Source organism: Vibrio sp. LQ2, from assembly GCF_023920125.1.
Classification (GTDB): Bacteria; Pseudomonadota; Gammaproteobacteria; order Enterobacterales; family Vibrionaceae; genus Vibrio; species Vibrio fluvialis.
This window is the reverse complement of the sequence record NZ_CP085308.1, coordinates 918,360-976,030: the sequence shown is the minus strand read 5'-3', so window position 1 is coordinate 976,030 and position 57,671 is coordinate 918,360. Positions and strand designations below refer to the sequence as shown.

General features: G+C 48.3%; 54 protein-coding genes, 2 tRNA genes and 1 pseudogene (2 of these 57 cut by a window edge). 33 read left to right on the top strand and 24 right to left on the bottom strand.

Annotation, left to right across the window (positions count from 1 at the left end; translation table 11 throughout):
• Together pilW and metA are read right to left on the bottom strand one after the other, a co-directional pair.
• Nucleotides 1–110, bottom strand: partial view of a type IV pilus biogenesis/stability protein PilW gene (gene pilW, locus LGV68_RS04595; RefSeq protein ID WP_252536343.1) — the start only. It extends 610 nt beyond the left edge of the window; the window shows 110 of its 720 coding nt (coding positions 1–110); the start codon lies at nucleotides 108–110; the stop codon falls past the left edge of the window.
• 178 nt (nucleotides 111–288) lie between these two features.
• Nucleotides 289–1,230 (bottom strand): homoserine O-succinyltransferase, encoded by a 942-nt coding sequence (gene metA, locus LGV68_RS04590; RefSeq protein ID WP_020327487.1) that lies wholly within the window; start codon nucleotides 1,228–1,230, stop codon nucleotides 289–291.
• A gap of 141 nt (nucleotides 1,231–1,371) precedes the next feature.
• On the opposite strand from metA, the gene LGV68_RS04585 reads away from it, so the two are divergent.
• The gene (locus LGV68_RS04585) at nucleotides 1,372–1,746 is read left to right on the top strand and encodes an ATP-binding protein (protein WP_061056579.1); all 375 of its coding nucleotides are present in this window, start codon (nucleotides 1,372–1,374) and stop codon (nucleotides 1,744–1,746) included.
• 5 nt (nucleotides 1,747–1,751) lie between these two features.
• Here the strand turns inward: LGV68_RS04585 and LGV68_RS04580 are convergent, their stop codons facing one another.
• The 5 genes from LGV68_RS04580 to LGV68_RS04560 form a co-directional block, all read right to left on the bottom strand.
• Nucleotides 1,752–2,900: an ABC transporter permease gene (locus LGV68_RS04580; RefSeq protein ID WP_158124870.1), complete on the bottom strand. Its 1,149-nt coding sequence runs from the start codon at nucleotides 2,898–2,900 to the stop codon at nucleotides 1,752–1,754.
• Complete coding sequence (locus LGV68_RS04575) at nucleotides 2,887–4,050, bottom strand: ABC transporter permease (RefSeq protein ID WP_222727033.1); 1,164 nt, start codon at nucleotides 4,048–4,050, stop codon at nucleotides 2,887–2,889. Before LGV68_RS04575 ends, LGV68_RS04580 begins: the two co-directional genes overlap by 14 nt.
• 3 nt (nucleotides 4,051–4,053) lie before the next feature.
• Nucleotides 4,054–5,028, bottom strand: a complete 975-nt coding sequence (locus LGV68_RS04570; RefSeq protein ID WP_024374143.1) for a biotin/lipoyl-binding protein — start codon at nucleotides 5,026–5,028, stop codon at nucleotides 4,054–4,056.
• Nucleotides 5,025–6,458: a TolC family protein gene (locus LGV68_RS04565; protein WP_020327483.1), complete on the bottom strand. Its 1,434-nt coding sequence runs from the start codon at nucleotides 6,456–6,458 to the stop codon at nucleotides 5,025–5,027. Before LGV68_RS04565 ends, LGV68_RS04570 begins: the two co-directional genes overlap by 4 nt.
• Before the next feature lie 151 nt (nucleotides 6,459–6,609).
• Nucleotides 6,610–6,843: a hypothetical protein gene (locus tag LGV68_RS04560; protein ID WP_020432526.1), complete on the bottom strand. Its 234-nt coding sequence runs from the start codon at nucleotides 6,841–6,843 to the stop codon at nucleotides 6,610–6,612.
• Nucleotides 6,844–7,201: 358 nt separating this feature from the next.
• Between LGV68_RS04560 and LGV68_RS04555 the strand changes: the two genes are divergently transcribed.
• From LGV68_RS04555 to LGV68_RS04530, 6 genes are all read left to right on the top strand, one after another.
• Nucleotides 7,202–8,824 carry a sensor histidine kinase gene (locus tag LGV68_RS04555; RefSeq protein WP_020327481.1) on the top strand — a complete coding sequence of 541 codons (1,623 nt, stop codon included), beginning with the start codon at nucleotides 7,202–7,204 and terminating at the stop codon, nucleotides 8,822–8,824.
• A complete protein-coding gene (locus LGV68_RS04550) occupies nucleotides 8,821–9,504 on the top strand; it encodes a response regulator (RefSeq protein WP_020432525.1) in 684 nt (227 codons plus the stop codon). Before LGV68_RS04555 ends, LGV68_RS04550 begins: the two co-directional genes overlap by 4 nt.
• 81 nt (nucleotides 9,505–9,585) lie before the next feature.
• Nucleotides 9,586–10,356 carry a transporter substrate-binding domain-containing protein gene (locus LGV68_RS04545; RefSeq protein ID WP_024374658.1) on the top strand — a complete coding sequence of 257 codons (771 nt, stop codon included), beginning with the start codon at nucleotides 9,586–9,588 and terminating at the stop codon, nucleotides 10,354–10,356.
• A 23-nt stretch (nucleotides 10,357–10,379) separates the two neighbouring features.
• Nucleotides 10,380–11,354: a chemotaxis protein gene (locus LGV68_RS04540; RefSeq protein ID WP_199465406.1), complete on the top strand. Its 975-nt coding sequence runs from the start codon at nucleotides 10,380–10,382 to the stop codon at nucleotides 11,352–11,354.
• Nucleotides 11,355–11,774: 420 nt separating this feature from the next.
• Nucleotides 11,775–17,726 (top strand): pullulanase-type alpha-1,6-glucosidase, encoded by a 5,952-nt coding sequence (gene pulA / locus LGV68_RS04535; RefSeq protein WP_252536342.1) that lies wholly within the window; start codon nucleotides 11,775–11,777, stop codon nucleotides 17,724–17,726.
• A 191-nt stretch (nucleotides 17,727–17,917) separates the two neighbouring features.
• Complete coding sequence (locus LGV68_RS04530) at nucleotides 17,918–18,610, top strand: DUF2726 domain-containing protein (RefSeq protein ID WP_020327476.1); 693 nt, start codon at nucleotides 17,918–17,920, stop codon at nucleotides 18,608–18,610.
• On the opposite strand, the gene LGV68_RS04525 is transcribed toward LGV68_RS04530, so the two are convergent.
• Entirely contained in the window at nucleotides 18,602–19,660 is a 1,059-nt protein-coding gene (locus LGV68_RS04525; RefSeq protein ID WP_024374661.1) for a GGDEF domain-containing protein, read from the bottom strand. The genes LGV68_RS04530 and LGV68_RS04525 overlap by 9 nt on opposite strands.
• Nucleotides 19,661–19,937: 277 nt before the next feature.
• Here LGV68_RS04525 and LGV68_RS04520 point away from each other — a divergent pair.
• The 9 genes and pseudogenes from LGV68_RS04520 to LGV68_RS04480 all read left to right on the top strand — a co-directional run bounded on the left by LGV68_RS04520 (nucleotide 19,938) and on the right by LGV68_RS04480 (nucleotide 24,408).
• A tRNA-Val gene (locus LGV68_RS04520) sits at nucleotides 19,938–20,014 on the top strand.
• 37 nt (nucleotides 20,015–20,051) lie between these two features.
• Nucleotides 20,052–20,128, top strand: a tRNA-Val gene (locus tag LGV68_RS04515).
• 330 nt (nucleotides 20,129–20,458) lie between these two features.
• A pseudogene (locus LGV68_RS04510) lies at nucleotides 20,459–20,692 on the top strand (phage portal protein); the annotation flags it as partial.
• A 179-nt stretch (nucleotides 20,693–20,871) separates the two neighbouring features.
• A complete protein-coding gene (locus LGV68_RS04505) occupies nucleotides 20,872–21,222 on the top strand; it encodes a DUF3147 family protein (RefSeq protein WP_252536341.1) in 351 nt (116 codons plus the stop codon).
• Between the two features lie 158 nt (nucleotides 21,223–21,380).
• Complete coding sequence (locus LGV68_RS04500; RefSeq protein WP_061056573.1) at nucleotides 21,381–21,815, top strand: SRPBCC family protein; 435 nt, start codon at nucleotides 21,381–21,383, stop codon at nucleotides 21,813–21,815.
• Nucleotides 21,816–21,906: 91 nt separating this feature from the next.
• Nucleotides 21,907–22,266, top strand: a complete 360-nt coding sequence (locus LGV68_RS04495) for a VOC family protein (RefSeq protein ID WP_020327472.1) — start codon at nucleotides 21,907–21,909, stop codon at nucleotides 22,264–22,266.
• Between the two features lie 44 nt (nucleotides 22,267–22,310).
• Nucleotides 22,311–22,622: a cupin domain-containing protein gene (locus LGV68_RS04490; RefSeq protein WP_038157635.1), complete on the top strand. Its 312-nt coding sequence runs from the start codon at nucleotides 22,311–22,313 to the stop codon at nucleotides 22,620–22,622.
• A 1,074-nt stretch (nucleotides 22,623–23,696) separates the two neighbouring features.
• Complete coding sequence (locus tag LGV68_RS04485) at nucleotides 23,697–23,909, top strand: cold-shock protein (RefSeq protein WP_020327470.1); 213 nt, start codon at nucleotides 23,697–23,699, stop codon at nucleotides 23,907–23,909.
• A gap of 292 nt (nucleotides 23,910–24,201) precedes the next feature.
• Nucleotides 24,202–24,408, top strand: coding sequence for a hypothetical protein (locus tag LGV68_RS04480; RefSeq protein WP_020327469.1), 207 nt, complete (start codon nucleotides 24,202–24,204; stop codon nucleotides 24,406–24,408).
• Nucleotides 24,409–24,728: 320 nt separating this feature from the next.
• Here LGV68_RS04480 and LGV68_RS04475 read toward each other — a convergent pair whose 3' ends face one another.
• Nucleotides 24,729–26,075 (bottom strand): leucine-rich repeat-containing protein kinase family protein, encoded by a 1,347-nt coding sequence (locus LGV68_RS04475; RefSeq protein ID WP_208592377.1) that lies wholly within the window; start codon nucleotides 26,073–26,075, stop codon nucleotides 24,729–24,731.
• A 406-nt stretch (nucleotides 26,076–26,481) separates the two neighbouring features.
• Here LGV68_RS04475 and LGV68_RS04470 point away from each other — a divergent pair, with 406 nt between their 5' ends.
• The 5 genes from LGV68_RS04470 (at nucleotide 26,482) to LGV68_RS04450 (ending at nucleotide 31,350) form a co-directional block, all read left to right on the top strand.
• A complete protein-coding gene (locus LGV68_RS04470) occupies nucleotides 26,482–27,798 on the top strand; it encodes a methyl-accepting chemotaxis protein (RefSeq protein WP_075988616.1) in 1,317 nt (438 codons plus the stop codon).
• 154 nt (nucleotides 27,799–27,952) lie between these two features.
• The gene (locus tag LGV68_RS04465) at nucleotides 27,953–28,369 is read left to right on the top strand and encodes an SRPBCC domain-containing protein (protein ID WP_252536340.1); all 417 of its coding nucleotides are present in this window, start codon (nucleotides 27,953–27,955) and stop codon (nucleotides 28,367–28,369) included.
• A gap of 127 nt (nucleotides 28,370–28,496) precedes the next feature.
• Nucleotides 28,497–28,856 carry an EF-hand domain-containing protein gene (locus tag LGV68_RS04460; protein ID WP_252536339.1) on the top strand — a complete coding sequence of 120 codons (360 nt, stop codon included), beginning with the start codon at nucleotides 28,497–28,499 and terminating at the stop codon, nucleotides 28,854–28,856.
• A 631-nt stretch (nucleotides 28,857–29,487) separates the two neighbouring features.
• Nucleotides 29,488–30,459 (top strand): calcium/sodium antiporter, encoded by a 972-nt coding sequence (locus LGV68_RS04455; RefSeq protein ID WP_020327464.1) that lies wholly within the window; start codon nucleotides 29,488–29,490, stop codon nucleotides 30,457–30,459.
• A gap of 54 nt (nucleotides 30,460–30,513) precedes the next feature.
• On the top strand, nucleotides 30,514–31,350 hold the full coding sequence (locus tag LGV68_RS04450; RefSeq protein WP_055452960.1) for a mechanosensitive ion channel family protein: 837 nt from the start codon (nucleotides 30,514–30,516) through the stop codon (nucleotides 31,348–31,350).
• 63 nt (nucleotides 31,351–31,413) lie between these two features.
• Here LGV68_RS04450 and LGV68_RS04445 read toward each other — a convergent pair whose 3' ends face one another.
• On the bottom strand, nucleotides 31,414–31,737 hold the full coding sequence (locus LGV68_RS04445; protein WP_024373896.1) for a DUF1840 domain-containing protein: 324 nt from the start codon (nucleotides 31,735–31,737) through the stop codon (nucleotides 31,414–31,416).
• Between the two features lie 411 nt (nucleotides 31,738–32,148).
• Here LGV68_RS04445 and LGV68_RS04440 point away from each other — a divergent pair, with 411 nt between their 5' ends.
• The 6 genes from LGV68_RS04440 (at nucleotide 32,149) to LGV68_RS04415 (ending at nucleotide 40,246) form a co-directional block, all read left to right on the top strand.
• Complete coding sequence (locus LGV68_RS04440; protein WP_061056569.1) at nucleotides 32,149–33,348, top strand: type III PLP-dependent enzyme; 1,200 nt, start codon at nucleotides 32,149–32,151, stop codon at nucleotides 33,346–33,348.
• Nucleotides 33,349–33,493: 145 nt separating this feature from the next.
• Nucleotides 33,494–34,171: a response regulator transcription factor gene (locus tag LGV68_RS04435; RefSeq protein WP_020327460.1), complete on the top strand. Its 678-nt coding sequence runs from the start codon at nucleotides 33,494–33,496 to the stop codon at nucleotides 34,169–34,171.
• A 14-nt stretch (nucleotides 34,172–34,185) separates the two neighbouring features.
• The gene (locus LGV68_RS04430; RefSeq protein ID WP_252536338.1) at nucleotides 34,186–35,658 is read left to right on the top strand and encodes a HAMP domain-containing sensor histidine kinase; all 1,473 of its coding nucleotides are present in this window, start codon (nucleotides 34,186–34,188) and stop codon (nucleotides 35,656–35,658) included.
• 783 nt (nucleotides 35,659–36,441) lie between these two features.
• Entirely contained in the window at nucleotides 36,442–38,616 is a 2,175-nt protein-coding gene (katG, locus tag LGV68_RS04425; RefSeq protein WP_165881448.1) for a catalase/peroxidase HPI, read from the top strand.
• A gap of 146 nt (nucleotides 38,617–38,762) precedes the next feature.
• Entirely contained in the window at nucleotides 38,763–39,260 is a 498-nt protein-coding gene (locus LGV68_RS04420) for a GNAT family N-acetyltransferase (RefSeq protein ID WP_158151114.1), read from the top strand.
• Entirely contained in the window at nucleotides 39,257–40,246 is a 990-nt protein-coding gene (locus tag LGV68_RS04415; RefSeq protein WP_252536337.1) for a phosphotransferase, read from the top strand. Before LGV68_RS04420 ends, LGV68_RS04415 begins: the two co-directional genes overlap by 4 nt.
• Nucleotides 40,247–40,277: 31 nt before the next feature.
• Here LGV68_RS04415 and LGV68_RS04410 read toward each other — a convergent pair whose 3' ends face one another.
• From LGV68_RS04410 to LGV68_RS04380, 7 genes are all read right to left on the bottom strand, one after another.
• Nucleotides 40,278–40,733: a hypothetical protein gene (locus LGV68_RS04410; RefSeq protein WP_225869435.1), complete on the bottom strand. Its 456-nt coding sequence runs from the start codon at nucleotides 40,731–40,733 to the stop codon at nucleotides 40,278–40,280.
• A 3-nt stretch (nucleotides 40,734–40,736) separates the two neighbouring features.
• Entirely contained in the window at nucleotides 40,737–41,180 is a 444-nt protein-coding gene (locus LGV68_RS04405) for a c-type cytochrome (protein ID WP_172465282.1), read from the bottom strand.
• The gene (locus LGV68_RS04400) at nucleotides 41,173–41,712 is read right to left on the bottom strand and encodes a methylamine dehydrogenase light chain (RefSeq protein ID WP_020327453.1); all 540 of its coding nucleotides are present in this window, start codon (nucleotides 41,710–41,712) and stop codon (nucleotides 41,173–41,175) included. Before LGV68_RS04400 ends, LGV68_RS04405 begins: the two co-directional genes overlap by 8 nt.
• A gap of 16 nt (nucleotides 41,713–41,728) precedes the next feature.
• The gene (locus tag LGV68_RS04395) at nucleotides 41,729–42,334 is read right to left on the bottom strand and encodes a redoxin domain-containing protein (protein ID WP_044363536.1); all 606 of its coding nucleotides are present in this window, start codon (nucleotides 42,332–42,334) and stop codon (nucleotides 41,729–41,731) included.
• The gene (locus LGV68_RS04390) at nucleotides 42,334–42,888 is read right to left on the bottom strand and encodes a MauE/DoxX family redox-associated membrane protein (RefSeq protein WP_252536336.1); all 555 of its coding nucleotides are present in this window, start codon (nucleotides 42,886–42,888) and stop codon (nucleotides 42,334–42,336) included. The genes LGV68_RS04395 and LGV68_RS04390 overlap by 1 nt, the downstream gene beginning before the upstream one ends.
• Nucleotide 42,889: 1 nt before the next feature.
• The gene (locus LGV68_RS04385) at nucleotides 42,890–44,032 is read right to left on the bottom strand and encodes an amine dehydrogenase large subunit (RefSeq protein WP_020327449.1); all 1,143 of its coding nucleotides are present in this window, start codon (nucleotides 44,030–44,032) and stop codon (nucleotides 42,890–42,892) included.
• Between the two features lie 306 nt (nucleotides 44,033–44,338).
• Entirely contained in the window at nucleotides 44,339–45,532 is a 1,194-nt protein-coding gene (locus tag LGV68_RS04380) for a class I SAM-dependent methyltransferase (protein ID WP_252536335.1), read from the bottom strand.
• A 229-nt stretch (nucleotides 45,533–45,761) separates the two neighbouring features.
• Here LGV68_RS04380 and yccX point away from each other — a divergent pair, with 229 nt between their 5' ends.
• On the top strand, nucleotides 45,762–46,037 hold the full coding sequence (gene yccX, locus LGV68_RS04375) for an acylphosphatase (protein WP_024373907.1): 276 nt from the start codon (nucleotides 45,762–45,764) through the stop codon (nucleotides 46,035–46,037).
• A 35-nt stretch (nucleotides 46,038–46,072) separates the two neighbouring features.
• Here yccX and LGV68_RS04370 read toward each other — a convergent pair whose 3' ends face one another.
• From LGV68_RS04370 to LGV68_RS04345, 6 genes are all read right to left on the bottom strand, one after another.
• Nucleotides 46,073–46,402, bottom strand: coding sequence for a TusE/DsrC/DsvC family sulfur relay protein (locus LGV68_RS04370; RefSeq protein ID WP_020432936.1), 330 nt, complete (start codon nucleotides 46,400–46,402; stop codon nucleotides 46,073–46,075).
• 140 nt (nucleotides 46,403–46,542) lie between these two features.
• Complete coding sequence (locus tag LGV68_RS04365; protein WP_020327445.1) at nucleotides 46,543–47,205, bottom strand: Bax inhibitor-1/YccA family protein; 663 nt, start codon at nucleotides 47,203–47,205, stop codon at nucleotides 46,543–46,545.
• Between the two features lie 336 nt (nucleotides 47,206–47,541).
• The gene (locus LGV68_RS04360; RefSeq protein WP_020327444.1) at nucleotides 47,542–48,297 is read right to left on the bottom strand and encodes an amino acid ABC transporter ATP-binding protein; all 756 of its coding nucleotides are present in this window, start codon (nucleotides 48,295–48,297) and stop codon (nucleotides 47,542–47,544) included.
• 22 nt (nucleotides 48,298–48,319) lie between these two features.
• Nucleotides 48,320–49,417, bottom strand: coding sequence for an amino acid ABC transporter permease (locus LGV68_RS04355; RefSeq protein ID WP_020327443.1), 1,098 nt, complete (start codon nucleotides 49,415–49,417; stop codon nucleotides 48,320–48,322).
• A 1-nt stretch (nucleotide 49,418) separates the two neighbouring features.
• Complete coding sequence (locus tag LGV68_RS04350; protein WP_024373908.1) at nucleotides 49,419–50,627, bottom strand: amino acid ABC transporter permease; 1,209 nt, start codon at nucleotides 50,625–50,627, stop codon at nucleotides 49,419–49,421.
• A gap of 67 nt (nucleotides 50,628–50,694) precedes the next feature.
• Nucleotides 50,695–51,723, bottom strand: a complete 1,029-nt coding sequence (locus LGV68_RS04345; protein ID WP_020432941.1) for an amino acid ABC transporter substrate-binding protein — start codon at nucleotides 51,721–51,723, stop codon at nucleotides 50,695–50,697.
• 461 nt (nucleotides 51,724–52,184) lie between these two features.
• Here LGV68_RS04345 and LGV68_RS04340 point away from each other — a divergent pair, with 461 nt between their 5' ends.
• Nucleotides 52,185–53,123: an NAD(P)-dependent oxidoreductase gene (locus tag LGV68_RS04340; protein WP_158130318.1), complete on the top strand. Its 939-nt coding sequence runs from the start codon at nucleotides 52,185–52,187 to the stop codon at nucleotides 53,121–53,123.
• Nucleotides 53,124–53,178: 55 nt separating this feature from the next.
• Here the strand turns inward: LGV68_RS04340 and yidA are convergent, their stop codons facing one another.
• Nucleotides 53,179–54,003, bottom strand: coding sequence for a sugar-phosphatase (gene yidA / locus LGV68_RS04335; RefSeq protein ID WP_075988609.1), 825 nt, complete (start codon nucleotides 54,001–54,003; stop codon nucleotides 53,179–53,181).
• Nucleotides 54,004–54,260: 257 nt separating this feature from the next.
• Here yidA and queE point away from each other — a divergent pair, with 257 nt between their 5' ends.
• From queE to LGV68_RS04315, 4 genes are all read left to right on the top strand, one after another.
• Nucleotides 54,261–54,929, top strand: coding sequence for a 7-carboxy-7-deazaguanine synthase QueE (gene queE / locus LGV68_RS04330; protein ID WP_055452735.1), 669 nt, complete (start codon nucleotides 54,261–54,263; stop codon nucleotides 54,927–54,929).
• A gap of 12 nt (nucleotides 54,930–54,941) precedes the next feature.
• Nucleotides 54,942–55,631, top strand: a complete 690-nt coding sequence (queC, locus tag LGV68_RS04325) for a 7-cyano-7-deazaguanine synthase QueC (RefSeq protein WP_020327436.1) — start codon at nucleotides 54,942–54,944, stop codon at nucleotides 55,629–55,631.
• A 343-nt stretch (nucleotides 55,632–55,974) separates the two neighbouring features.
• Nucleotides 55,975–57,066, top strand: a complete 1,092-nt coding sequence (locus LGV68_RS04320; protein ID WP_024373594.1) for a NapC/NirT family cytochrome c — start codon at nucleotides 55,975–55,977, stop codon at nucleotides 57,064–57,066.
• A gap of 19 nt (nucleotides 57,067–57,085) precedes the next feature.
• Nucleotides 57,086–57,671: the 5' portion of a molybdopterin guanine dinucleotide-containing S/N-oxide reductase gene (locus LGV68_RS04315; RefSeq protein WP_252536334.1), read on the top strand. It continues 1,862 nt past the right edge of the window; only the first 586 of its 2,448 coding nucleotides appear in the window; the start codon lies at nucleotides 57,086–57,088; its stop codon lies beyond the right edge, outside the window.

Here is a 57,671-nt window from a genome sequence, read left to right as displayed (position 1 = left end):
GATTCGGCCATCTCAACCGGATCGCTTTTCAGATCGCTGTTGTCTGACTCCTTCACCGTAATACAGCCAGTTAAACTCAATACGCACGCCAGTATCCATACATGTTTCATTCGCTCACTCCTTTTCAATGCACAATCATAAGCACATCAGCAAGTTAACCTAGGTAGCGGCAATAACATTGCGAGTCAGTTGGCAAACATACGAGAGTCAATCGCAAAGGATGCGAGGCGAGTAAAAACGTAATGTGCGGATAAAGAAAAGGCCGCTGAAGCGGCCTGAGAGATAGATTTAATCGTCTTTGGTGAATTTGTCTTCGCTGAAGTGCTCCAGATCGTACGGCGTTTGTTGGTACACGCAGTAGTTGAGCCAGTTCGCAAACAACAGATGACCATGGCTACGCCAGCTGGCGCGCGGCTTGTTGTCCGGATCGTCATTCAGGTAGTAGTTGACCGGAATTGCCGGTTCCAGACCTTCACCCAAGTCGCGAATATACTCATGGTGCAGAGTCAGGGAATCGTATTCTGGATGACCAGTGACGAACACATTGCGTTTGTCTTTGGTCGAGGCCAGATATACCCCCGCCACATCCGAGGTGGCCAGAATATCCAGATCGGTGTGAGTTTCTAAAAAACCCGGCTCAAAATCCGCGTAGCGTGAATGAGGCGCAAGGAACGTATCATCAAAACCTCGGGTCAGCGGATGATAAGGCTGCAGGGTTTCATGGTGATACACGCCGGAGAGCTTTTCGTCACGGGTGCGTTTCGGCAGGTTGTACAACAGTTTCAGGCCAGCTTGCGCCGCCCAGCACACATACAGTGTGGAGGTGACATGCTGTTTGGCCCATTTCATGATCCGTTGTAGGTGATCCCAATACACCACATCCTCAAATTGCACCAAACCTAAAGGCGCGCCAGTAATGATCAGGCCATCGAAGTTACGGTGGCTAACGATTTCAAACTGACGGTAGAACTCATTCAGGTGCTCTTCTGGAGTGTTTTTGCTTGGGCGATCATCAATGCGCAACAATTCAATGTCCACCTGAAGTGGCGAGTTGGACAACAGGCGCAGGAACTGCGTCTCTGTCTCAATCTTTTTCGGCATCAGGTTCAAAATCAAAACTTTAAGCGGACGAATTTCTTGCGTAGAGGCACGCGATTCTGGCATCACGAAGATATTTTCATTGCGTAGAACATCAGTTGCAGGCAATTGATCGGGGATCTTAATTGGCACAGCTTTCTCCCTAAGCGTTACGTTTGGACGTCTATACATCTAGACTTATAACCCAACTCCCTAAAGTTGTCGATAGCAAAATGCAGCTGGCTCGAATTTAAGTTAGTATGAAAGCCACGATTTTCCTACTCCAAACCCACTATGCCACTCACTCTGACCCTGATTCGCGGCCTGCCAGGCTCCGGCAAATCCACCCTTGCGAAAACCTTGCCCGGAGTGCATCTGGAAGCGGACATGTTTTTTGAGAACGCACAGGGCGAATATCATTACCGCCCGGAATTGATTTCCAAGGCGCACGAGTGGTGTCAGCGGGAATGTGAACGCGCATTGGCACAGGGGAATAGCGTGGTGGTGGCGAACACGTTTGTGCGTCATTGGGAAATGACTGCGTATAAAAATCTGGCGCGGAAATATCGCGCCAGATTAGTTACCAAAGTCTGTCGGGGGGATTTCCCGAATGTTCACGGTGTCGACTCCGCCACTATCGAGCGTATGCGCCAAAAGTGGCAGGACTGAAGCGATTAATCGCGATGTGCCAACTCACCTTGACCGGTGCGTGTAAACTGCCACCAAGCCAGCGTGCCCCAGGCGAACGTTTGTAGCCACAACAGTGTCCATTGAGGCGCTATCTGACGCCATTCTGCGCCCATCTGGTTTAACGCTAAAAAGCCCTGAATCCCCGGCGTACTCGGAAACAGTTTTGATATCCAAATCAGCGGGGCTGGAATTGCCTCAACAGGCCAGATAAAGCCAGCCGAAAATACCAATGGCATTGAGCTGATCAGTACTACCAGTGTCACCAGTTCCCGGCGCGGCGTTAATGCACCAAGCCAGATGCCGATAAAACAGGCACTGAGCAAGAAGGGCAGTAAGAGGGTGAGGAGCTGTCCGCCACTGGCGAGGGTGTTCACTCCGTGGGTGGTAAAACTCGCCCCGAAGTAGTACATGCTGAGCAGATAATAGATTGCGATGATGATCGCGCTGCGCACCAGAATCAAACGCAGTGGTGACACGCGGCTCCAATAGCCCCGGCCCTGTTTCTGTGTTCCCACCATCAAACCTGAGGACATCGCCAGCGTTTGTTGCAAAATCAGCACGAAGACGGCCGGAACGACATAATCGACGTAGCCCATACGTGGGTTGAAGGTCGGTTTGAGATTGGACTGCATGGCTGAATAGTGATGGGCAGCCAGTGCCATCGGCTCACCGTCGATCACCAGACGCGAGATTTTGGCTTTGGCCGACAGTGTGCCGCCCGCCTGCGCCAGGCCCTCAACAATCGTGCCGTAGACCAGAAAATAGGACGCATCACCGGCATACGCCAGTGTCGGGCTTTTACCCAGCAGCAAGTCTTTATAAAAATGTTCCGGGATCACCAGAATTCCGCTGACTTTGCCGTCGAGAAAAGCGTGTTTCGCGTCTTCAATCGAATGGTCCCGTTGAACCACCTGCACCTGAGGTGTCGCATCCACCATTCGCTCCAACTGATAGCTGGCCTGGCTTTTGTCGAGATTGACCACCGTGATTTTTTGCTCGCGCGGCGTTTGATGGCTGTAGGGAAGTGGATAGAGGAACGAATAGAACACCACGCCGCCAATCATGGTGAGCATGACCACCGGATTGGTCAGCAGGGCTTTGAGCTCGGCTTTAAACAGTTCAAACAGGGTCATGAGTACTCCTTACTGTTTGCTCTTTGCTTTGATGCTTGCGAATTAACGCTAACGTCAGCAGCAGTGGCAGCACATAGCCCACCATTGGCCATAAATGGGACAGCGATTTTGCTGCGCTCAGTCCGTAACTGACCTGACTGACCTGGACTTCAATATAGTGACTGATGGGCAGTAGGCTGCGCCATGCCTGAGCCAGAGAACCCATATCGGAGGTCGGAAAGGTGATGCCCATGAAGGCAAAGCTGGGCGCGGTGAACGCACCGGCAAAACTCATTGCGCGCGCTGGATCGAGCGTGAGGAAGTAGAACGCGGTGCCCATGATCATGCAGGCTATGGCTGTCAGCATTTGTGCGCCAATCAGTACCGCGAAACTCCCATGCATCGGCCACTGCAGCAGTGAGTAAAACCAGATGAGAAACGCTGCGCCTTGCAGCACAAACATCGGGTAGTAAGGCAATAACGTACGAGTCAGATTCAACAGCGGCTTGTCATCCAACCAGGCTTTCAGTCCGTATTCGCGATAGTTGGCAGTCAGAATCAAAATGGTACTGACTACAACCACAATCTGCCACAATGCCGGCACAATCGCAGACACCAGAAACTGGGCGTAGTTGGTGTTTTTGTTAAACAGCGCTGTAATTTGCGTGCGTACCGGAACGGAACGGCCCATGGCGCTCAGTGTGGTTTGTTCACCGGAAGCGAGTGTTTTCACCACGTCGATCTGAGCGTTGAGTGTTCCCTGCGCTTGCACTACCGCTGAGTTAATTAAACGACCAACCAGAATGTACTGACTGTTGTAAAAAGTAGTGACTCTCGGCTGTTCGCCACGATAAATGGCTTTATCAAACTGATAGGGAATCACCACATACGCATAAATGTCGCTGGTTACCATGTCATCTTTAGCTTGAGCCACGTTCTGATATTGGCGCGTGACTGACAGCGTTGACGTGGCATCCAGCTCTCTGACTAACTGACGTGAAAGCTGGCTGTGTGACAAATCGACCACACCAATCGGCAGGTTCTGAACCACACCCGCAGAAAAGATCCACCAGATGGAACCGGCCAGCAGAATGGGTACCCAGGTCAGGCAGGCCAGTAACCAGTGATCATGACGCAGCAGTTGCCATTGCGAGGGGATAGCGCGGCGCATCACTTACAACTCAACCACCACGCTCATGCCCATGCGCAGATTCGTTTCTGGCGCAGTCGGGCGAGCTTCTACTTCAAAGGTACGCAGGTCAAAACCTTGCGCAGCATCAGTTGAGCGCCAAGTCGCGAAATCACCCATCACGGCGACATGGGTCACTTTAAACTCCAACGACTTGTTCAGCGCAGGCAGATAGGCATTAAACGTGGTGCCTTTCTGGAAATGGCTCAACAGATCCTCACGCACGTTCAGCACTGCCCACGAATCTTCGCGATCAACCACCGTCACCACAGGAAACCCCTGAGGAGCCAGTTCGCCGCTTTGCATTAACACCTGCGACACTTCACCATCGAACCAGCTTTCGATCTTGGTGTCTGCGGCATAAGCTTCTACTTCCGCTACGGCACCTGCGGCCATACGCGCTTTCTCCTGCGCGGCTTGTTTGGTTTCTGCGCGAGCGCCTTCTTTGGCCATTTCATACATCTGGAATGCCGCACTTTCGGTGTATTTCGCCGCTTGCCACTGAGTATTGGCCTCATCGCGTTTCTGTTCGGCAACCACGCCATCTTTATATAGGTTGTTCACGCGCAGGTAGGTTTTCTCTGCCAGTTCAGCCGCGGCTTTGGCTTTCATCCATTGGTCTTTCGCGGCGCGAATCTGTTGCTCGCGAGCGCCATTTTCGGCTTCTTGTGCCAGCGCGCCAGCAGCTTTCTGACCTGCGATGGCTTGCTCCAGTTTGGCTTCAATTTCCGGGCTGTGCAGGGTGAAAATCAGCTGACCTTTTTTCACTTCATCGCCTTTACGCACGTAAACCTGATCGATTCGCCCCGGTACTTTGGACGAGATGCTGTATTGCTGAGATTCAATCTGGCCTTGCAAGCGCACAGGCTCTGGTTGGTAGGCCTGATAAAAGCTGTAACCAATCCAGCCCGCGGCTGCTAAGACAGTGACTGCAAGAAGAGAGGATTTTGCCGCTTTCATGAAGGATCCTTTTGCGTGTTGAACTGGTTATTGGAATGCTGAGTGACCAGAGGAATCGCACTCTGGGTGTATTGCGGGAAGGTGGTCATTTCGCTGGAGATCGCTAGAAGTTTGGTGAGCGAAATCAGATAATTAAATCCGGCCGCCGCTTGTTGGGTACGAATGCTGGCTAGATAGAGTTCGGCATCCACCACATCCAGAGAGGTCGATAACCCTTGGCTGAACGCTTTCTGGCGCAGAGAGAGGTTCTCCTCTGCCAATTTCAGGCTTGAATTGAGCCCTTGAACTTCTTCCAGTGCCTGCTCGGCCTCTTTGTAGGTTTTCTCAACCAACACACTGAGATCTTGCTTGGCTTGCGCGCGCAGATATTTTACCTGCGTTACGGTGCTGCTGGCGGCCTTCACTTGCGAGCTGCGGCCTGTGTTTTCAATCAACGGCACGTTGACGCCCACTCCAACCATCCAGTCTGGCGCGATTTGGCTGGCAAGCGAGTCATCTTCGTAGAGGTTGTAGGTCCCGTAAAGATAGACCTCAGGATAGTATTTGCCTTTTTCCGCTTTGATGAGGCTGGAGGCCTGCTTCTCTTTGGCTGCCAGCATATCCAGTCCCGGATAAGTAGCCAGTGTTTGATCAATGAAAGCGCTCATTGGCGGCAGGCTGTTATTAATAAACAGGCCGCCACTTGGTTCAACGGTTTGATTCTGGCTGAGGATTTGTGTCAGTGCGCTCTGCGCGATATCGAGATCCTTTTGTGCTTTTTTACGCTCGACGGTGGCTTTGTCCAACGAGGCATCCGCCTGCAGGCGTTCGACATGTGCGATCTGGCCTTGCTGCTCGAGTTTAATGGCATTGTCGCGATGTTTGGTCAGACCTTGCTCTACGGCGATGCGGGTTTGCAGTACTTCTCTGGCGAGGACAACACTGAAATAGTATTTGGCGAGATCTTCATAGCGAGCTTGGGTTTCCATCGCCAGCTTGCTTTGCGCTTCTTCTTTTTTTCCTTCCGCTGCATCTTGCGCCGCAGTAATACGACCACCTGTGAAAATGGGCCACACGGCGCGAATGGAAGAACTGAACACGTCGCGCTCAGTAATGGTAGAGGTCAGCGAGCCCAGAGAAGCGAATAAAGGGGCATAGGCCGCGAGGGAAGCAGGAATCCCACCGGCGCTGTCGACGATTTGCTTTGCTGATACAGTCACATCCTGATCAAGACGAGTGTAATTGGCACCAACCGTCACGGAAGGCAAATTCAGATTCGATGTCGAGTCTTGCAGGTGTTCAAAGTGTTCGACGTTGGCTCGTTCAGCAGCTAATGAATTATTGTTTTGCTGCAATATTTCCCAGGCTTGCTGGAAAGAGATAGGCGCAGCGAATACTGACGAGGTCCCCAACAGCGAACACATCAGCATACTGATGGATTTCACTTTCATGCTTTAGCTCAGAATAGGGTTTTAGAGTTAATGCTCTATATTATAGATTTTCTGCCTGACGTGACAGAATTTTAAAAAGCCATCAGCAGTATATAAGAAAGTGCAACAGATGTAATAACGCGCTGACCCGGTTTGCGAAGTCAGCGCGATGTTAAATGCGGGGATAAGAAGGGCACAAGAAATCAGCACGCCAAATAAGCTTTTTGGTTCCTTGCATCGTGATCAACACGTCTCTGCCGGACATTTGAGGAAATGCGAGCAGTACGCGCAGTTGATCGTCGTCTTCGGTTTCGAGTTCATAAGCACGCACATGAGTAAATGTTGAGTGCAGATTCTCGAACAGCATGTCGTGAGACAAGCATATCCCGAAAGCATCTCTTTCCATGGTGAGTTTCCTTCTGACAATGTAGTGGTTAAGCCGCAATCACGATTTGAATAGTTATGTATAAGTTGTGATTGTTTTTACAACGCTTCAGTCCTCACTGCCCATTGAGTATATCGGCTAATCACTCAAACGAACTAAAAATAACCTAAATGTGGTGTGATCTGTGCCACGTTTTATGGGTGCAAAAAATTTTAGTTTGTTGATGATTTATTGCTCACTTTGAGGCGTTTTTTTAGTCGCTAAATTTCCTTATCGAAATGAATAGGTTGGGGACTATCACAGGGCTCACAGTTCTCAGCCGCACTTTTCGCCCTGTTGTTAAATAAGTGTTAGCTTTGTGCGCAACAAGGAGAAATCGATGACATGGAACAGCATCAGCTTCCGAAAACGAATGCTGATCATTATGACTTTATCCGGTTTGATTGAACTGCTGGTGCTGGTGGCGGCGGGTTTTGTTTACATAAAACATGCACAAGAAGAAGAAATGGGGCTAAAGGCGCTGGGCGTGGCTTCGTTTCTGGCCAGTTCGCCAGCGGTCATCGATCTGATTCAAAAAGGCGACGCTTCTGATGCTCAACAAGAGCGTTTTCGCGATCTGACTCAGCTCATCGGTGCTGCGTTTATTGTGATTGGTGACGAGAAAGGTATTCGACTTGTTCATCCGCTTGACCGCCGTATCGGCAAACCGATGGTAGGGGGCGATAACGAACGCGCACTGAATAACGGTGAAGCTTACGTCTCGTTTGCACAAGGATCTCTCGGTAAGTCGGTGCGCGGTAAATCGGCGGTGCTTGACGCTAATGGCAATATCATCGGTGTGGTCTCGGTCGGTTATCTGCTTGAGCGCCTGCAAGATCGCATTGAGCCGTATCTCATTTACCTGATCGGCATTACTTTTCTGGTGGTCGCCGCGAACGGAGTGGTGTCGAGCTATGTCTCCCGCCGCTTCCAGAAAGCGATACTGGGTTTTGAGCCGGAAGAGATTGGCCGTTTGTATGTCGAACTTGACGTGACGATGAGCACCATCAAAGAGGGCATTCTCAGTATCGACGACAAAGGAATACTACGCTCGATAAACAAAAGTGCCTGTGAAATTCTCGGTATTGATCGTGACAAAGCCCTCAACCGTTTACTCACCGATTCGCTGCCGGACAGTGATCTGTATACGGTGCTGGAGTCAGGCGAGATAGACCACGACATTGAACTTTATCTGAATAAGCAGCGTTTGATTGCCAACCGCAGCCCGCTGATTGTGGATGGTAAAGTTGTGGGGGCGGTATCGAGTTTCCGTTTACGCGATGAAATTAATGATTTGACTGAGCAGCTGTCGCAAACCAAAGAGTACGCAGAAATGCTGCGTTCACAAACCCATGAACACCGTAACAAGCTCAATACCATCAGTGGCTTGGTACAAATGGGCGAACTGGAAGCGGTACAGCAGTTGATTGGGCAGGAAACCGCGCATTATCAGAGCTTGATTGAGTTCTTGCGCGAGACGGTGAAAGATCCGCTGATTGCCGGCATGTTGCTGGGTAAAACGGAACGTGCGCGTGAAATTGGTTTAGAGCTGCGCGTGGATGAGGGATCTCATCTTGCGGCGCTGCCTCAGCGTATTAACGCAGAAGATATCGTGACCATTTTGGGAAACCTGATCGATAACGCCTTTGATGCCACGCTGAGTGTCATTCGCAGCGAGCAGCCTATCCCGCAAGAGCGACGTATAATTGATGTATCTATCAGCGATTACGGCAATGAAATTATATTGGAAGTCGAAGATCAGGGTTGTGGACTTCCCACTGATGTCGATCCGGAAGTGCTGTTGCAAAAAGGGATTTCCAGCAAAGCCAAACAGAACCGCGGCGTCGGCCTGTTCTTGGTCAAACAGCTGTCGGATAGATATCAGGGACAATTAGAAATGGTCAGTGATAAGGAATTTGGAACACGTATGACGGTTTATTTGCCGAAGGAAGAAATGCAATGAGTACCCGGGTATTGATCATTGAAGATGATGTCGCGATTGCTCAATTGCATCACAAATATCTCAACCAGATCGGCGGCTTTGAAGTGGTAGGGATTGCCACAACTCAGGCAGAAGCAGAGTTGCAGCTCGACGTTCTAAAGCCGGATTTGGTGTTGTTGGACGTCTATCTTCCGGATGGTACGGGCCTCGATATATTGCAGTGGGTGCGTGGCCGCAATGAGTGTTGCGACATCATCTTAATCACTGCTGCCCGTGATGTGGAAACGCTGCAGCAGGCTATGCGCGGAGGAGTAGTGGATTACCTGCTTAAACCGGTCATGTTTCCGCGTCTTGAAGCGGCGCTGAACAAGTATCAGGCCCGTCAGGTTGAGCTTGGCCGGGTCGCCGATCTTGATCAGGGAATGGTGGACAAAATGCTCACCGCACACACTCAATCCGAGCCCGGTCAGCAGCGACTGCCGAAAGGGATTGATTCGGTCACGCTGGACAAAATCCGCCATCTGTTTCGCCAACCTGTCAGCCTGACCGCTGATGAAGCGGGGGAACGTATTGGAGCCAGTCGCACCACAGCGCGGCGCTATCTCGAATATTTGATTGGTTCTGGAGAGCTGGAAGCCGACGTGCGTTATGGCAGCGTAGGGCGTCCGGAGCGCAGCTATAAGAAAGTCCTACGCCATTGAACGAACGTATCGTCTAGACGAACCTTCTATCCCTATCTACAGTTAAATTCAGACGTCGTCTGAACAATCAGGTAGGGTGTTATGAAGATAGGTAACACGTTCGTTAAAGTGATTTTTGTTTGGGTATGTTCGTTCTCCGGTGCCTTTGGCGCCACTCTGGATTCTCTGACCTATTACACGGAAGAGTATCCGCCTTTTAATTTCCATCAAAATGGTCAGGTGACGGGTATTTCGGTCGACCTGCTTCTTCAGGCCGCTCAAGTCGCAGGCGTTACTTTACCGCGCGATCACATCGTTTTGCAGCCTTGGGCGCGCTCTTATCGTTCGACTATTTTGCGTCCGGGTTCCGTGCTGTTTTCCACTACTCGTACTCAACATCGGGAAGATCTGTTTCACTGGGTCGGCCCGATTGACGACATCAAAGTCGTCATCATTGCCCGCAAAGGCAGTGGTATTGAGGTGGATAGTCCGCTGGACATGGCGTCTTACCGCATTGGTATCATTCGTGATGACGTGGGTGAGCAGATGCTGCTGCAGTTTGGTGTGCCACGAGAATCGATGCAAGAAGCGGCGTATGTCAGCGTACTGGCTGAGCAGTTGCTCAAGAAACGCATTGATTTAATTGCTTATGATGAACGTTCAGCACAGTGGTGGATCAAACAAGCGGGCTATAATGTCGAAGATTTTGAAACTGTTTATGTCCTCAAAGAAGGATTGTTGTACTATGCGTTTAACAAAAACGTCGATCAAAGCTTGTTGAACGACTTACAAAAAGGTATTGATACAATTAAAAATACCACCGGTAAAGATGGCGTGAACCTGTATCAGGCGATCTTGAACAAATATCGATGACTGGCCTTAAAGATGTGACCATTATGAGCAACCCAAGCAGTACAATCTTATTAGAAAGCGGCACCAACGAATTAGAGATTATCGAATTCCACTTGGAGAAGCTGCTGCCGAGCGGTCAAACCAAAACCTGTTATTACGGCATCAACGTGGCCAAAGTGCGTGAAGTGATTCGCGTGCCGGAAACCACGGACTATCCGAATGCGCAGCCGCACATGATAGGGGTGTTTTCATCACGGGAGATTCTCACGCCACTGGTGGATCTGGCAGGCTGGCTCGGTGTACCGACTCGCAAAGAGATCGACAACAAGTTCGTCATCGTGACCGATTTCAACCGCATGACCAACGGCTTTCTGATTGACAGCATCAGCCGCATTCATCGTATTTCCTGGAACGATGTGGAATCGCCAAGCCAGTTCTTAGAATCTGGTGAGCAGGATTGCGTCGTTGCGGTTGTGCGCAAAGAAGGCAAGCTGATCATGATTCTCGATTTTGAAAAGATCATTGCCGACATCAACCCGGAACTGAGTATGGAAAAATACGATGTGAAGGTAGACCGCTCGGTGGATCTTAACCAGAAAATGGTCGGCAAACGTAACGCCAAAACAGTCATGGTGGTGGACGATTCCGCCTTTATTCGCAGCCTGATTCAGGACACCCTGAGCACCGCAGGTTATAACGTGATTGCGTGTAAAGATGGTGGCGAAGCGTACGAAAAGTTGATGGATATTCAACGTATTGCCAAAGAAGAGAACCTGCCAGTGAGCGAGCTGATCGATGCCATCGTAACCGACGTGGAAATGCCGCGTATGGACGGGATGCACTTGGTCAAACGCCTGCGTGACAGCGAAGTCTATACCAAGACACCTATCGTGATGTTCTCCTCCCTGATGAGTGAAGATAACCGTCACAAAGCCATGACGCTTGGTGCCAATGACACCATCACCAAGCCTGAAATCGGCAAACTGGTGAGTATGATGGATAACTATATTTTCGGTTAAGCGCGAATTAGTAGTAAAAACGGAGCCAAGGGTTCCGTTTTTTTATGTGCAAAATTCGAAACCCGCCCGCTGCGCCGCTTGGGATTAGGATCATAAATTCCGGCACTCACGCAAATGTAACTTTCTTTCAGTTCCAGCCGCGCTTCAACCTACCGAGTGTTACCCGCTTCACTGAAATGGCCAGTGATATGAAACTCATCACCACTTATATCCCTGCCGAATGTGAACTCTCCCAATATTTTGATTTCTCATCCTTTTCATCTACGCCCATACCAGGGAATTGCAAGGGGGAGGTCATCAAATGTTGTCCAATTATAACGTTATTGTGCGTAGTCAGGTGCATATGACGGCGCAGGTCAGGGTTTGCTGCCATTTCGTTTTCAAGCAGCACCCAATAACGTAAACCTTATGGACAGAACGATGAATACAAAGCTAACGAGAATAACCATCGCGTTTGCTTCACTGGGACTTTTGGCCGCCTGTAATGATGGCAGTTCCAGTGATAGTCAGACGATGAGCGTTCAGGCGATGGATGGCTATTTGAATCAGGCTGTGGTGTGGCTTGACGTCAACGGCAACTTTGAACGTGACAGTGATGAACCGCAAGCCACAACCGGCGAGCAGGGGCGTGCGGAGATTGATCTTTCCGCTTTCAATGGTGACCCCGACAGTTATACCTTGATGACAGAAGTCATACAGGGACAAACCATTGACGAAGATCTGCCCGGAGTGACTGTGTCACGCGGCTACATGATGTCGGCACCGAAAGGCTATCGTCAGATCACACCGCTCACCACTATGCTGCATGCCAAAATGGAAGATGGCCTGAGTGAAGCGCAAGCTCTGGCCGCGCTGCGCGAGGATCTCAATCAACCGGGTCTGGACCCGAAAGCGAACTACATCGCTGATGGCAATACACTGGTGGCACAGTCCGCGAAAGCTATGGCGCAAATGATGCCGGAGCAGTTCGATGCCAATCTGATTGGTCAGCATGCCGAACAAATGGCGCAAGGAGCCAAAGCGATTGGCGAGGAAATCAAAAACGCGCGCGAAAATGGTGGTGAAGTCGATCTTGGCAATAAAACACTGACTTTCGATGAAAATGGCCGTCCTGTCATTATGGTCGATAGCGACAAAGATGGCGTTGCCGATAACGTGGATGCGTTTCCGCATGATCCGAATGAATCCGTAGACAGTGACAACGACGGCATCGGTGATTTCGCCGATAGCGACGATGACAACGATGGTTGGTCAGACGCAGATGAACGCCGTCTGGGCAGCGATCCCTATGATGCCCGCAGTGTGCCTGCGGATCTGGACAATGATGGTATCGCTGACGTTGACGACACTGATATGGATAACGATGGCGCGTTGAACAGCGATGATGCGTTTCCGCGTGATCGTTTTGAAAGTACCGATACCAATGGCGATGGCTTGGGCGACTTCGCATCCAGCGATGATGATGCCGATGGTATTCCGGACAGTATTGATCCTCAGCCGAAAAATCCTGACAACGCGACAGAGACGCCGACCCCGACATACAGCGAAGCGGTCGTGTATTACCATCGCTCGGATGCCAACTACGCTGGATGGGGATTGCATCTTTGGAATGGCGGCAGCTGCGATTCGGTTGCCGACGATACGTTGAACAGTGTGAGCTGGGGCGCGCCACTAAGCTACACGACTATCGACGGTGACTATGGCGCTGAGTTCCATATTCCGCTCAAAGCAGAGCATGGCAATTGCATGAACTTCATCATTCATAACGGCGATGACAAAGCGCTGGGTGGTGATGACCTGCAGCTGGATTTTTCCAAAGGTAACACGCTCTACACTGAGCATGGCAGTAGTGTTCTCAAATACTCGCCGAATGAACAAACGACGGTCACGATTGAAGGGGCATCAGCGCACTGGATGGCAGCTGATTCCATCGCCTGGCAAACCACCGATGGTGCCAGCAGTTATCAGTTGTGGAGCCGTGCTGCGGGCAATGGCGATATCAACGAGCCATCGCAGTTCGTTGCTTATCCGCTGGCGCAAGCGGGAGTGGTGAGCAGCACTCACTATCCGCATTTGAGTGGCATGGTAAATTTTCAACTGGACGTGACGGCTGAACAGGCTAAAGCACTGTTGAAAACCGAACTGCTGGCCGTGGCGCTCAACAGTGAAGGGCAAGTGTTGGCAGCCACGCAGTTGCAAATCCCTGGCGCCGTGGATGCGTTGTACACCAGCGGAGAGAACGATGCGGATGAAGCGAAGCTGGGTTCCTGGCTGGCTGACGGCAAAGCACATTTTGCTCTTTGGGCGCCCACCGCACAAAGCGTGGAGCTTTATCTGTATGATGCGGATAAAACGCTGCGTCAGGCGTCGCCTGTTATGATGAGCGAAGACCCGGCGACGGGTATTTGGCATTATCAGGGCGATGAAGCCGCCTTGAATCAGGTCTACTATCGTTATCGCCTGCGTGCTTATCATCCGAAAACCCGTCAGGTGGAATGGATGATGACCACCGATCCTTACTCACTCTCTCTCAGCACCTCCAGCCTTTACTCACAACTGGTCGATCTGGAATCGCCGCAGAGTAAACCGTCAGGCTGGGACAACCAGATGGTTCCCGAACTGAGCGCGCCGGAAGACAACATCATTTATGAAGTGCACATTCGTGATTTCAGCGCCAGCGATACCAAAGGTACACCGGAACTCAATGGTAAATACCTGGCATTTTTGGAAGAACAACGTGACAGTGTCGCGCACCTGAAAAGCTTGCGCGACGCCGGCCTAACCACGGTGCATCTGCTGCCAAGCTATGATCTGGCGTCCATCCCTGAAGAGAGTCGCCGCCGGGTCGATCTGAATGACACAGTCGCTAAGCTGTGCGATCTCAATCCAAGTGCGACATTGTGCAGCAATGGTACGGATCGCGGCGCGACAATTTTGTCTCTGCTGGAGCAGGCGGATCCTGCCACCGAACAAGCGCAGGCATTGATGGCCGACATTCGTCCGCTCGACAGTTTCAACTGGGGTTACGATCCATACCATTACTCGGTGCCGGAAGGCAGCTACGCCGTAAACAGTGAAGGATTGGCGCGCATCAAAGAGTACCGCCAGATGGTGCAGAAGCTGCACGAGTTTGGTTTCAGAGTCGTGCAGGATGTGGTGTACAACCATACCTATTCATCGGGGCTGTACGATAAATCGGTCCTCGATAAAACGGTTCCGGGTTATTACCACCGTTTGAACCCTGTGACAGGGGCGGTGGAAAACTCAACCTGTTGTGATAACACGGCTTCTGAGCATCGTATGTTCGAAAAGCTGGTGGCTGACAGCGTCAGTATGTGGGCCAAAGAGTACAAAATCGATGGCTTCCGTTTTGACTTGATGGGTCACCTGATGAAGTCCAGCATGCTCAAAGTGTATGAACAGGTGAAAGCGGTCGACGAGGATACCTGGTTCTACGGTGAAGGCTGGAACTTTGGTGAAGTGGTCAATGGCGCACGCGGTGAAAACGCCACGCAATGGCAGATGGCCGGAACCGGAATCGGGACTTACAACGATCGTCTGCGTGATGGTGTGCGTGGTGGCGGCCCGTTCGACAGTGGCGCAGATTTGCTTAATAACCCTGGTTTTGCCAATGCTGGTGACCGATTCAGTGATGAGCTGAAATCACGTATGGATCTGATTCGCTACGGCATGGCGGGAAATCTGCAAAATTATCCGCTGAAAACCTACAGCGGGATGGTGGTATTGGGTAAGGATTACCTCTATGGCGACCAAGGAGCCGCGTATACGTTGGATCCGCAAGAGTCGGTAAACTATGTCTCCAAGCATGATAACCAGACGCTGTGGGATTTTAACCAGTACAAAACGGATGCGTCAGTCTCGTCGGCTGATCGCGCGCGAATGCAGATTGTCGGGCTCGCGCCTGTGCTGCTGGGGCAAGGTGTGCCGTTCTTGCATATGGGATCAGAGCTGCTGCGTTCCAAATCCATGGCTCGTGACAGTTACGACAGTGGTGACTGGGTCAACCGGGTTGATTTCAGCAAACAGACCAACAACTGGAACGTCGGTCTGCCACGCGCTGATAAAGATCAGGCGAACTGGAGTGCGATTCAGTCCATCATTAGCAATCCGAATACGGTGGCCTCACCGAAAGACATCGCCTGGAGTGATGAAGCATTTAAAACGCTGCTGAAAATTCGCTCTGGTACACCGTTGTTGCGTTTGCTGACGCAGGATGAAATCGTTACACGCGTACATTTCCACAATACGGGGTCGGATGCTCTGCCGGGCCTGATTGCGATGTCGGTGGACGACGGTATTACTTCCGGCGCGGATCTTGATGCCAACTACGACGCGATTGTGGTGATCATCAACGCCAACACGGCAACACAAAGTATCACGATGGATGAAGCGTCTGGATTCAGTTTGCATCCGCTGCTGGCCAATGCGTCCGATTCGGTGGTGCGCAGTGCCAGTGTCAGCGCTCATACTTTCTCCGTCCCCGGGCTCACTGCTGCGGTGTTTGTTCTGCCGCAACAAGGCGAGCAGGGCACCGGCATTCAGGTTGCGTCACAACAAGCCGACCAGGCCCCTTACGGGTCAACCACTGTGTATCTGCGTGGTTCGATGAATGGCTGGGCAACCAGCACCGCTTTTGAGTATGTCAAAGAAGGGGTTTATCAGGTCAGTGCCTACCTTCAACCGGGTGAGTACGAGTTCAAGCTTGCCAGTGATGATTGGTCAACCGTGAACCTCGGGTTTGGCTCAGTGACAGACAACAGCGGGCTGTTGCAGGACGCTGGTGGCAACTTCAAACTCACGCTGAGCGAAGCAGGGCTCTGGCACTTTGTACTGAATGCTTCGGATACTGCGCATCCGAGTCTCTCGCTCAGTCAAACGGATTATGCCTGTTATCAGGATGACGATCCGGCCTGTAACCTGCGTATTTATCAGGTGATGGTGGAGTCTTTTGTTGATGGCGACAGCGGTGCAGACTACGGCGTCGGCTATGGCAGTTCGCATCACAAAGGCGACTTACAAGGCATCATTGATAGCCTCGATTACATCGCCAGCTTGAATGTCAACGCCATCTGGCTGACCCCTGTGTTTGATTCGTGTGCAGGAACAGGTACAGACAACAAACTCGATGCGACTGGTTATTTTGCGTGTGATTACTTCAATGTCGATCCGAATTTTGGGACCAATGCACAACTGAAAACGCTGATTGATACAGCGCATGCTAAGGGCTTGTACGTGTTCCTTGACGGCGTTTTCGGTCACACTCATGTTAACACCGTCAAAGCTTCACCAACCGGGAAACTGCCGCAACTCAAAGCGGGTGAAAGCGGTTACCCGGGGCAATTGGTGGTGTACCCGAGCGTGGACAGTGAAGCCTTCTTCCAGGAAGTGGCGACGTACTGGATCAGTCAGTATCACATTGATGGCTGGCGTCTGGACCAAGCATATCAGGTACCGCTGGCAACCTGGCGCAACCTGCGCTCGGCGGTTGAAAGTGCAGCGGCGGCCAACAAAGAAGCTGGCGCGCAGTGGGGTACGCTGGGTTATATGGTCGGTGAAGTGTGGAGTGATGCCAATTCCATTACCGAACAGGCTTATGGCAGTGATGATGCGCCCGCTCTGGCTTCAGCCTTCAACTTCCCGCTACGCTATGGCCTGGTACAAGCTTTGGCGGTTGAGGAGTCGGGGGCGTCAGCTAACGCACGAGCGCTCGATGCGTCTTGGAATACGCGTAGCCTGTCACCGTATCACGCCATGCCAAACCTGATGTTGGGCAACCACGATTTGGTGCGCTTTGGTGATTTGATTCAACGTGGCAACCTGGGCGATTTCTACGCACGCTATCAGGCAGCCATGACATTCCTGACGGCTTATTCCGGACCCATCACACTCTATTACGGTGAGGAAATTGGCGATGAAGTGGCAGACTTTGCGACAAAAGTGACAGATAACTGCGCCGAGCAAGGGCTGTGTGATGACCATGTCTCACGCTCCAGCGGGAAAGTTGATGGCGTGACTGATGTGGCCCTGACGGCTGAGCAGCAAGCATTTAAAGCCACGGTGTCCGAGCTGATGGCGATACGGGCACAGCATCCGGCATTGTATAACGGTGAGCGTCGGAACCTGTGGATTGACGATAATGTCTATGCGGATCTTAAAGTCAGTGGTGAAGAGCAGATAGTGTTTGCGCTCAACACGTCGACGTCGGCGCAAAGCCTGCCGATTGACATGGGCAAACTCAAGCCAACCACACAACTGCGTGATTTGCTGACGAATGAAGTGATCGCAACGACCGAGACCACGACAACGGTTTCGCTCCCCGCCCTGACCGGACGCTTGTTACTGGTTGAGTAAGTATTCTTTGTATATAGTGAAAGCCCGCTTCGGCGGGCTTTTTGTTTCTCGAAATGCCCAATCCTCAAAACTGAAGGAATAAACTGGCCTTTCCGCAAAACTTCGGTTATCTATAAAAGCGTTACGTCTCATTTAGTTACTTGCCACTACTGGCAGTTCAAAGCGCTATGAATAAAAGCTGATGGAGCACCATGACTAACATTTTCATCATTGTTGCATTGCTGGTGGTATTTTTCGTTGTGATTCAAAAGTACGTCATCCGTCACGACGATACCAAGGATTACGCCTATAAGCGCAAAGGGCCGGTGCTCAATATGGCCGAAAGCACCTTTTATAACGCATTGAAAACGGCAGTAGGGGAGCACGGTGTCGTACTGACCAAAGTCAGCATGGCGCACGTGGTGACGCCCGCTAAGTTGCAGAACAAAAAGCAGTGGTTTATTGCCAGTAACCGCATTGCACGCAGCTACTTCAATTTTGTGGTGTGTGATGCCCGCACCCTAGAACCACGGGTGGTGGTGGAGCTTGACGATGGCAAGGAACTGAACAAGTCAAAGATTGAACGTGAAAAACTGCTGATGCACGTGTGCAAAACCGCCAACATTCCACTCATCGGCGCCAATATCAAATACAGTTATCAGGTCGGGAAGCTGCGCCGGTTGTTGGCCGCGCATATTGATCTGATCGAAACCGATAAAGAAGTTCGCTTTTGTAAGCGTTGTGGCAGCCCGATGGTAATAAAAGTTGCCAGCCAAGGCGAGTTTAAAGGCCGCCGCTTTTTTACCTGCAGCCGACAGCCGCACTGTACTTATACAGAAAACTATAACGTGGTGTTTGAACTGGATGATGACAACGAGTCGAATGATATCGAGCCGTTAAACTGATTCGGTTTGCATGGTGTGTTCGCGCTTGTCGGAAATTTGGCATAAACGCACCTGATTACGACCGTTTTTCTTCGCTCGATACAGTTCTACGTCTGCCAGTTTCAACAAATCGCTGAGGTTATCGCCATCTCGGTATTCGCAAATACCGACACTCAAGGTCAGTTGAATGCGTTGATTACGATAGTTGTAGAGGTGCTGCCCAATCACGTAACGCAGGCGCTCGCCGACGCGTTCTGCCTGTTCCAACCCTTGGTCAAACAGAGTGACACAAAACTCTTCTCCGCCGATCCTGAATAAGTTGTTGTCTCCCACGATCTGGCTCAGCAATTGCGTGGTTTCGATCAACACTTTGTCGCCGGTATCGTGGCCGAATTCATCATTAACCTGTTTGAAGTAGTCCAAATCGATGATGAGCAAGCACAGTGAGGAGGCGTCGTCTTTGTTCTTCTCGAAGTGATTGAAGGCAGAGGTCAGCGATAAGCGGTTGTGTGCTCCGGTTAATGAATCCCGGGACGCCAGATAGGTGAGGGAGTTTTCAATGTTGTGACGGTTGGTCTCGTAAATGTGGGAAACCGTCCAAACGCCCACATAACACAGGATCAAATTGACTAACGTCGCTACCGTATCAAACGCGTCGACTTTGGTAGCATTGTGGTAGACGTTAAAAATCTGAATGATCAGCACCACGCCCGTCATCAGTCGTCCATGCGATTGTCCGAGCAAGACATAAAGCAGAATCGGGCAGAATATCGTCCATAGGAATAAACCGTTACCCAGCGGTTGCATGAAACTGCCCACACCGATAATAGTAATGAGGAAGTAGACATAGTACTGAATATGACGATGGGTATGTTTATGAGCGGTTGCCAGTCGATAAATATAACCAGAGTAGAAAGCGAATAAAAACTCCAGTCCTGCCAGCACATAGGCTTCGTTGTAGGAGATGTTGAAGATGGTGAAGAACAGGGCAATCCCAGTCAGGAACAGGCTGAGACCCGCCAGTACTGACGCTCTCAAAGTATGCGAATTGTCAAACAACCTTGCATCCATGTTCTAACGTCTCAATTGCATAGTTCCTAGCCAATAAGGCGCTATACTACCCCTTTAGTTTAAGCAATCAATATTATTTTTGAATACGAATCACAAAAGGAGAGATAGTTCTAATTAGTGCCGGAAAATTAATTGTGATGTAACTCAGTTAATTGTTGTGAAATGGGATAAAAAAACAGCAAACTGTCGATGTAAAAGCCAATCGATTCAAAAACAAAGAAATTTGACTTGCGCGTCTGAAAATCTGTCGTTAATATCCTCCCCGTTCTCAGGTAAAGCGTCCGTAGCTCAGCTGGTTAGAGTATCGCCTTGACATGGCGGGGGTCGGTGGTTCGAGTCCACTCGGACGCACCATGAGAAAACACTCAGCAAGTGTATAAACATGCGGTGTGCGTCCGTAGCTCAGCTGGTTAGAGTATCGCCTTGACATGGCGGGGGTCGGTGGTTCGAGTCCACTCGGACGCACCATAAATTCACACAGAACCCGCTTTTTAGCGGGTTTTGTCGTTTCTTAAGCGATTAAAATACGTGGCTTTCCTAGAATGAGTGTCCACATTCGTCTTCAGGTGTGGTTTTAATCGCTCCAACCTAAGTTCCCGACATCCAGATTAAGTTCGGTTCCTTTCTCGCCTCTTACTTTGCCCACCGTCACCGGTCTAACTGACTTATTCGTCAGTGCGACTTCGGATCGGCTCTTCGACGTCTGGCTCTTAATTAGCTGATAGGGATTTTAAGGCTACTGTTAGCGCCAATCTGCGGCTTTGTTGCCCGCGGTATATGGACGATCTGAGCATGACAAAGGAGGGGATGGCGTTTAAAAACCTGTTTGTAAATGCCAAGGGTAAAGATACCACAGCGCCGGAACTCAAACCTATTGGCCTTATGGAAGCGAAAGACTCGTTCAAAGACGCGAAGAACCAGATCTTGAATGATGTGCTGGCACAGATTTATTCACTGGGCGAACTGAACGAGTTTGTGGAGAATGAGCAGCTTAAATTGAATGAGTATGTGAGCTTGGAGCATGGTAGCTGATCGCTTCAGTGTGATTTTTGTCAGCCAAACAATTCTTTTATTCTTGTTTATTTGATTAACTATCAATAAGTTATTTGGTTTTTTGTAAAACTAGTTATATATAAAAACACGCAAGCGTACCAATAGAATGTTAGGCTAAACAAGTTTAATCCAAAAGTTATGGGAAAGGAGATCTGATAATGCTTTGGATTGTCATTAAGTACCTTACCACTGCTGCTATCGTTGTGTTGGTTTCTGAAGTTGCAAAAAGAAGTGACAAAATGGGGGCTTTGGTCGCAGCTTTACCGACAGTAACCATATTGGCGTTGGTTTGGATGTACATAGAAGGGCAGGGAAACAGCAAACTTTCAAATCATGCTTTTTATACTTTTTGGTATGTGTTACCAACATTCCCAATGTTTTTGCTCTTTCCTTATTTACTGGCTAAATATTCATTTTGGATCACGTTGCTAATAAGTTGTGTAGTTTCGATTGTTTGCTTCGCAATTACACAAGCAGTAGTGAAGCACTTTGGGATAAGTTTGCTGTAGACAAGTTTAGCCCAACAAATGCCTCAAGACGGATTCGTAACGCTCGACGGTTATGGTTAGATTTAGCGTTGTGTTTACTTTACTGTGCAATGGTTGAGTACTGTTGTGTGTTGCTCACCACGTAAGCGAGCGTTAGCTTTCTTCGAGGAAATCGGTCTATGGAATTCAAAGAAAAAATCTTTATCAATGCTGTACCTGAAAAAATTTATCCATTTTATTCTAATGTTAATGATTGGGCTGCGTGGGACCCCGATGTTACCTCATCTTCAATAGATGGCGATTTTGTTCAAGGTACAAAAGGTAGGCTCAAACCTATGAAAGGACCGGAAGCAAAAATAGAGTTTACGGAAGTAACTATAAATAAGTCCTTTACAACAATTAGTCGCTTACCACTTTGCCAAATTAGTTTTGAACATGAACTGCGGGGAAAAGGTAAGCAAACGGAAGTGATTCACGCTGTGAAATTTTCGGGCTTCTTGGCTCCACTGTTCGGCAGGTTAATAGGTAAACAGATGAAAAGAGCCTTACCTGCGACGATGAAAGGGCTCAAACAAGCAGTAGAAAATGAAGGCATACAAAGCGTTCAAGAGTGATTCGTAACGTTTGGCAGTTTAGGTGGAAGTGTAGATCGCGACTTAATTAACGTTGCGTTGTGCGCCAATGAAAAAATGACAGGAGTTAACAATGAACCAGCATGAAAAGATCAATTATGTAGAGTTTGCAGCTAAAGACTTGGAGTCAACGAAAGCGTTTTTTTCAAAGGTTTTTGGCTGGCGTTTTGTTGACTATGGACCTGACTATACCGCATTTTCAAATGAAGGTTTAGACGGTGGCTTTTTTAAGGCTGAGCTTTCTAGTCGGACTGAAAATGGTGGTGCGCTTTTAATTTTCTACAGTGCGGACATTGAATCTACTTTGGATAAAGTCGCGAACAATGGCGGCCATATTATCCGCCCCATCTTTGAATTTCCCGGTGGTTGTCGTTTCCATTTTGTAGAGCCAAGTGGCAATGAGTTTGCAGTTTGGTCGGAAGCACGTGCATAACAAACGCCTCACGTGGCGTTATACACTTAAAAAGGATGATAATTTTGGAAATCATAAGAAGCAGGGAGTTTAAAGCATCGCGAGCTTGGGGAGCTAAAGAAATAGCGAACATGAATGGTATCACTACGAGCTTACATTGGACAGATCAACCCTATAAATGGCATATCAACGATGGTGAAGAAGTTTTTGTTGTACTAGATGGTGTTGTTGAAATGCTATATCGCATTGATGGACAAGAAAAAACGACAACCTTGCAGGCCGGCGATATTTTCTATGCGTCAATGGGTACTGAGCATGTCGCTCATCCACAAGGTGAAGCAAGAGTTTTAGTCGTTGAAACTGCAGGCAGCGTGTAACAGCGTGGCACATTCCCAACGCTCACACCAGTTTTCGTCACAATGAAGCGCTATAGCTCTATAAATCGACATCATTGATTTGCCTTCTCACGTTTCATTTAGAGCTGGTGAGCAATGAATCAGTTTTTGCAATGCAAACGAAAAAGCTATCTATTTAGTTTGTTGCGTGTATAGTGTGCCTTGCTCATAAAATATGAGCTATTCATGTAGCATCAAGTTCAAGTCTCTTCCCTGTATCTTTTCGAATTCTTTCGTCACATACCTGCGATTACTTCCTCTTTATATTCCATCAAATAGCTTAAGTATCCCTATACATTTTTTATCGAAGTATTTTTAGGTTCGCACGGCTGAAACTCTCTCATGCCATGCTTGCCTTTCCGTAAACTAAACAGAAGTTAAATTTATTATGGCTAGACGAACCAGCCGACAAATCTATTGGTATCACACCAATCGTAACCAAGAATCCGTACAAGGAAAGAAACAAGAATGTTCAAAATAGAATTTTACCTAAACCACAATGAACTGAGTTGGTCGGAATTTATTCACCAACTGAATAGCGATATTTTGAGACGACACGTTTTTCAAAAGCTGCCTGTTTTCGATAGGAACGTGAGTTTTTCGTACTGCGAGCAATCGAGCTGCGGAGAAATCTTGAACGGCCAAGGTGAAAGCCTGGGTAAGTTTTTCATTCAATAGTGTTCAATATTTCATCGCTACCTCGTTCCATCCCCTAGTTCGCATCCCCAAAACTGGATCTGCCGTTTCTCAAAACGTCCTGCTGACTACTAACGCTTAGGCACTGGTATCATTGGGTTCACGAACGAAATCATAGAAATATTTTTGATACAAAAATTGGCTGTTAGAGAAAATAAATCAAAATATTCCTATCTATTTGAGTACATCCGTGTATAGTACCCGAAGCTCTTAAACGAGAGCTATTTATGAAATGTTTAGTTCAAGTCTCTTCTTAGTTTTCTTTCGAGTTATTTCGTTATATTACTCCTGCAGTAACTTATGCTTCATCTTCCATCAAATAGTCTCGCTTTCGAATCTTTAATTAATAACGAGGTATTTATGTCTAATAAGACTACAGGTTCAGTAAAATGGTTTAACGAAACTAAAGGTTTCGGTTTCATTACTCCAGACAACGGTGGCGCGGACGTGTTCGTACACTTCAATGCTATCGCTTCAGAAGGTTTCAGAACCTTGACTGAAGGCCAAAAAGTAACGTTCAACGTAGAGCAGGGCGCGAAAGGTCCTCAAGCTGCAAACGTTCAAACTGCATAATCTAGCTCCGGAAACACACTGTCTATTCCTTCCTGGATGATAATGTGTGTTTTTTTTGAAGCCATTGGCAGCAATAAGAATAAATTATTATAAAGGTGCGATGTGAATTACACTCTAATTTAAATGAGTGTAACTGAATATCGTATCTTTATTTTTTTTTGTGCTTAATAAACACTAACAGAGATAATATTAATTTAGCTCGTAAATGTATTGGTTATTGTAATTAATTATTTATTTGAGGTGATATATTTAATGTTATTGACGTTTTGCACTTAGCAATAAGGAACAGTTAATGAGAAAAAGTCGACACGAAAAAGCGCAAAAGAAAGCGTGGAAAGGCGGTTATGAAGCAAAATTCGAGCAAATGGTTGGAGAGTACCATAAAGCTAAGGCTGAGCTCGAAACGATGGAAAAAGGGACACCAGAATACTTGCAACATGACAAACACTGTAACTCTCTGTTCGCTAGCGCTGAGCGTTTTTTCAAGCAACATCAGTAGCCTAAAAGCAACACCCCCATTATATTTTTCTAAGTGTCACATGTGTGTAGCACTCGTACACTGAATTATCACTTCCTTTTAGGAACGACTATGGTGGTGCCATGGTACTGGCTTTCAATGTCTCCAGTTACACCACCAAAGCCTCCGGGTAACGTTATAGCTGCGTCGTCAACTGAGATGTGTGACTTCATGAATGATCGGAGGACCGAATGGGTACCCGTTTAGGCCAGCAAAACATTCGAGTACCTTTGTCCCGCTTCTACAAGGTAATCGCTGAATGTGATAACGACTTGTAGATTGCACATATCAACTTAAGTTTATCAGTATTGCCTTTTTATGGATGATTCAGTACCTGATTGAACCTGAGATAAAATATTGCAGATTTTATCAAATGTAGGTCGAGCCATAATGTCGCGATGTTGACAGTCAAAAGCTAGTGCCTCCAACTCTACTCGAACTTGATCATTTAAATCATCACAACGTTCTGTCAGTTCTTCCAACAAACACCCAAACGCTCTAACTTCCAAACGTTGTAATTTCGCTGATTGATTAGGATCTGTAAAATCAAAAAATGATGCAGCACCATAATCACTTAGTAGTGCATCTCCTGATGATGTAATCAGTATATTGTGTGCGTACAAATCACCATGCATCACCCCCTGTTGGTGAAGATGACGTACGGCATCCGCTATTGTGCCTGCAATCCGAAATAGTACTGATGTAGAAAACTTCCTATCTTCGGAATAAACATCTCGCGTACACGACTCAAGGCTCGGAGGACCTGCTAAGTTGCTGAAATTGTTTGGTATGAGTTTCATGACTAGGCCATCAACACTTGCTGGATGATGCTGAATGCGCCCGAGTGTTTGTGTTAAAGCCGAATGTTGCCCCGCCTTCATAATCGATGCCATCTCGCACAACGGCGAACCATCACTTGTCATCGCACCTTTAAACAATTTTACTGCAACTGGGAAGGTTTTCTGACCTAGAGACAAGCTAGCACGATATATCAAACCTGATGCCCCTTCACCAAGTAACTCATTAACTTCTAATTGATGCCAATTAATACCCGCCATTGATGTCTTTAAAGCTTGAGCCTCCAATCGCTCTATAAACGGATTCCCGGCAAAAGTTAACCAGGTTAGCCTAGGCAAAGATATTAGCCATTCGGGTAGGGCTTTGAGTTGGTTCGCTGCGATACGGGCGAGTTCTAAGCGGTGACATCGGGCCAGTGAATCAGGCAAGTTAGTAAGCTGATTTCCGGCTAACATCAGTTTCTGCAAGTCAGAGCATTGCCCAATGCTTTCAGGTAAAGCCTGAATACAATTATCTGTCAAAATAAGCCAACGCAACCTTGCCGGCAACGACTCCGCTGGTACATCTACTATCTGATTAGATTTAAAACCCACCATGGTCAGAGAATGGCATCGCCCCAACACTGCAGGCAATTGCGTAAATTGATTCTGGGAGCAAAAAATGACTTTAAGCTTGGTGAGCTGTTCGAGGTCATCCGGAAGTGATGAGAGATGATTCCCTGTCAGATCAAGGATCTCCAACGTATCAGATAACGAAAATATCTCTCGTGGGAAGTCGGTTAAACCGCATGACAGTTTTAAGCGGCGGAGTCCTTTTAGTTCTCCCGACCGCAATTGTTCAAGTGTGTGCATTAGCAATTCAATCAAAAAGCAAGACGCGGAAACGGGCGCCTTCAAAAAGAAATGACGACATTATAACTTAATCTTCTTTGTTGTGTGCTTTGAAGCAGCTATCAGAGAACCTCCTAATATTGATCATCGTATCGGGTTGCATCATTACCTTTCAGAATAGATGCAACTCGTCTCGGAGAGCAGCGGTTGTCCATTCAACAGTTAGATCTTCGTTCATAAATTCACATCGGCAAATGGTGCTGAATTCGACAATAATAAATAGACAAACTTTTGGTTTAGAACGAAAGTTTAAATATTATTCAAACAAATGCCGTTTCGGCAGATAACCTACTAAGTCAGTTTATAAAGGCAATCTGGATGCTTTTTGCATTCGAGTTCAAACACCTTATTACCAGACAGGGCCACTATGTTTTTCAATAAGTCACTTCAAAAGGAAAATCAGCAGCTTAAAGAAGATCTTCACTCTTGGGTTCAAATACGTGAAAGTCTTGATGAAGATATGCTGCGCATTACGTTGGATCCCAAAGGTGTTGTTGTTTCGGTCAATGCGCGTTTTGAGGACGAGCTGGGCCTGAAGCAAACGGCAGTATCCGGTAAACACATCACGGAACTCGTGCCGGAGAAAGCGCGGGATACTGAGCATTTTCACCGGATGAAAGAAGCGTTGGTGCGTTCTGAGCATTGGAACGGTGCAGTGCAGTTGAAGAAGGGGACCAGCGAAGAGGCTTGGCTGCGTACCATTATTCAGCCGATAAAAAACAGCAAAAATCAGGTGCTGCGCATCGCTGTCTATGCGGCAGAGCTGACTCGAACCATCAAAACGTCGCGTGAACACGAAGATATGCTCAAAGCGCTCAATCGCTCCACAGCGGTGATTGAATTTACATTGGACGGCACCATCATCCGCGCTAACGACAATTTTCTGCGAACCATGGGGTATTCCAACAATGATCAGATTGCGGGAAAACATCATCGCATCTTTTGCGAAGCAGAAGAGGTTAACTCGCCCGCTTATAAAGAATTCTGGAGAAAACTGGCCAGTGGTCAGTTCGTTTCCGAACGCTTTAAGCGCGTGGACAGTCATGGGCAAATTGTTTGGCTGGAAGCGTCTTATAACCCCATTCATAACGATTTAGGTGAACTGTATAAGGTCGTAAAGTTTGCCACGGTGATCACCGACCAGGTGAATCAGGAACTGGCGGTGGCCGAAGCGGCGAAAATCGCCTTTGATGTTTCTGAAGTGACTGGGCAACAAACCTCTCAAGGTCAGCAGGTCGTAAGTACCACGATTGACAAAATGGAAGCGCTGGCGCAACAAATGCAGCAGGCGAGCCAGGGGATTGAAGCGTTAAGTGAGCACTCGAAAAAGATCAGTGAACTGGTCAGCAGCATCAGTGGCATTGCTGATCAAACCAACTTGCTGGCGCTGAATGCAGCGATTGAGGCTGCGCGAGCGGGGGAACAGGGGCGCGGGTTTGCCGTGGTGGCTGATGAAGTGCGCCAGTTAGCCTCTCGCACCAATAAAACCACCGAAGAAATTGTGGCGGTGGTGAGTGAAAACCTCAAACGAACCAAAGATGCTGTTGAGTTGATCGCGCGTTGCCAGAATCAGGCTGGAGAAGCATTGGAGCTATCGACGGAGGCAGGTCAGGTCATGGGTGATATTCAGCGCGGAGCGCAGAAAGTGGTTGATGCTGTCAGTCAGTTTAATCAGCAACTGTAATGCTTCCTGTCAGGCAATGTATCTGAGCCATAAATGCGCTTCACACTCATAGCGATGCTTATTTATCCTGAATGCCGCTGATTGGTAACTTCGTTAATTTTAACTATGGTTTATAGGCGATTCGCTCACACAGTCAGTGGCAAAAGGATAAAAGATGAAAATCACCGTGGAACAGAAAGTCGCCGCCCCGCTTGCTCGGGTGTGGCATGCCTATACAACACCGGAAGATATTGTGCATTGGAATGCGGCGTCTGATGATTGGCACACCACCAAGGCGACCGTGGATTTACAAGTCGGTGGAGAATTCTGCTCTCGAATGGAAGCGAAAGATGGCAGCATGGGATTTGATTTTGTTGGTGTCTATACCCATGTCGAACCGGAATCTCTTCTTGTCTATGAATTCGGAGACAGGAAAGCAGAAGTCACCTTTACTGTCCATATTGATGGCGTGCTGGTGCGTGTCACCTTTGATGCGGAGACGACGCATTCAATCGAGCAACAACGAGAGGGTTGGCAAACCATTCTGGCTAGCTTTGCGCGTTATGTGGAACACGGAGGTGGAGAGAGCTGAGGTGCAATCAATTCTGCCTGTCTCATGAGTGAAAAAGTCGTCATTACTCTATCTGTAAACAACCTCACAAAATATATGGTTATCGAGGTCTACACTCTGAGTTGTGTTTACAGGGAAGGAGGGATGTATGACTCGTAAAGCTTCATGGCTATTGATCGGATGTTTTGTCGTGTCTCTGCCCGCTTATGCTGCAGGAAACGCCACTGGGAATGGTATGGGGAAAGGCAATGGCGGAATGGGGCCCACGCAGATGCCGACCTTTACTGAGATCGATGTCGATCACGACGGTGCAATTACTCAGCAAGAGTTTGTGGCATTTCAACAAGCCAGACAAGCGGAGCGTGCCGCGGATGGTCGCATGATGAAAAATGCCGCAAATAGCGATGGCATGTTTGAGCAGATCGATGCTGATGGCAATGGCTTAATCGATGAACAAGAATTTCTCGCTCATCGTGGCAGCATGAGATACGCCAAACCGCAACAATGATTGTTACAATTTACAAGAGGCCGTATCTGCGGCCTCTGTTTATTTCTGGGCCCTATATTCGCAGAGTCTGAATGGCGCGAAGCAGCAGTCCTGGAAGTGAATTCCGGCAAATATCAGCGTTGTTTTTGGTGTCAGAGAAATATTCATTCTGGTTGTTATTTACTCCGATGAATCATTGACCAATAAACAATCGCTTGCATTGTCAGGAATGACGTAGTTAAATGCGCGCGTTTAAGGGAGTAGCCTTCTTCAATTCATTGAAGAGTGAATATCAACAGTCTCCAAGCCTCATGCTTGTGGTATTCACGTTCCTGATGTTCTGGCAAGACTTAAGCAAGGTAGGGGTAACGACAGGTCCCGCTGCTTTGCTTACGTAAATTTGCCTGTCGATATTCGGAGTTTTATGATCAGCTATTCCATCACTTGCTGAAAGTCTCAGCGCAAACGTTCTGATGTAATCCATGTTGAGCAAAATATTACCTTTCACAACCAATGTGAGAATTGAACGTTATACTGAATGCACCAACACATCTTTGTTTCTGGCAACACTGACCAACAGACACAACAGCTTTTTGTAGCGCCGCCAGGTTGCGACTCCTTTTTAAGCGTGTTTGAAAGTGGGAAACGAGCTATGTTGTTAGCGATTGTGGCAATTATTGCCGGATTTGGCCTTTTGGTCTGGAGTGCAGATAAATTTGTTGAAGGGGCTGCGGCGAGTGCAAACTACGCAGGCATGCCGCCTTTACTGATTGGTATGCTGGTGGTGGGTTTTGGCACTTCGGCGCCTGAAATGGTCGTCTCTGCAATGGCCGCGCTGGATGGTAACCCTGCGTTGGCGCTGGGTAATGCGCTGGGCTCCAACATCGTTAATATCAGCCTGATCCTGGGTGTCACCGCGCTCATTGCTCCGATTGCCGTTCACTCCAATATTATCCGTAAAGAACTGCCTATTTTGCTGATCATCACCTTGGTGCTTGGTGGCATGCTTTGGAATCACGATATCAGTTCGGCAGAAGCATGGGTGCTGCTTGTGGGTTTTCTGACGATCATCGGTTGGTCCATCTGGAGTGCTCTTAAAGCCAAACGTGATTCTCTGCAGACTGAATTTGAACAAGAAATGCAGCGTCCTGAGCTCTCAAAAGGTAAGGCTATGTTCTGGCTGGCAGCCGGTTTGCTGCTGCTGGTTGTCAGTTCCCGCATTCTGGTTTGGGGTGCGGTCACGATAGCCCAGCAACTGGGTGTCAGTGATCTGCTGATCGGTCTGACCATCGTTGCACTTGGTACGTCTTTACCGGAACTTGCGGCATCCATTACGGCAGCGCGCAAAGGGGAACATGACATTGCGGTTGGCAACGTGGTCGGCTCAAACATGTTTAACTCATTGGCGGTGGTAGGTATTGCCGGAGTCATCGAACCCATCAACAACATCGGCGCTGAAATTTTCTGGCGCGACTGGACCGCAATGCTGTTTATCACTGCATTGCTGCTCATCATGGCACTGAAATTTGGCAAGGCCAAAACCATAACCCGTGTTGAAGGTGCGGTTTTTGTTTTGTGTTATCTGAGTTATAACCTGTATTTGATTCAGGGAAGTGTGGGTTAGTCACCCACCTTCTTAGCCTTTAAACCCATCCATATAACCATTGCGGAGATATTCATGGATTCATTAGTCGACTTCTATAACACGCATCAGGCATTCCTGTTGGACGTAGCGAAAAATACGCTACTGACCATTCTTATTCTCGTGGCTGCGTCAATTATCTCGAAACTTGTTCGCAAAGCCGTTTTTAAAGGCGTGATGAAAGTCGGTAGCAGTGATGAAATCGTGGCGCGTTTGCTATCGAAAATCGCTTCTTATTCTGTTTACTTGTTGGCGCTGGTGATCATTCTTGATCTGTTTGGCGTGAATACAGCGAGCTTAGTTGCTCTGGTCGGTGCCGCTGGTCTGGCTATTGGTCTGGCATTGAAAGATACGCTGAGCAACATTGCCGCAGGTATCATGATCCTGTTCTTAAAACCGATTAAAAAAGGTGAGTTTGTCGAGTTTGCGGGTTATACCGGCAGCGTGAGAGACATTGGCTTGTTCACTTCGGTGTTTGAAACATCAGATGGTCTGTATATTTCCAGCCCAAACCGCACCGTTTGGGGCGCGACCATCAAAAATTTCAGCCGCAACAATCGTCGTCGTATGGAAGTCACGGTGGGTATTTCATACAAAGATTCGGTTGATGTGGGGTTAGAGGTTCTGAAAGAGTTGGCTCTGAGTCACGAAGCAATCATGCGCGATCCGCAGCCTCAGGTGATGGTACAGATGCTGGCAGACAGCTCGGTGAATCTGCAACTGCGCGCCTGGTGTCCGACAGACAAATACTGGGAAACATACTGGAGCATTCAACGCCAGCTTAAAGGCAAAATTGAAGAGGCGGGTTTGTCGATTCCATTCCCGCAGCGCGACCTGCACATTACGATGACGCCGCAAGAGCTCATCAAATAAAACTAAGCCCCGCCATTGCGGGGCTTTTTGATCTTAGTGATTGTGACAAGTTGAGGAAGAAAATCAGTATCCTTCTTCCCACATCACATCGCACTCTTCCTGCGATGCTGCCTTAAGCAGCGCAATCAGTGGTAAAGCGCGATTTGCAATGCTGACCGGCAGCTCAATCGCGGACTCATTGTCTTCATCATCATCCGTTTCAGGCTGGGCCTTCTTCTTTTCGAGCTCTATCGCAGCTTGCAACAAACGAAGTGCCTCTGGCACATCCTTGGCGAGAATGGCTCCTGGGACGGTTTCACTGTGACCCATCATTGTCAACATTTGCAGGCCGATGCTGCCAAACATGGTGACGTTCGCCGACGCCTTGCAGCGAAAAGTCATTAACATAGAATGCCTCTTTGTGATTATTGAGTGTGAGTGCAATGTTCACTTTACTCCGTTGAAAAATGATCGTCTATCTTGGTTGAAAAACACATCGAAATCGGGCCAGATTTTCCTTTGCCGACAAGGAGATCAACCGTGTTTCGGGACCTAGAAAAACCATTACATAATGCAATCTTTACCACAAAAAAGTTTTAGTTTTAAACACCGCATTTTTTATTGCGCTGACCAACTTATGACCTTACTATCGCCTCGCTTCTTGATGATAGCCAATCCGAGTACATCACAGCTGGTTTTGTGGCAAGGCGATAGAGCAACTATCCAAGAGTGACTTTGACAGCGCAACCGCGCTTTTATTGACGCTCCACTTTTCATCACAACGCATATGAAAAGTGCTCATTATTTTGGAGGTTTGCCATGGCGACTGCTCGTTCAGTTCTGAATTTTCAATCTTTCACTTCTCAAGCGCTTTCTGCTGACGAAATTCATTTGATCGAATCATCGGTCGAACAGTTTGGTGCGCCATTACTGATGCTTGACTGTGACATCATCCGTCAGCAATACCGTGCACTGAGCGCGGCACTGCCAAACGTCACTTTGCATTTTGCACTGAAACCACTGCCACATCCGGTTGTGGTAAGAACGTTGCTGCAAGAAGGCGCAAGCTTTGACTTGGCGACAACCGGCGAAGTTGAACTGGTTGCTCAGGAAGGTGTACCTGCAGAACGTACGATTCATACTCATCCAATCAAACGTGATGCCGACATCCGTGATGCTCTTGCTTACGGTTGCAACGTGTTTGTGGTCGACAACCTGAACGAACTGGCGAAGTTTAAAGCTTACCGCGATGATGTAGAGCTTCTGGTTCGCCTGAGCTTTCGAAACTCTGAAGCGTTTGCTGACTTGTCGAAAAAATTCGGCTGCTCGGCAGAACAAGCACTGACCATTATTGAAATGGCAAAAGAGTGGAACATTCGTATCAAAGGCTTGTCATTCCACGTCGGTTCTCAGACCACCAATCCACAAAAATACGTGGAAGCGATCCACACGTGTAAAGAAGTGATGAAACAAGTGGTAGAACGTGGTTTGCCTGCCCTGAGCACGCTGGACATCGGTGGTGGTTTCCCTGTGAACTACACCAAACAAGTGATGCCGATTGATCAGTTCTGCGTGCCGATAAACGAAGCACTGGCAGAGCTGCCTGAAACCGTTCAGGTGATTGCTGAACCTGGTCGTTTTATTGTCGCGCAATCTATGATGAGCGTGGCGTCGGTAATGGGTCAAGCTGAGCGCGATGGTCAGACTTGGTACTACTTGGATGACGGTGTTTACGGTTCGTTCAGCGGTTTGATTTTTGACGACGCACAATACCCATTGGTGACGCTGAAGCAAGAAGGCGAGTACGCACCAAGTGTGCTGGCTGGCCCGACTTGTGACAGTATTGACGTGATTGCAGAAAACATTCTGCTGCCAAAACTGGATAACGGTGATTTGATTATCGGCCGCATGATGGGGGCTTACACCAGTGCGACGGCAACCGACTTCAACTTCTTCAAACGTGCGCAAACGGTCGTTTTCAATGAAATGGCCGAAAACAGTGAACGCATGATTGGCTAATGAATTGCTGAAAACTCCCACCTCGGTGGGAGTTTTTTTATGTTTATGAGTAGGGCTTTCTACCAGTTCTGCATAGCGTTTGGGTCCACATTGTCGGCGTTTTCACGTATGCTTGAGCTATTCCTCCGCGATAACAGAACCTGCCGTGAAACTATTAATTATCGAAGACTCCGAAACGCTCCGCCGCAGTTTGATTGTGGGTCTTAACCATCTTGGGTTTGCCACTGATGACACGGGTGATGGTCAGGAAGCGCTGAGTATGGCGCTTAACAATCAGTACGATGTCATCATTCTCGATTTAATGCTGCCCGGCTTAAGTGGCCTGGAAATACTCAAAGCACTGCGCAAACAGAAGAAACAGACTCGCGTGTTGATTCTTTCCGCCAAAACCGACACTCAGGATCGGGTGGAAGGCTTGCTGCAAGGCGCTGATGATTACCTGACCAAACCTTTTTCATTTGAAGAGCTGCATGCCCGTATTCTGACGATCATGCGTCGAGGTAGTCTTGAGCAGGTGGACCAGACACTGTCCATCGACGAATTCTGTGTCAATTTAGCGGATAAAACCTTTCTTTATCAGGGGCAGGTCATTGATCTCACCCCGAACGAATTCAAAATCGTACAGTGCTTGTTCAGTGCACCAAACCGGGTGATGAGCGTGGAACAGATCAGTGAATCCGTGGTGGGGCATTTTGATTATGTCGCCAAAAACACGATTGAAGCGCACCTTTCCTCCATTCGTAAAAAGGTGCGTGATGCTGGTGGCAATCTGCCAGTGAAGAACAAACGTGGCTTTGGCTATGTGGCGCAAAAGTGTAGTTAAGGTAGAAAGTGGCGATGAAATCTTTGTTCGGTTCACTGTCAAAAGCGAATCAGTTTGCTTCCATTGAACGCAACCTGATTAACTCCGTCACCCTGATTTTCGGGGCTTTCCTGTTTATGGTGTTTTTGTCCGTGGACTTGGGGCTGGACGATTGGGTTGAAGACCAATTTGATCAGGCGATGCTCAATAAAGCCAACTATCTGAAATCTCAGATTCGAGTGGCTGACCATCATGTTGAGTTTTTGGCTGATGAACGTTTTATGCCAGAGTATGCTGAAAGCGACGATCCGCATTTCTTTCAGCTGTGGCACGATGAAACCACAATCAAACGTTCAGAGTCATTGGCTCAGTATCCACATGTTGATCTGCTTAAACCGGATGTGCAGCTGGGTCGTGATCGCATCGTAGATATCGTTATGCCCAATGGTGACATGGGCCGCGCGACGCTGTCCTATTTTGTCCCTGAAAGCAGTGATGACGAAATCCTCCCGGTTGCACTGACGATATACGAATCCTCGACCGGCTTGGAAAGACTGGTTTGGGTGGTTGACGGGCTGCTGATCGGCAGCTTCATTCTGGCGATGATGCTGATGCGTTATGTTACCAAGAATGTGATTCGCCGTGGCCTGGAGCCACTTGAAAAACTCAATCAGGATTTGAAAACACTGCACAGCAGCGAACAGCCCGCGGCCGGAGAGCTGGAGTTACCTGAGCAAGTGGTGGAAGAGATCGAGCCGATCCGCAAGGAACTTAATCGTTACATTCGCAGCAACCGAACGCTGATCAACAATGAAAAACGTATTACGGCAGATATTGCTCATGAGCTAAAAACGCCTCTGGCAGAAATGATCACGCTGAGTGAGGTCTACATTCGCTATCCGCAGGATGAACGCATCAGTAAAACCTACCAGCATGACATGCTGGCGATCGCTAAGCGTATGAAAGCGATTGTGGAGAACCTGCTGTTGTTGCAAAAAACGTCTTCGATTGCGATGAACTCCGAATGGCAACTGCTGTCGATCAAAAACGTATTTGGCCAGGTGAAGCATGATTTGATGTTCAAATATCCGGATATCGATCAGAGGCTGGTAGTCAGCAGTTGTGCGGACGAATTTTTCTCTGCCGATCGCTTCAGCATTGAAACCATCTTAAAAAACCTAATCGATAATGCCTTGTATTACAGCCCGCATGAAAGCCTCGTGACGCTGGGCTGGAGTGAAGTGGATGATGACTATCAATTATCCATCAGTAACGCGTTGGTGCAGTCGATTACCGAGGAGCAGCTTGCAAAGCTGACGCTACCCCTGTTTCAGATAGATGCGGCGCGAACCAGCAATGAGCGTTTTGGTCTGGGGTTATCGATCATCAGTAATATCTGTCGTCAACAAGGATATACATTGAGCTTTATTCAACCAGATACCATGACCTTGACGGTCAATATCGCTATTCCCAAAGAGGTTCCGTTGCTTCAGCATCACAATGTGTGAGAAGTCAGCATAATGTAGCGATGATGGTTGTGGGAGAATGAACAAGTAACATCAAACATGACCATCGTCGTTATTATAAATATGATCTAGGTTCCAGTATCTCTTTCTTTGGGGATTGGCTTTAACGAAAAAGTTTAAACAATATGACGTTTAAATTGATGGGTGTTTAAACTTTTATTCTTTCTATCCACATTTTTATCATGCCAAAGTTATATATTTTCCAATTTGTGATTTAGATCGTTAATATTCACAATCTATTCTTTGTTAGTCCAATCTGTTTCTTTGCGAAGATTTAATAATAGCGTTAGATCGACATGTTTAGCATGTTGCCATTCGTCGCGTTGTTATATGTTGTGCCTATTGGTTCCTTTGCTTATCTTTGTCTTTTTCATGTTTTGTAAGGATTTTCTTAACTTCTCTGTTTCCAGTTTTATCGTTGACTTCATTTCATTGATTCATTTGATGCAATTGGTTTTGTATATAAGTGAGTTTCATTTTTGTTTATATTTTCTAAAGCGAGTTTCTACTATTGGTAAGAATAAAAAATCTGAATCGATGGATGGGTTATTATTTTCTGTTCAAAATGTTTACATATTCTATTGGTGAAAAATTCTTTGATAGGTTTTCTCTATTGAAATAATTGCCATAAATAATGTGAATATTTGAAACATCGGGACTAGACTCACTTTCGTAGACAATAATTCTGACTAATTTTAATTAACTGACTCAGCGCTTTTGAATCTGAATCAACGAACTTGAACCAAACAGGTAAAGGGACATCTTATGGCAAATCATGAAAGTAGTTCTTCCGGTAAATGCCCGGTCATGCATGGCGGCATGACATCCACGGGTACGTCAAACATGGATTGGTGGCCTAAGGCACTAAATCTCGACATCCTTCATCAACATGACACCAAGACAAATCCTTATGGCGTCGATTTCAATTATCGTGAAGAGCTGAAAAAGCTCGACGTTGATGCACTCAAGAAAGATTTGAAAGCGCTCATGACCGATAGTCAGGAATGGTGGCCAGCGGACTGGGGGCACTACGGCGGTCTGATGATTCGTATGGCTTGGCACGCAGCAGGCAGCTACCGTACAGCGGATGGTCGCGGGGGTGGTGCAACTGGCAACCAACGTTTCGCTCCACTCAACTCGTGGCCTGATAACGCCAACCTGGACAAAGCTCGTCGTCTGCTTTGGCCTCTGAAGAAAAAATATGGCAACAAAATAAGCTGGGCGGACTTGATCCTGCTGGCGGGTAACATGGCTTACGAATCAATGGGTCTGAAAACCTTTGGTTTCGGTTTCGGTCGCGAAGATATCTGGCATCCGGAGAAGGACATTTACTGGGGTTCAGAGAAAGAATGGCTGGCACCAAGTGGCGGTGAAGGTACCCGTTACTCTGGTGAACGCGATCTGGAAAACCCACTGGCAGCCGTAATGATGGGTTTGATTTACGTAAACCCAGAAGGTGTCGATGGTAACCCGGATCCACTGAAAACGGCGCAAGATATGCGCGTCACGTTCGCCCGTATGGCCATGAATGATGAAGAGACCGTGGCGTTAACCGCTGGTGGCCACACTGTTGGTAAAACGCACGGCAACGGAAATGCAGCAGAACTTGGCCCGGATCCAGAAGGCGCGGATCTTGAAGAACAAGGCTTGGGCTGGATGAACCACAAATCACGTGGTATCGGCAGAAACACGGTAACGAGCGGTCTGGAAGGCGCGTGGACAACACATCCGACGCAATGGGATAACGGCTTCTTCAAAATGCTGCTGGAACATGAGTGGCAGTTAGCGAAGAGCCCGGCAGGCGCTTGGCAATGGGAGCCTGTGGACATCGCAGAAGAAGACAAACCGGTGGATGTTGAAGACGGCAAAAGCCGTTACAATCCAATGATGACCGATGCGGACATGGCGCTGAAAGTCGACCCTGAATACCGCAAAATTTCGGAGCGCTTCTACAAAGATCAAGCGTACTTCGAAGAAGTGTTTGCCCGTGCATGGTTCAAACTGACCCACCGTGATTTAGGGCCGAAATCGCGCTACCTTGGCCCGGATGTGCCAGCTGAAGATTTGATTTGGCAAGATCCAGTGCCAGCAGGTCGCACCGATTATGATGTCAACGCGGTGAAAGCGAAGATTGCGGCGAGCGGTCTGAGCACTGGGGAAATGGTGTCTACCGCTTGGGACAGTGCTCGTACGTTCCGCGGTTCCGATAACCGTGGCGGCGCAAACGGCGCGCGTATTCGTCTGGCTCCGCAAAAGGATTGGGAAGGCAACGAACCTGCCAAATTGGCGAAAGTACTGGCAGTGTTGGAAAACATCGCAGCTGAAGCGGGTATCAGCGTTGCTGATACGATCGTTCTGGCTGGTAACGTGGGTATTGAACAGGCGATTAAAGCCGCTGGTTTCAATGTCGCTGTTCCATTCAGTCCAGGCCGTGGCGACGCAGCGGCAGACATGACCGATGTAGAATCATTCGATGTGCTGGAGCCACTTGCAGACGGTTTCCGTAACTGGCAGAAGAAAGACTACGTGGTGAATCCAGAAGAGATGTTGCTAGACCGCGCGCAACTGCTCGGCCTGACTGCACCAGAAATGACGGTTCTAGTTGGTGGTCTGCGTGTCCTTGGCACCAACTACGGTGGCAGTGCACACGGTGTCTTCACTGATCGAGTGGGTGCGCTGACGAACGATTTCTTCGTCAACCTGACCGACATGGCGTATACCTGGAAACCAACGGGTCGCAACAAATACGATATCGTTGACCGTAAGTCAGGTGCCACGAAGTGGACGGCAACCCGTGCTGACCTCGTGTTTGGTTCGAACTCTATCCTGCGCTCTTACGCGGAAGTGTACGCTCAGGACGACAACCAAGAGAAGTTCGTGAAAGACTTCGTAGCCGCTTGGACCAAGGTGATGAACGCGGACCGTTTTGACCTCGTCTAACCCAGGTAGCATTGCAATTGAATCCCTCGGCATCGCCGGGGGATTTTTTTATCAGTTCAACGCTGTATCGTTTACTCTTTGCGCACGGTTACGTTAGATTGGCAAAAATAGTCAACAGATTGCATTGATAAAGCAAAGGAAAGGTGATGGAAATACGCGACATTCAGGACGTTGATATCGTAACAATTACCGAGATTTATAATCGTTACATCGAACAGACGACAATTACCTTTGAAGAAGTGCCGATCAGCGTGAGTGAGATGGGCGAAAGGGTGAACAAAATTCGCGCGGCCGGATTGCCATGGTTGGTCGTCGCACACGAAGGTACGGTAGTTGGCTACTCTTATGCCGGACAATGGAACGCCCGCAGTGCTTATCGCTATACCGTCGAACCTTCCATCTATCTTTCACCACAAGCCAAGGGGCAAGGGTGGGGACGAGCGGTTTATCAGGTGTTGCTCAGCAAGCTCAAAGACCTCGGGATCCGCAATGTTTTGGGCGTTATCGCTTTACCCAATGAGGCGAGTATCGGTTTGCATGAAAGCCTCGGCTTTCGCAAAGTGGGCGAGTTCAGTCAGGTCGGATATAAATTTGAGCGTTGGCTTTCTGTCGGTTATTGGCAATTGGAGATTCCATTACAGTGACGAATAAAGAATGCTTACTTAGCTGTGTGCTTAAGCACTGGCCTAGGGTTAACTTTCCAGTTGAAATTACACCAGTCTTAGTCGGGGCAACCAATCAGGTTTATCGTATTGACGATGGTAAGAAGTGTTACTACCTCAAATCTTATCGTCGCAACCTGCAATCCGCTCTCAATCGAGAACATCATTTACTAAATACGTTGAGTACTGAGCTTCCACAAGTTCTTAAGCCGATTAAAACTCACCTGAATGGTGATCTTGTATGCTGGGAAGGGCACTTTTATGCGTTGTTCCCTGAAGCTAAGGGAGAGATGTTAGAAAGCTTCCAGCTCTCTTGTACTCATGCGCGTGAAGCGGGGATCTATTTGGCTCGCTTACACCACGCATTACGAGCTATCAATGTTACTGACTTCCCCAAAATGAAATTGTGTTGGAACGGAAAAGAATGGTGTGAAAGGCTTCAACGTATTTTGGCGTCGGTTCTGGAAGTGGAATCACCTGATAATGTTGATCGCTGGGCGATTGAACGCATTAGGGAGCAGTATGACTATTTAAATCGACCAGATAGTTGGCACCACTATGTTTGTACGACACAAGAGCAAGTGATTCACGGTGATTTTCATCATTACAACCTGTTTTTTGGCAAAGATGGGCAGGTCAGTGAAGTCATCGACTGGGATTTGGCGCAGAGAATGCCTGTAGGTTATGAGATTGCTAGAGCATGTTGGTACATGTTTCGTCTGGACTTATCAAAAACAAAAGCGTTTATAGAGGGCTATCTATCCATTTCAGTGCTGAGTCTAGCGCGGTTACGAGATGGGGCAAATGCTTGGGCAATTTTCGCCGATCATCACATATGGGCTCTAGAGGCTGTCTATCTCCATGGTAATCAGGCGGCGAAGAAATTTATTCCCGAACAGCCGTTCGAACCATTTTTGTCTTCTTGGAACAAGGTTATTGAACATGTTTCCTACTTGTTTGAAGGCTAAATGAAAGCCCGCATAATGCGGGCTTTGTGTTTTATGGCCAAGGATACGACCCTGTGGCAATGCCTTGTTCGTTGAAGCGTTTAACGATTTCTCGGCGATATTTCACTACATCTTCCAATGGCGCGGAGCGAATCTGCGCGATCTCTTCAGGCGAATAGGGTTTGGCATTGGCTTTATCGCCCCATTTGTCATTGAGATAATTCATTAGTACGGCGAGCTCGTGGTTGTTGAGTCCGGATGCAACCACGCCAGGCACGTTCATCAGATAGACCCGTCCCTGTTCATCGTCCATAAATGCGCCCAGATAGCCGGGAAGAGGCGGGATACCTCCGGCGACTGAGCCGGACCCATCTATGTCATGGCAGCCGGAACATTTGAGGATGTAGTTCTGCTGGGGCGTGTTGGAAGCGGCATAAGCCGCTCCGTTACACAGTGCGAAGGTAATCAAGACGCTTCGTACCCAACGACGGTAAAGCGTTGTTTTCATACCTTAGTCTCCGTCACGCAGTTGATGCAGTTCCTGATGAGAGAGTGGGTTCTCCTTGTATTTGTCGATCAGATTGGCATCAGGCCCACCAGTAAGGTGGTTAATGTCACTCAGGATGTAGTGAGTAATTTCCACCAGATCCGCGGTCTCAAGAAAACTTTGTGGAGGCATAGCAAATCCTTGATAGCTGTTGCCCAAAGACTCGATCTTACCGCTCATCCCCCCTGTTACCACACCCGCAATGTACTGATCGCGCTTGTCGCCAAGGCGGTTCCAGAGCTGCGGGTTTTCCAACGAGGGAGCCAGACCGATAATGCCTTTGGCGTCCATTCCATGGCAGCCAGAACAGTTGGTGACGAATTTATCCTGGTCGGATTCAGCACTCACTGGGTAGTGAGTGCCAAGCGCCACTAAAGCAAACAATAGGGAAACGGCGCGTTTATTCATTCGCCAGCCCCACCAGTGCGGCTACGGTGCAGTGGTAGCCTTTGTTGGTGTTCGCCATACACCAGTTGATGTCGTTGTGCAGACCCATGCGGTATCCCGGACGTTCACGTTCACTGTTGAGACACGCGACTGAGCTGTTCACGATCGCTTTACCACAGCAGTCGTTATACGACACCAGATAGTTCTTATTGTCGTTCGGGTTGAGACATGTGCCCACCCAAGCCACTTTGGACGCTTCAGAACCCGGAGGGCAGGTGGTTTCGCTGCCACCGGATGTGGAACACAAGTTTCCGTCGAGCGCGCAATAGCGCCAGTAGTCACAGCTGTTGATATCATCCCCCGGGCCTTCGGCTGCAAACACTTTGCCTGCTGAGCGGTCAAATGGCAGCAGCGGCATCATGCCCGTACCGACGATAAACACACCTGCTTTGGCGAGAAAGTTGCGGCGGCCAATCTGGCGTGCGGAATGACGGACGGTTTTCTCTGAGAGCCTGTCCATGGCATTCAATAACATTTCGCTGAATTTTTTCATTGTCACTGTCTCCTGCTTAGTGATTAACCGTCACGGTCTGTTTGTGTGAGAAATCTTGTAGTGATTCAAAGCCGCTCTCTTTCGCGTTGAACAAGCTTTCGAGCTGTTCGCGGCTATTGATCAGACCTTTTGACACGATCTGTCCCTGCTCATCCATGAGGACAGAGAACGGCAGTTTTGCCACGCGGTAGGCCATGCCCAGCTCCTGAGACAGCACATACGGAGTGTTTTCCAGTTTATGCTGAGCAATCAACGCGCGTTGAGCGGGTTCGTCACCGTCACTTGCCAGCACCACATTCAGCCAGCTCGATTCGGCTTTTTGCAAACTATTGATGAGAGGAAGCAGCACCTTACAGATAGGGCATGATGGTGCAACGAACAGCACCAAGGTACTTTTTGCTTGCGCGCCACCCAGCGTGATTTCCCCCTGATTGAGAGACATCAACGTCATCGGTTTGGGCGTCTCACCCAACTGAGGTCCATTGTTGTTGATCATGGCTCCCACCGGAGAGATGCGTTCAAACAGAATCCCGACCTGACGGGAAAGCGCAATAAAAGCGATAAACAGCAGTGCGACGAGTACAGCTAAAAAGCCGACTGCAAACAGTAATACAGTATTCATTAGATGTCCTTTTCCTGATCGTGTTGAGCGAGCTTCAGAATCAAATCGTGGTTGTGCATCAGTTGCTCTAGTAGGTAATACCCAAACCAGAGAATCACTCCGCCTGCGATAGCCATCAGCAGACTCAAACTGGTGACGGGCTGATTAGCTGTCATCAGCATCGACCCTGCCAGCGTTATCAGAATGGCATTGCGTAACAGCGTGCGGCGCGATACCACGATCGGTGTTCCACCACATCCACAGTCAATTTCTCGGTTGCCACTTTTCAGTTGCATGCTCATGGCGAGCGTATAGCCGATGAGCAGCAGTAGCATCAGCAGTTCCCCGGTCATATTGGTTGCCGGCGTTATGCTCAGAACCACTGCCGCAATTTCGCCAACCAATAACAACACCGCAAGCGGGTAGGCATATTGTTCAAAGTGGCGTGAGTAGTGACTGATGTAGCCTGAAAAACGACGTAGATCCGCTCCTTTATGCAGCGCGGCCTGAATAAACACCAACACGAAAAAAGTCATGATGGTCAGGTGATATTGGGTTATCCAGGATGTGCTCATATCAGTAATCCACCATCAACATTTGAGTGAAACTGCCCATCTCTTCCGCTTCATGTACTTTGGTGCCTTCAAACTTGCCACCATTAAAGGTGTATTTCACCACGGTGCCGAAGTCGGTCAGGGTGTACACATCCGGCGCTTTGGTTTGAGACACGGCCAGAGAAATCGGTTCTTCTGCTTCAATGCGCGTCACAACCTTATGCGAATCCATGCTCACGCCCCAGATCTCTTGCGCACCGTCTTTGTGGCTACCTTCCTTGCCATCCGGATGCATGGTGACGAACATCAGTTTGTTAGGCTGGTTGTAGCCAATGACTTCGTAACCACCAGGTAGCCAGTTGCCTTCGATGTCTTTGGTGTAGTTGAACTTGTCTGCCAACGTCACGGTTTCGCCAGTGTCATTCAGGACATACATGTTGCCTTTGAACGAAGTGAACATCAGTTTGCTGCCATCGCGCTGTGCGGTGATGAATAGCGCATCGTCGTCAGTGTCGAAAATCTTTTCACTTTTATGCGCGGTATAGTTCTTCGCATCTTTAGTTATGACGTAGGTTGAGAAGGTGCCGTCGCCGCAAGCGGAGCTGAACTTGTTGTCATCCTGTGATGCGTAAATACCCCAGCAGCCCGGTGTCGGGATTTCTAACAGCGCTTTGCCGCTGGCAATATCCACCACAGATACCGATGCAGCGGGTGTGGCGTTTTGTACGAACGCGTATTTGTCGGTTGCGGAAGTTTGGAAAGTGTTCACGTAAGCTGCGGCTTGCGCCATTTTGGGAGAAGATTCGATCTCTTTATCCAAGCTAAGAGAATTGACCGCGAACTTTTGCACCACAGCGTCGATGTCACCCCAAACAATGCGTTTTGGGTATACCGAGGCGGTGTAGAGCGATTTTTTGTCTTTCGATAAACCAAACTGTGCGATCAAACCCGTGGAGATGTTGCCCTTCGCTTCGAGGTTGTCCGCGCCGATCACGGTGATCATGCTTGAACCTGCCCAGCTTTGATCGATGATGAAGACGTTCGGTCCGGGTTTAATTTCTTTCTCTACAGAGACGTGTTCAGGTTTGAACTGAGTGGCTGCATATGTGGTTGGAAGGAAGATTAAGCCGCTGATAAATAGAGCGCCTAGTACTGTTTTTCTCATTGAATGATCCTTTTCGTTTTAAGAAATCATCATTCAAATCGCAATGTTTATGCCATGTTTATCAGTGGTTTCTAATTTGTTAATAGTGAGTGGGGAAACACCTTGTTACATCTGGTCTGGCATGAGATTTGGGTTGTAATAAAAGTGTCACTTTACGATGTCGCGGGCCTAGTCATGCACAAAAATGTCTGTTTTCAACGCACTACTTTGGAGTATATGCACTAAAAGTGCGCTTGATTGCACATGACTCTGGAGAGATTGAAGGTAAGAAAAAGGCTTCCGGATGGGAAGCATTGAGAACACAGATTACAACACCTTACAGGCAAAACCTTTAAGGTAGAACCCTTCCGGATAAGCGGTATCCGTTGGGTGATCCGCCGCCTGTTCAAAGCGTTCAATGAATTTCACGTCGCGGCCGGCATCCAGTGCAGCATCGGCGATGATTTTTTGGAACAGCACCTGATCCATCAATCCTGAGCACGAATAGGTCAGCAGGGTGCCGCCCGGATTAAGGATTTGCATCGCCAGCATGTTGATGTCTTTGTAACCACGACATGCACCATTAAGCTGCGCTTTGGATTCCGCAAACTTTGGCGGATCCATGATGACAACATCAAATTTGGTGCCTTGGTCGCGGTATTCGCGCAGCAGTTTGAACACGTCTGCATTGAGGAAAACTGCACGTTTTTTCGAAATATCAAACTCATTCAGTTCAGCATTGAACTTCGCGGTATCCAGCGCTGGTTGAGATACATCAGCGTTGATCACGCGCTTTGCTCTGCCTTTCAGCGCGTAAAGGCCAAAACCGCCAGTGTAAGAGAAACAGTTAAGGACATCTTTGTTCTTCACATATTTCATCGACTGGAAACGGCTGTCACGTTGGTCCAGGTAGAAACCGGTTTTGTGGCCACCGACGATATCGACGCTGATTTTCACGCCATTTTCTTCAATTACAACTGATTTTGGCGGCAGTTCGCCATGCAGAACGCCGACACGTTCTTCCAAACCTTCTTTCTTGCGTACCGCGACATCAGAGCGTTCGTAGATGCTGCATGTCGGGAAACACTGTTTCAGCGCTTCAACCAGCGCGTCTTTCTGGCACTCTGCACCTGCACTGAGCAGCTGACACACCAGAAAATCCTGATATTTGTCGATGGTGATGCCTGGCAAGCCATCAGACTCTGCGGCGATCAGGCGGTAACCCGTGAGACCATCACGCTCAATCAGATCATCGCGCAACAACTGTGCCTGCTGGATACGTTTAACAAAAAACGCGGTATCAATGGCTTCTTTTTCAAAGCTCCAAACGCGAGCACGAATTTGAGAATGCGGTGAGTATGCCGCTTTCGCAAGCCATTGGCCTTCGTGGGTATACACATCAACGGTGTCACCTAAACCCGGTTCACCTTCGATTTTGCTGATACCACGAGAAAACACCCAAGGGTGTTTGCGGCGTAAAGATTTCTCACGACCTTTGACCAGATAGATTGCAGGAGTCATTGCGTTACTCAAATGATTAATAGAAATGGGCGGGTATTTTCATGGAACTCAGCCAGAAAAGCAAACGCCGTAGGAAAATAGTCTTTTTGATGACCTCACAGTGGCCCGAGTGAAAATTGTCTATCCTTGGGAAAGGCGATCAAGAGGTGCGCGCATGTTTACGAAACTAAGGAAATGGTTGTTGTCCAATAAGGAAGAGGACTCAACCACTGAACAAGAAGGGAATCAGATGTCGATAAAGTGCGATAAGTTTATTGTGTCGGGTGTAGTGCAGGGAGTCGGCTTTCGATATCACACCGCTCATCAGGGGTTAACGCTGGGTTTAACCGGGTATGCCAAAAACTTATTCAGCGGAGATGTTGAAGTGATTGCCTGTGGTGATCCGCAACAAGTGGACGCATTACATGAATGGTTGAAAGAAGGGCCAAGAACGGCGTCAGTTGAGTGCGTTGAGCGGTCAGAATGTATTACCAACAAGCACTATAGAGGATTTGAAATCCTGTAAGAGGCTCGCTCACAGGATTTCGTTACTCATTGGCGTTACAAGCATTTGGCTGGCTTTGGCAAGCCTGCCAGTTTGGTTGCTTGTTTAGCCGGGCCTTTCGGAAACAGTTTGAATAGGTATTTGCTGTTGCCTTTTTCCGGACCGTGCTCTTTTTCCATCGCCTTAACCAGCATACGAATGGCTGGCGAGGTTTTAAATTCTTCATAGAAATTACGCACGAAGTGCACCACTTCCAAGTGAGCATCCGTCAAAGTCAGGCCTTCATCCTTGGCAAGAATGTCAATCATTCCTTCTTCCCACAAGGTGTAGTCCAGCAGATAACCTTGTGCGTCGGTTTCAATCGATTTGCCGTTGTATTCAAACATCTTTATTGTCCAATCGTCAGTTTGCGCTAAGGGTAGCGAAGCCCGTGCATTTGCTCAAGGGGTATTGGTGATTGTTCCAAAAAGTAAAAAGCCCGAAAGCAAAGCTTTCGGGCTTAGAATCTTTACCTTAAGCGAGCGAATTAATCGTCGCGCATCACGCCAAGAATGCTTAGCAGGCTGATGAACAGGTTGTAGATAGACACATACAGAGTAATGGTCGCTGAGATGTAGTTGGTTTCACCACCGCGAACAATTTGCTGTGTTGTCAGCAGAATTGCACCCGTTGAGAACAGAACAAACATGCCGCTCATCGCCAAGTAAAGCATTGGCATTTGCAGGAAGATGTTCGCTACCATACCAATTAGCAGTACCACGAAGCCCGCCATCAACAGACCACCCAGGAAAGACAGGTCACGTTTTGTGGTCAGTGCGTATGCTGAAGCACCCATGAACGCCAGAGCTGTGCCGCCCAGCGCTGTCAGCACGACGTCGCCCATACCTGCACCCACATACATGTTCAGGATTGGACCGATGGTGTAGCCCAGGAATCCGGTAAACAGGAACGTAAATACAAGACCCATACTGTTGTTACGGTTCTTTTCAGTCAGGAACAGCAGGCCGTAGAAACCAACCAGCATGATGATCAGACCCGGGCGAGGAAGGTTCATCGCCATCGAGATACCAGCCACAACCGCAGACCAAAGCAGTGTCATTGAAAGCAGTGCATACGTGTTACGCAGCACTTTGTTTGTTTGTAGAGCACTGTCATAAGACGAGGTGCGTGAATACATAGGACTGTTCATACTCTTCCTCATAGAAAGGTGTTGATATTTATATGGACATTTATGAGGCCAAAAGTTCCATATTTCAAGCCTCTGCCACTAACAATTACTGGAAATAATAATCAAAAAATGGGCGGATAGGTGTGAACAAGTTGTAACACAACATTTCCAATCAACGAAAGATTTTTGAAGTATTTATTTGAATACTATGTGTTTTTTATGGTTTGGCTGAAATGTTTTGTGGTGATCGAGTCCGATGAGCCGTGTTGTTGATGTTCAATCTCACCAAGCGGATAGCATAAATGCCAAAAGAAAAGAGGCGATAATTCGCCTCTTTGGATTGTGAGTTTGGGCCTGTTAGTGGTGCAGAATCTGCGCCAGGAAAGCCTGAGTACGGTCGGATTGTGGATTTTCGAAGAAATCTTTCGGGTTGTTTTCCTCGATAATTTCACCTGCATCCATAAAGATCACGCGGTCAGCCACTTCTTTGGCAAAGCCCATTTCGTGCGTTACACACAACATGGTCATTCCTTCTTCTGCCAACTCAACCATAACGTCGAGTACTTCGCGCACCATCTCTGGGTCGAGTGCCGAGGTCGGCTCATCAAACAGCATTACCTGAGGATTCATGCACAGTGAACGCGCAATCGCCACACGTTGCTGCTGACCACCGGACAACTGGCCAGGGTACTTATCTGCCTGATCCGGAATCTTAACGCGCTTGAGATATTTCATCGCAATCGCTTCAGCTTCCTCTTTCGGCATCTTTTTCACCCAAATAGGTGCCAGTGTACAGTTTTCCAAAACCGTCAGGTGAGGGAAGAGGTTAAAGTGTTGGAAACACATACCCACTTCACGCCGAACGGCTTCAATGTTTTTCAGATCTTCAGTCAGTTCATTGCCAGACACGACAATCTGTCCTTTCTGATGCTCTTCCAGGCGGTTGATGCAGCGAATCATGGTGGATTTACCGGAGCCGGAAGGTCCACAGATAACAATACGCTCGCCTTTTTTTACGTCCAGGTTGATGTTTTTCAGTACGTGAAACTCACCGTACCACTTATTCATGTCCTTAATCTGAATCATGAGATCGCCAGAATTTTGTTGCGTCATAATACGTTCCTTGAAAGATTGCTTATCGTTTGTGGCCGGTATGGAGTTTACGTTCGAGCCAAATCGAGTATCTCGACATGCCGAAACAGAACACCCAGAACACTAACGCGACAAATACATAACTCTCAGTTGCAAAACCCAACCATTCCGGGTCGGTGTTTGCAGCCTGACCGATGCCCAGTACATCAAACATACCGATGATAAGTACCAAGCTGGTGTCTTTAAACAGACCAATAAAGGTGTTTACGATCGATGGAATGGTGATTTTCAGTGCCTGAGGCAGAATAATCAATCCCATCTTTTTCCAGTAGCTCAGACCCAGAGCGTCCGCGGCTTCGTACTGACCTTTAGGAATCGCCTGTAAACCACCACGAATAACCTCAGCCATATACGCGGCACTGAACATCACCACACCAATCAGGGCGCGCAGCAGTTTATCCGTCTCTGAACCTTGGGATAGGAACAGTGGCAACATAACTGACGCCATGAACAGAACCGTGATCAGTGGAACACCACGCCACACTTCGATGTACACCGTACACAGACTGCGGATAACAGGCATGTCAGAGCGGCGACCTAGGGCCAGTGCGACACCGATAGGCAGTGACACAACAATACCGACCAACGCAATGATCAACGTTACCAACAAACCACCCCACTTATGGGTGGAAACTACGTCCAGTCCGAACACACCGCCATACAGCAGGCCTGCCATCAGGAATGGGTAGATGTTGACAAAGAACAGCCAAATCCAGGTACGTTTAGGTGTCTTTTCATACGCCAGAAGAGCGATGAAAATCGCCAGCGTTGCAAAGAATAGGCGAGGGCGCCACAGCTCTGCTTGCGGGTAGAAGCCATACATGAACTGTTCCCAGCGCACGCTGATGAAAACCCAACAGGCGCCATCACGAGTACAGGCATCGCGGGTCGTGCCGACCCAGTCTGCTTTGATAATTGCCCAGTCCAGAACATGCCAGATTGCTGAGAAGGCAATATACGCCAACACAATAGTGACAACGGAATTCAGCGGACTGTTAAACAGGTTTTTACGCAGCCAGCCGACAACGCCGGTGGTGTTGGATGGTGGCGGCAGACTAGGTTGAAACTGATGTGTCTTCATCTTATCTCTCCACCAAAGCAACTTTACGGTTATACAAGTTCATCAACGCTGACGTAATCAGACTTAGTGTCAGGTAGACACCCATGGTCATTGCAATGATTTCAATTGCCTGACCGGTCTGGTTCAGCGTTGTGCCCGCAAATACCGACACCAAGTCCGGGTAACCAATTGCCATCGCAAGGGATGAGTTTTTGGTCAGGTTCAGATATTGGCTGGTGAGTGGCGGGATGATGATGCGTAGAGCCTGAGGAATAATGACCAGTTTCAGAGTCTTAGAGCGTGGCAGACCCAGCGACATTGCCGCTTCTGTCTGACCATGGCTTACGGCATTAATACCAGAACGGACGATCTCGGCAATGAACGCGGCGGTGTAAACACTCAGCGCGACAAGCAAAGCTGCCAATTCCGGAATGATGCTGATACCACCACGGAAGTTAAACCCTTTCAGTTCCGGATATTGCGCAGAAATTGGCATACCCATAATGAAATACACCAGCAGAGGCAGACCGACACACAGTGTCAGGATGATGCGCCCCATCGGTGTTTGCTGACCAGTTAAACGTTGCTTGTTATTCGCCCAGATATTGATCACGGCGGAGGCGATAATGCCTGCTACCAGAGTGATCAACACCACGCTGGAGCCTTTCTCAAACACAGGTGCAGGGAAGAACAAGCCACGAACGTTCAGAAACACCGCTTCTCCCAGGCTCATACTCTCACGTGGAGATGGCAGAGCTTGCAGTACCGCGAAGTACCAGAAGAAGATCTGTAATAGAAGAGGGATGTTACGGAACGTTTCGATATACACCGCGGCCAAACGACTCACCAGCCAGTTGGACGACAGGCGTGCAATACCGAGCACAAAACCGATCAGAGTTGCGAAAATAATACCCAAAACTGACACCAGTGCGGTGTTCAGCAGACCCACCACGAAGGTACGTCCATAGGAGTACGTCTCGTTGTAGTCGATCAAAGTCAGGCCAATCCCGAAGCCAGCAGGTTGATCAAGGAATTTAAAACCAGTCGCGATACCACGCGATTCCAGGTTCGTCAGGGCATTATTAATGATGGTGTAAAAGAAGAAAACCAGAGCGGCAATAGCGATCAGCTGAAAAACAACTGAACGAAAAGTGGGATTGTAAAATAAATTTGTGCTTTTAGCGGGAGCCGAGCTCGCTGCTTTTTGCACAGCAGTATTCGTAGGTTTCATACAGCGATAACCTCTTATCCATTTTTGACAAAGGGCGGCCGAAACCGCCCATTTTTATCAATCTTTATTAACGGATAGGTGGAGCGTACATAAAGCCGCCCGCATTCCACAGCGCGTTCACGCCACGAGAAATTTGTAGAGGCGAACCTTTACCTACTGTGCGCTCGAAGCTTTCACCGTAGTTACCCACTTGTTTCACGATTTGGTAACCCCAGTCGTCACGGATGCCCAGACCTGAACCTTTAGGACCGTCGACGCCCAGAATGCGTTTAACTTCTGGGTTGTCAGACTTCAGCATTTCGTCTGCGTTCTTAGAAGTGATGCCGTATTCTTCCGCGTTAACCATCGCGAACAGAGTCCATTTCGCTACGTTGAACCACTTGTCGTCGTCCTGACGAACAACTGGACCCAGAGGCTCTTTAGAAATGATTTCAGGTAGTACAACAGCTGAATCTGGTTTTTCCAGGTTCAGGCGCAGAGCGTACAGACCAGATTGGTCAGTAGTCAGTACGTCACAACGACCGGCATCGAAACCTTTTGAAGTTTGCGCTGCTGTATCGAATACGACTGGCTTGTAGCTCATACCGTTATTACGGAAGTAGTCTGCAAGGTTTAGCTCGGTAGTTGTACCTGACTGAACACAGACAGATGCGCCATCCAGCTCTTTAGCACTTGAAATGCCAAGATCTTTCTTAACCATGAAGCCCTGACCGTCGTAGTAGTTCACACCAACAAAGTTCAGACCCAGCGCTGAATCGCGGTGTAGAGTCCAAGTGGTGTTACGAGACAGAACGTCGATTTCGCCAGACTGCAGGGCAGTGAAGCGTTCTTTTGCGGTCAGAGGTACGTATTTGACCTTAGTTTTGTCACCAAGAACTGCAGCTGCAAGCGCTTGACAATATTCCACATCGATCCCTTCCCATTCGCCTTTTGCGTTAGGGTTCGAGAAGCCCGGAAGACCAGTACTCACGCCACAAGTCAGAAAACCTTGAGACAATACTTTGTCTAGGGTGCTGTCCGCAGCTGAGGCTGAGTTAGCCATCAGGGCAGTAGATGCCGCTACAACGGAAGCAAGAACTGTTAGTTTATTTGCCATTTGTATCCTTCCTGTATGATCCATGGTTGACCAGGTGACACCTGATACAAGGTTCAGAAAATGTTGTGTTTTATTATTAGTTTCGGCTGTATTTGGGCTCAATCGCACATTTACAAATCAACCGTTTATAAGCGTAGGTAAGGAATAAAGGATTCTCAAATATATAATTTAAAAAGATTTTCGTTTGAGATCACAAACCTAAGCTGTAGTTAGAATGGCGAAATGTTACGCGGTTGTAAATAGTGCAACTGGGCACACGATTAGTGCAACAGAATGGTAGAAGGACAATTAACTGTTAACTTAATATTAACACTTATAGTTTGTGTGAGATTTCAATATAAAATGCTGATCCCCGGCTCAAATTCGGTGATTAATTATTTCATCCACCTTAGCTAGTGATTTCCTTGCACCTTTTTTGGTAGCATGAAACGCATAGTTATTTAGATTGTGACCAAAATAAAATGCGATATTTTCCTCTGTTCCTGGATTTAACTAACAAACCGGTGCTCGTCGTAGGCGGAGGGGAGGTTGCATGCCGCAAAATAGATGCGCTCCTTCGCGCCGGAGCCAAAGTGACTATTGTTTCTCCACAAATTGCCTCAACTCTGCAATCCTTAGTGGATGACGGTAAGTGTCAGTGGATTCAAAATTTTTACACGTCTCAGATTCTCACCAAAGAATATCTGCAGGTTTGGGCGACAACCGATAACCCGGATTTAAACCATCAAGTGCATAAAGATGCAAAAAACATGGGTATTTTAGTCAATGTGGTTGATGATCAACCTTACTGCGATTTTATTACCCCTTCGATGATCGAACGTGGCCGTGTACAGCTTGCTATCTCTAGCGGTGGCGCGTCGCCGGTGCTGATTCGCAACGTACGGGAAACTCTCGAAGCCGTTTTGCCTCAGAACCTTGGACTACTGGCGGATTTTGGTGCGTCGAAACGAAACTCCATCAAAGAATTTTTGCCAACAGTTGATCTCCGTCGCAAATTCTGGGAGATGTTTTTTGCGGATACCGAAGTAAAAAATGCCAAAGATCGCGAAAGCCTGGAAAAAATGTACATCAAGGCACTCGATAAACCGCTGGATGATGATGGTGAAGTGATCTGGGTAGAATTTGGTAAAGATGTGGAGTTACTGCCTCTCAAAGCACTGCGCTACATGCAACAGGCTGAGTTGGTGCTGTTTGCCAAGTCATGCCCGTTTGATTTTATCGATTTGTGTCGTCGCGATGCTGAACGTGAGCGCTTTACCAGTGCGGCAGAACTAAGCGAACGCCTCAAGAAAGCTAAAGCGGAGCAATTGAGAGTGTGTGTTCTGATCCCACATGGTATGCAGGAATACACTTTATTGCAGGCACATCAGCGAGTGCTGGGTCAGGGCTTTGAAAAATAGAATCGGGCAAAATAAAAAGGCGGCTGTTGGCCGCCTTTTTGTGTCCTGGAAGCACTTACGCGTCGCAACGCTCTTTGTTGAGGGCAAACTTTTCAATCGCCGCAGCAACACCATCTTCGTCATTGCTTAGCGTGATGTAATCGGCGATGCGCTTCGTTTCTTCCATCGCGTTAGCCATGGCAATGCCCATCCCTGCGTATTGCAGCATGTGATGATCGTTTTCGGCATCACCCATACAGATGACCTGGCTGGCCGGAATATTCAGGTGGTCGGCAATCGCTTTGACACCCACGCCTTTGTTGCTTTGAGTATTAAGGAACTCAAGGAAGAATGGCGCGCTTTGTACGATCGTATATTGCTGATGCAGATCAGCTGGCAGACTGGCGATGGTGCGGGTGAGCAGCTCAGGTTCGGCCACAATCATGGCTTTGATGATTGGGTGATCATCTTCCAGTTGCTCAAAGTCCATCTCGGTAATAGAAAGGCCATTAATTTGCGCTTCAACTTCGGTGTACTTGCTGGTTTTCGGAGTAATCAAACCATGAATTTGGCTAAATGCATGGGTATTAACGCCCATTTCGTTGGCCAGACGGGCCACCATTTTCGCGCTGCGGCCATCAAGAATCTGCTGGTAGATGATCTCGCCAGTACCGACGTTGGCAACCATCGAGCCGTTGTAGTAGAGCACGTAATCATCTTTCGATTGAATGTTCAGTTCTTCGAGCTTGCTGCGCATGCCGTCAATCGGACGACCGGACGCCAGAACCACTTTAATCCCTTGTTCGCGAGCCTCAGCAATCGCCAGTTTGGTGCGTGGTGAAATTTGCTTTTGGCTGTTTAACAGGGTGCCATCCATATCGAGAGCGATCAGTTTGTACATGTCTTACCTAAAAAGTCTGCGCGAAACGAAAGGTCAGATTATACCTAAAATATGACAGGATGCGCGTTTTTGATGAAAATGGTGTCGAATATTTATGCGTAGCTTTGATCTGGGTGTGCGAACTCTGCTTATGCAATTGGTGGAGTTAAGTTGCGACTTTTTGTGTGCGGAACGGCGGTTTTAAATTGACCTTCACCAACGCATCCTTTAAGGTCAGCGATCTGCAATTTTTGGATAACAAGTTAGGCAATTTTACCTTGTATAAAGTAAACGAAATGTTTGAGACGATTCAGGGCGAGGGCGTGTTTACCGGCGTGCCTGCGGTGTTTGTTCGTCTGCAAGAATGTCCTGTTGGCTGTGCCTGGTGTGATACGAAACAGACCTGGGATGCCGAGCCCGCTGATGAGCGCTCATTTGATGAAATTCTGGTGAAAACGGAAGACAATCCGAACTGGTGCTCCGCATCAGCGCAACAGATCATCGAGCGATATCGTGCTCAGGGCTACAGTGCTAAACATATCGTGATTACAGGTGGTGAACCTTGTATCTATGATTTAGTGCCTCTGACGCAGGCATTTGAAGCGATTGGCTGCCGCTGTCAAATAGAGACCAGCGGTACCTTTGACGTTCAGGCAACCGAAAATACTTGGGTGACAGTGTCACCAAAAGTGGCGATGAAAGGCAAATTGCCAGTAATCGATTCTGCGCTGCGCAGAGCAAATGAAATTAAGCACCCGGTTGCGACTGATAAAGACATCGACAATCTGGATCAGCTACTTGCTCGCGCCAAGGTGCCGGAAAAGACTGTGATTGCGCTACAGCCGATCAGCCAGAAACCACGTGCAACCCAGCTGTGCATTGAGACTTGTATTGCGCGAAACTGGCGCTTGTCTATTCAGACTCACAAATATCTCAGCATTGCTTAAAGGAGTAGCGGAATGAAAAAAGCAGTTGTCGTGTTCAGCGGCGGTCAGGATTCAACGACCTGTTTGGTTCAGGCTTTGAAAGAGTTTGATGAAGTGCATGCCATTACGTTCGACTATGGTCAGCGTCACAAGCTGGAGATTGAAGTAGCACAGACGCTGGCGAAAAAACTAGGTGTGAAAGCGCACAAAGTGATGGATGTCGGTCTGTTGAATGAGTTGGCAATCAGCTCACTGACTCGAGACGACATTCCGGTGTCGCACGAACTCCAAGAAAATGGCCTGCCAAACTCATTTGTTCCGGGGCGCAATATTCTGTTTCTGACTCTGGCGGGCATTTATGCTTACCAAATTGGTGCGCAGACCGTCATTACCGGCGTGTGTGAGACAGATTTTTCCGGCTATCCGGATTGTCGCAACGACTTCGTTAAAGCGATGAACAGCGCATTGGTTCAAGGGATGGATCGCGAGCTGGAAATTCGTACGCCGCTGATGTGGCTGAACAAAGCGGAAACCTGGGCAATGGCGGATCAAAATGACGCGCTGGAGTTAGTTCGTAATGAAACACTGACTTGTTACAACGGTATCATCGGCGATGGTTGTGGAGACTGTCCATCGTGTCACCTGCGTAAAGCGGGCTTGAACGATTATCTGGAAAACCGTGAGGCTGTCATGGCCGCTCTGGTTGCCAAACAAGCCCAATAATACTGCATACCTTCACAAAGAAGCTGCGTCATTGAAGCTCATTAGAGTGTTCAGTTTCGCGGCTTTTTTGTTTTTCATTCTGCCTACCTGCCGTTTTCCCCCGCATTACACTAAGCTCAAAATCACAATATCCATACAAATTGTGAGAATTTGTGGTGAATCGCAATATCAGAATTTGATTCCGGTACAAAAAGTGATCTGTCTCACGCCCAATTTGGGATTCCGTTGACTATTGTCAAATAGCCTTAGCCCTTTAGGGGTAGGATTGCATACGTAATTAACTTCAGTTCACCCAGTTGAGCTGCGATATTTCGTAATCAAACCCACAGATTTGTGAGGACAAATGAGTATTAAAAAAAGCGCGATCGTGCTGCTTCTCGTCATTGGTGTAGTCATAGGTTGGCTGACACTCGGCGGAACGCATGCTATTTTGGAAAAGACCTCGAGCACCGAGTTCTGCGTCTCTTGCCACACCATGGAAACCCCTTACAAGGAGTATCAGGGTTCCGTGCACTTTACGAATGCAAAAGGCATTCGTGCTGAATGTGCGGACTGTCATATCCCCACCGATACCATCGATTACCTGATCACTAAGATTCGTGCGTCTAAAGACATCTACCACGAGTTCATTACCAAAAAGATCAGCACGGATGAGAAGTACGAAGCGCATCGTGCCGAAATGGCCGAAACGGTCTGGGCGCAGTTGAAGGCGAATGATTCGGTGACTTGTCGCTCTTGTCACTCAGAAGATGCGATGGAAACCTACGACCAGACTCCTGAAGCGCAAAAGATGCACCAGTACGGTATTGAGAACAACCAAACTTGTATCGACTGTCACAAAGGCGTCGCGCATATCCTGCCTGAAGTGAAAATGGATAGTCAGGCGCTGGCTCATCTGGTGGATGAAGCCAAACTGACCCCGGCAACGGCAAAAGAAGTGTTCACCATGCAAGCGACTCCAATCGGTAAGTTGGGCACCATTAATCCGGCAACCAAACTGGCAGTGATGAGCGATAAAGATGGCAAGCGCACAGTTTCTCTGACGGCTTACCAGATGCAAGGCGCGGAGCAAGTGCTTTACATGGGGCAAGGCAAGCGCGCGGTGGTGGCCATCCTGACCGAAGCGGGTCAGAACGCGCTGACTACAGGCGAATACACTGAAGACGATTACGGTAATAAATGGCGCAGCGTTGAGCTACAGGGTGACATCGAAACGCCTGTGCTGGCGAAAATCGATTCGTTGTGGTCTTACGCCGAGCAGTTGGACAACGTTTACTGTTCAACCTGTCACGCCAAGATTCCAAGCGAGCACTTTACGGTCAACGCATGGCCTGCGGTGGCAAAAAGTATGGGTGATCGTACATCCATCAGCAAAGAAGATTTAGAGATTCTGACTAAGTTCTTCCAATACAACGCAAAAGATGCCGCTCAATAACCAGTATAAGGATTCAGTGATGACCACTCTCACACGTCGAAGTTTTCTGAAAGGTGCAGGTATGACAGCGGGCGCGTTTGCCATTTCATCTGTTGCACCTATGCCTGTATTTGCCAACGAACGCAGTGGCTCAGCAGTGTTGACTGCTGGCCGCTGGGGCGCGATGTTGGTTGAAGTGAAAGATGGCAAAATCGTGTCATCGACCAATGCGCTGCCACAAACCGTGGAAAACAGCCTGCAAAGTTCTGCGCCGGATCAGGCGCATACTCAAGCACGCGTTAAATATCCGATGGTACGCAAAGGCTATCTGGCCAACCCATCTAAACCTCAGGGCACACGCGGAGACGATGAGTTCGTCCGTGTTAGTTGGGACCAAGCGTACAAGCTCATTCATGAACAGCATATGCGTATTCGTAAGCAGTACGGTGCCGAGTCCGTCTTTGCTGGCTCATATGGTTGGCGATCCAGTGGTATCCTGCACAAAGCGCAGACATTGCTGCAACGTTACATGAGCATGGCGGGCGGTTATTCCGGCCACCTTGGCGACTACTCAACCGGTGCAGCGCAAGTGATCATGCCACACGTGGTAGGGTCAATCGAAGTGT

Bases quoted from the DNA above. Each gene is read 5' to 3' on its own strand.
- LGV68_RS04585 (WP_061056579.1), top strand. From the start codon at position 1,372: ATGCCACTCACTCTGACCCTGATTCGCGGCCTGCCAGGCTCCGGCAAA.
- LGV68_RS04580 (WP_158124870.1), bottom strand. From the start codon at position 2,900: ATGACCCTGTTTGAACTGTTTAAAGCCGAGCTCAAAGCCCTGCTGACC.
- LGV68_RS04575 (WP_222727033.1), bottom strand. From the start codon at position 4,050: ATGCGCCGCGCTATCCCCTCGCAATGGCAACTGCTGCGTCATGATCAC.
- LGV68_RS04570 (WP_024374143.1), bottom strand. From the start codon at position 5,028: ATGAAAGCGGCAAAATCCTCTCTTCTTGCAGTCACTGTCTTAGCAGCC.
- LGV68_RS04565 (WP_020327483.1), bottom strand. From the start codon at position 6,458: ATGAAAGTGAAATCCATCAGTATGCTGATGTGTTCGCTGTTGGGGACC.
- LGV68_RS04560 (WP_020432526.1), bottom strand. From the start codon at position 6,843: ATGGAAAGAGATGCTTTCGGGATATGCTTGTCTCACGACATGCTGTTC.
- LGV68_RS04555 (WP_020327481.1), top strand. From the start codon at position 7,202: ATGACATGGAACAGCATCAGCTTCCGAAAACGAATGCTGATCATTATG.
- LGV68_RS04550 (WP_020432525.1), top strand. From the start codon at position 8,821: ATGAGTACCCGGGTATTGATCATTGAAGATGATGTCGCGATTGCTCAA.
- LGV68_RS04545 (WP_024374658.1), top strand. From the start codon at position 9,586: ATGAAGATAGGTAACACGTTCGTTAAAGTGATTTTTGTTTGGGTATGT.
- LGV68_RS04540 (WP_199465406.1), top strand. From the start codon at position 10,380: ATGAGCAACCCAAGCAGTACAATCTTATTAGAAAGCGGCACCAACGAA.
- pulA (WP_252536342.1), top strand. From the start codon at position 11,775: ATGAATACAAAGCTAACGAGAATAACCATCGCGTTTGCTTCACTGGGA.
- LGV68_RS04530 (WP_020327476.1), top strand. From the start codon at position 17,918: ATGACTAACATTTTCATCATTGTTGCATTGCTGGTGGTATTTTTCGTT.
- LGV68_RS04525 (WP_024374661.1), bottom strand. From the start codon at position 19,660: ATGGATGCAAGGTTGTTTGACAATTCGCATACTTTGAGAGCGTCAGTA.
- LGV68_RS04505 (WP_252536341.1), top strand. From the start codon at position 20,872: ATGCTTTGGATTGTCATTAAGTACCTTACCACTGCTGCTATCGTTGTG.
- LGV68_RS04500 (WP_061056573.1), top strand. From the start codon at position 21,381: ATGGAATTCAAAGAAAAAATCTTTATCAATGCTGTACCTGAAAAAATT.
- LGV68_RS04495 (WP_020327472.1), top strand. From the start codon at position 21,907: ATGAACCAGCATGAAAAGATCAATTATGTAGAGTTTGCAGCTAAAGAC.
- LGV68_RS04485 (WP_020327470.1), top strand. From the start codon at position 23,697: ATGTCTAATAAGACTACAGGTTCAGTAAAATGGTTTAACGAAACTAAA.
- LGV68_RS04480 (WP_020327469.1), top strand. From the start codon at position 24,202: ATGAGAAAAAGTCGACACGAAAAAGCGCAAAAGAAAGCGTGGAAAGGC.
- LGV68_RS04475 (WP_208592377.1), bottom strand. From the start codon at position 26,075: ATGCACACACTTGAACAATTGCGGTCGGGAGAACTAAAAGGACTCCGC.
- LGV68_RS04470 (WP_075988616.1), top strand. From the start codon at position 26,482: ATGTTTTTCAATAAGTCACTTCAAAAGGAAAATCAGCAGCTTAAAGAA.
- LGV68_RS04465 (WP_252536340.1), top strand. From the start codon at position 27,953: ATGAAAATCACCGTGGAACAGAAAGTCGCCGCCCCGCTTGCTCGGGTG.
- LGV68_RS04460 (WP_252536339.1), top strand. From the start codon at position 28,497: ATGACTCGTAAAGCTTCATGGCTATTGATCGGATGTTTTGTCGTGTCT.
- LGV68_RS04455 (WP_020327464.1), top strand. From the start codon at position 29,488: ATGTTGTTAGCGATTGTGGCAATTATTGCCGGATTTGGCCTTTTGGTC.
- LGV68_RS04450 (WP_055452960.1), top strand. From the start codon at position 30,514: ATGGATTCATTAGTCGACTTCTATAACACGCATCAGGCATTCCTGTTG.
- LGV68_RS04445 (WP_024373896.1), bottom strand. From the start codon at position 31,737: ATGTTAATGACTTTTCGCTGCAAGGCGTCGGCGAACGTCACCATGTTT.
- LGV68_RS04440 (WP_061056569.1), top strand. From the start codon at position 32,149: ATGGCGACTGCTCGTTCAGTTCTGAATTTTCAATCTTTCACTTCTCAA.
- LGV68_RS04430 (WP_252536338.1), top strand. From the start codon at position 34,186: ATGAAATCTTTGTTCGGTTCACTGTCAAAAGCGAATCAGTTTGCTTCC.
- katG (WP_165881448.1), top strand. From the start codon at position 36,442: ATGGCAAATCATGAAAGTAGTTCTTCCGGTAAATGCCCGGTCATGCAT.
- LGV68_RS04420 (WP_158151114.1), top strand. From the start codon at position 38,763: ATGGAAATACGCGACATTCAGGACGTTGATATCGTAACAATTACCGAG.
- LGV68_RS04410 (WP_225869435.1), bottom strand. From the start codon at position 40,733: ATGAAAACAACGCTTTACCGTCGTTGGGTACGAAGCGTCTTGATTACC.
- LGV68_RS04405 (WP_172465282.1), bottom strand. From the start codon at position 41,180: ATGAATAAACGCGCCGTTTCCCTATTGTTTGCTTTAGTGGCGCTTGGC.
- LGV68_RS04400 (WP_020327453.1), bottom strand. From the start codon at position 41,712: ATGAAAAAATTCAGCGAAATGTTATTGAATGCCATGGACAGGCTCTCA.
- LGV68_RS04395 (WP_044363536.1), bottom strand. From the start codon at position 42,334: ATGAATACTGTATTACTGTTTGCAGTCGGCTTTTTAGCTGTACTCGTC.
- LGV68_RS04390 (WP_252536336.1), bottom strand. From the start codon at position 42,888: ATGAGCACATCCTGGATAACCCAATATCACCTGACCATCATGACTTTT.
- LGV68_RS04385 (WP_020327449.1), bottom strand. From the start codon at position 44,032: ATGAGAAAAACAGTACTAGGCGCTCTATTTATCAGCGGCTTAATCTTC.
- LGV68_RS04380 (WP_252536335.1), bottom strand. From the start codon at position 45,532: ATGACTCCTGCAATCTATCTGGTCAAAGGTCGTGAGAAATCTTTACGC.
- yccX (WP_024373907.1), top strand. From the start codon at position 45,762: ATGTCGATAAAGTGCGATAAGTTTATTGTGTCGGGTGTAGTGCAGGGA.
- LGV68_RS04370 (WP_020432936.1), bottom strand. From the start codon at position 46,402: ATGTTTGAATACAACGGCAAATCGATTGAAACCGACGCACAAGGTTAT.
- LGV68_RS04365 (WP_020327445.1), bottom strand. From the start codon at position 47,205: ATGAACAGTCCTATGTATTCACGCACCTCGTCTTATGACAGTGCTCTA.
- LGV68_RS04360 (WP_020327444.1), bottom strand. From the start codon at position 48,297: ATGACGCAACAAAATTCTGGCGATCTCATGATTCAGATTAAGGACATG.
- LGV68_RS04355 (WP_020327443.1), bottom strand. From the start codon at position 49,417: ATGAAGACACATCAGTTTCAACCTAGTCTGCCGCCACCATCCAACACC.
- LGV68_RS04350 (WP_024373908.1), bottom strand. From the start codon at position 50,627: ATGAAACCTACGAATACTGCTGTGCAAAAAGCAGCGAGCTCGGCTCCC.
- LGV68_RS04345 (WP_020432941.1), bottom strand. From the start codon at position 51,723: ATGGCAAATAAACTAACAGTTCTTGCTTCCGTTGTAGCGGCATCTACT.
- LGV68_RS04340 (WP_158130318.1), top strand. From the start codon at position 52,185: ATGCGATATTTTCCTCTGTTCCTGGATTTAACTAACAAACCGGTGCTC.
- yidA (WP_075988609.1), bottom strand. From the start codon at position 54,003: ATGTACAAACTGATCGCTCTCGATATGGATGGCACCCTGTTAAACAGC.
- queC (WP_020327436.1), top strand. From the start codon at position 54,942: ATGAAAAAAGCAGTTGTCGTGTTCAGCGGCGGTCAGGATTCAACGACC.
- LGV68_RS04320 (WP_024373594.1), top strand. From the start codon at position 55,975: ATGAGTATTAAAAAAAGCGCGATCGTGCTGCTTCTCGTCATTGGTGTA.